Annotated in this window: 48 protein-coding genes, 1 pseudogene and 1 riboswitch (2 of these 50 only partly in view); of the genes and pseudogenes, 25 read left to right on the top strand and 24 right to left on the bottom strand. The window is 72.2% G+C overall.

Annotated elements, in window-relative coordinates; translation table 11 throughout:
* Nucleotides 1–1,406 carry the 3' portion of a regulator gene (locus tag ACIP4X_RS02075; RefSeq protein WP_391453409.1) on the top strand. It extends 88 nt beyond the left edge of the window, so the window shows 1,406 of its 1,494 coding nt (coding positions 89–1,494); its start codon lies beyond the left edge, outside the window; it ends in the stop codon at nt 1,404–1,406.
* A 251-nt stretch (nt 1,407–1,657) separates the two neighbouring features.
* Here ACIP4X_RS02075 and ACIP4X_RS02070 read toward each other — a convergent pair whose 3' ends face one another.
* Together ACIP4X_RS02070 and ACIP4X_RS02065 are read right to left on the bottom strand one after the other, a co-directional pair.
* The gene (locus ACIP4X_RS02070; RefSeq protein ID WP_401346213.1) at nt 1,658–3,097 is read right to left on the bottom strand and encodes an NAD(P)/FAD-dependent oxidoreductase; all 1,440 of its coding nucleotides are present in this window, start codon (nt 3,095–3,097) and stop codon (nt 1,658–1,660) included.
* Nucleotides 3,098–3,300: 203 nt separating this feature from the next.
* Nucleotides 3,301–4,197, bottom strand: coding sequence for a TIGR01777 family oxidoreductase (locus ACIP4X_RS02065; RefSeq protein WP_358731031.1), 897 nt, complete (start codon nt 4,195–4,197; stop codon nt 3,301–3,303).
* A 71-nt stretch (nt 4,198–4,268) separates the two neighbouring features.
* Here ACIP4X_RS02065 and ACIP4X_RS02060 point away from each other — a divergent pair, with 71 nt between their 5' ends.
* On the top strand, nt 4,269–4,757 hold the full coding sequence (locus ACIP4X_RS02060; protein ID WP_358731032.1) for a GNAT family N-acetyltransferase: 489 nt from the start codon (nt 4,269–4,271) through the stop codon (nt 4,755–4,757).
* Nucleotides 4,758–4,788: 31 nt separating this feature from the next.
* Here ACIP4X_RS02060 and ACIP4X_RS02055 read toward each other — a convergent pair whose 3' ends face one another.
* The 8 genes from ACIP4X_RS02055 to ACIP4X_RS02020 all read right to left on the bottom strand — a co-directional run bounded on the left by ACIP4X_RS02055 (nt 4,789) and on the right by ACIP4X_RS02020 (nt 16,761).
* Nucleotides 4,789–5,973: a MarP family serine protease gene (locus ACIP4X_RS02055; protein WP_391453413.1), complete on the bottom strand. Its 1,185-nt coding sequence runs from the start codon at nt 5,971–5,973 to the stop codon at nt 4,789–4,791.
* A gap of 228 nt (nt 5,974–6,201) precedes the next feature.
* Nucleotides 6,202–6,720 (bottom strand): DUF4240 domain-containing protein, encoded by a 519-nt coding sequence (locus ACIP4X_RS02050; protein ID WP_358731331.1) that lies wholly within the window; start codon nt 6,718–6,720, stop codon nt 6,202–6,204.
* Nucleotides 6,721–6,777: 57 nt separating this feature from the next.
* Nucleotides 6,778–7,764 (bottom strand): helix-turn-helix transcriptional regulator, encoded by a 987-nt coding sequence (locus ACIP4X_RS02045; RefSeq protein WP_401346211.1) that lies wholly within the window; start codon nt 7,762–7,764, stop codon nt 6,778–6,780.
* Nucleotides 7,765–7,853: 89 nt separating this feature from the next.
* Entirely contained in the window at nt 7,854–10,556 is a 2,703-nt protein-coding gene (aceE, locus tag ACIP4X_RS02040) for a pyruvate dehydrogenase (acetyl-transferring), homodimeric type (protein ID WP_358731037.1), read from the bottom strand.
* 259 nt (nt 10,557–10,815) lie between these two features.
* On the bottom strand, nt 10,816–11,439 hold the full coding sequence (locus ACIP4X_RS02035) for a GntR family transcriptional regulator (protein WP_358731039.1): 624 nt from the start codon (nt 11,437–11,439) through the stop codon (nt 10,816–10,818).
* 217 nt (nt 11,440–11,656) lie between these two features.
* Nucleotides 11,657–13,444 (bottom strand): 2-oxoglutarate dehydrogenase, E2 component, dihydrolipoamide succinyltransferase, encoded by a 1,788-nt coding sequence (sucB, locus tag ACIP4X_RS02030; RefSeq protein ID WP_358731041.1) that lies wholly within the window; start codon nt 13,442–13,444, stop codon nt 11,657–11,659.
* Nucleotides 13,445–13,506: 62 nt separating this feature from the next.
* Nucleotides 13,507–14,895 (bottom strand): dihydrolipoyl dehydrogenase, encoded by a 1,389-nt coding sequence (gene lpdA / locus ACIP4X_RS02025; protein ID WP_358731043.1) that lies wholly within the window; start codon nt 14,893–14,895, stop codon nt 13,507–13,509.
* A 327-nt stretch (nt 14,896–15,222) separates the two neighbouring features.
* Entirely contained in the window at nt 15,223–16,761 is a 1,539-nt protein-coding gene (locus ACIP4X_RS02020) for a leucyl aminopeptidase (protein WP_391453422.1), read from the bottom strand.
* A gap of 339 nt (nt 16,762–17,100) precedes the next feature.
* Between ACIP4X_RS02020 and ACIP4X_RS02015 the strand changes: the two genes are divergently transcribed.
* A complete protein-coding gene (locus ACIP4X_RS02015) occupies nt 17,101–17,913 on the top strand; it encodes an endo alpha-1,4 polygalactosaminidase (RefSeq protein ID WP_401346206.1) in 813 nt (270 codons plus the stop codon).
* A 6-nt stretch (nt 17,914–17,919) separates the two neighbouring features.
* Here ACIP4X_RS02015 and ACIP4X_RS02010 read toward each other — a convergent pair whose 3' ends face one another.
* The gene (locus ACIP4X_RS02010; RefSeq protein WP_401346203.1) at nt 17,920–18,702 is read right to left on the bottom strand and encodes an adenosylcobinamide-GDP ribazoletransferase; all 783 of its coding nucleotides are present in this window, start codon (nt 18,700–18,702) and stop codon (nt 17,920–17,922) included.
* A gap of 75 nt (nt 18,703–18,777) precedes the next feature.
* On the opposite strand from ACIP4X_RS02010, the gene ACIP4X_RS02005 reads away from it, so the two are divergent.
* A complete protein-coding gene (locus tag ACIP4X_RS02005) occupies nt 18,778–19,545 on the top strand; it encodes a hypothetical protein (RefSeq protein ID WP_358731048.1) in 768 nt (255 codons plus the stop codon).
* Between the two features lie 222 nt (nt 19,546–19,767).
* Here ACIP4X_RS02005 and ACIP4X_RS02000 read toward each other — a convergent pair.
* The 3 genes and pseudogenes from ACIP4X_RS02000 to cobT form a co-directional block, all read right to left on the bottom strand.
* Nucleotides 19,768–20,415: pseudogene (locus ACIP4X_RS02000) on the bottom strand (hypothetical protein); the annotation flags it as partial.
* Nucleotides 20,412–22,208, bottom strand: a complete 1,797-nt coding sequence (locus ACIP4X_RS01995) for a phosphatidylglycerol lysyltransferase domain-containing protein (protein WP_358731050.1) — start codon at nt 22,206–22,208, stop codon at nt 20,412–20,414. The gene ACIP4X_RS01995 and the pseudogene ACIP4X_RS02000, both read right to left, overlap by 4 nt.
* A gap of 510 nt (nt 22,209–22,718) precedes the next feature.
* On the bottom strand, nt 22,719–23,825 hold the full coding sequence (gene cobT, locus ACIP4X_RS01990) for a nicotinate-nucleotide--dimethylbenzimidazole phosphoribosyltransferase (RefSeq protein WP_391453429.1): 1,107 nt from the start codon (nt 23,823–23,825) through the stop codon (nt 22,719–22,721).
* Between the two features lie 142 nt (nt 23,826–23,967).
* Between cobT and ACIP4X_RS01985 the strand changes: the two genes are divergently transcribed.
* Nucleotides 23,968–25,059, top strand: coding sequence for a methyltransferase domain-containing protein (locus ACIP4X_RS01985; protein ID WP_391453431.1), 1,092 nt, complete (start codon nt 23,968–23,970; stop codon nt 25,057–25,059).
* Nucleotides 25,060–25,099: 40 nt separating this feature from the next.
* Here ACIP4X_RS01985 and ACIP4X_RS01980 read toward each other — a convergent pair whose 3' ends face one another.
* Nucleotides 25,100–26,311: a bifunctional adenosylcobinamide kinase/adenosylcobinamide-phosphate guanylyltransferase gene (locus ACIP4X_RS01980; protein WP_358731056.1), complete on the bottom strand. Its 1,212-nt coding sequence runs from the start codon at nt 26,309–26,311 to the stop codon at nt 25,100–25,102.
* Between the two features lie 215 nt (nt 26,312–26,526).
* Here ACIP4X_RS01980 and ACIP4X_RS01975 point away from each other — a divergent pair, with 215 nt between their 5' ends.
* Nucleotides 26,527–26,745, top strand: a complete 219-nt coding sequence (locus tag ACIP4X_RS01975) for a hypothetical protein (RefSeq protein WP_358731058.1) — start codon at nt 26,527–26,529, stop codon at nt 26,743–26,745.
* Between the two features lie 48 nt (nt 26,746–26,793).
* Here ACIP4X_RS01975 and ACIP4X_RS01970 read toward each other — a convergent pair whose 3' ends face one another.
* The 3 genes from ACIP4X_RS01970 to ACIP4X_RS01960 form a co-directional block, all read right to left on the bottom strand.
* Nucleotides 26,794–27,909, bottom strand: a complete 1,116-nt coding sequence (locus ACIP4X_RS01970) for a trypsin-like peptidase domain-containing protein (protein ID WP_401346197.1) — start codon at nt 27,907–27,909, stop codon at nt 26,794–26,796.
* A gap of 91 nt (nt 27,910–28,000) precedes the next feature.
* Nucleotides 28,001–28,711 (bottom strand): methyltransferase domain-containing protein, encoded by a 711-nt coding sequence (locus ACIP4X_RS01965; protein ID WP_391453438.1) that lies wholly within the window; start codon nt 28,709–28,711, stop codon nt 28,001–28,003.
* 83 nt (nt 28,712–28,794) lie between these two features.
* Nucleotides 28,795–29,394, bottom strand: coding sequence for a DUF3043 domain-containing protein (locus ACIP4X_RS01960; RefSeq protein WP_358731063.1), 600 nt, complete (start codon nt 29,392–29,394; stop codon nt 28,795–28,797).
* A 296-nt stretch (nt 29,395–29,690) separates the two neighbouring features.
* Here ACIP4X_RS01960 and ACIP4X_RS01955 point away from each other — a divergent pair, with 296 nt between their 5' ends.
* From ACIP4X_RS01955 to ACIP4X_RS01935, 5 genes are all read left to right on the top strand, one after another.
* Nucleotides 29,691–30,506: a PspA/IM30 family protein gene (locus ACIP4X_RS01955; protein WP_358731065.1), complete on the top strand. Its 816-nt coding sequence runs from the start codon at nt 29,691–29,693 to the stop codon at nt 30,504–30,506.
* Between the two features lie 54 nt (nt 30,507–30,560).
* Nucleotides 30,561–30,839: a hypothetical protein gene (locus tag ACIP4X_RS01950; protein WP_100572286.1), complete on the top strand. Its 279-nt coding sequence runs from the start codon at nt 30,561–30,563 to the stop codon at nt 30,837–30,839.
* Between the two features lie 360 nt (nt 30,840–31,199).
* Nucleotides 31,200–32,420, top strand: a complete 1,221-nt coding sequence (locus tag ACIP4X_RS01945; protein WP_401346193.1) for a sensor histidine kinase — start codon at nt 31,200–31,202, stop codon at nt 32,418–32,420.
* Nucleotides 32,417–33,100, top strand: coding sequence for a response regulator transcription factor (locus ACIP4X_RS01940; RefSeq protein ID WP_358731068.1), 684 nt, complete (start codon nt 32,417–32,419; stop codon nt 33,098–33,100). Before ACIP4X_RS01945 ends, ACIP4X_RS01940 begins: the two co-directional genes overlap by 4 nt.
* A 202-nt stretch (nt 33,101–33,302) precedes the next feature.
* Complete coding sequence (locus ACIP4X_RS01935; RefSeq protein WP_401346190.1) at nt 33,303–36,410, top strand: efflux RND transporter permease subunit; 3,108 nt, start codon at nt 33,303–33,305, stop codon at nt 36,408–36,410.
* A 95-nt stretch (nt 36,411–36,505) separates the two neighbouring features.
* On the opposite strand, the gene nadA is transcribed toward ACIP4X_RS01935, so the two are convergent.
* Entirely contained in the window at nt 36,506–37,699 is a 1,194-nt protein-coding gene (gene nadA / locus ACIP4X_RS01930) for a quinolinate synthase NadA (RefSeq protein ID WP_358731072.1), read from the bottom strand.
* Nucleotides 37,700–37,941: 242 nt separating this feature from the next.
* Here nadA and erpA point away from each other — a divergent pair, with 242 nt between their 5' ends.
* On the top strand, nt 37,942–38,298 hold the full coding sequence (gene erpA / locus ACIP4X_RS01925; protein WP_100572291.1) for an iron-sulfur cluster insertion protein ErpA: 357 nt from the start codon (nt 37,942–37,944) through the stop codon (nt 38,296–38,298).
* Between the two features lie 64 nt (nt 38,299–38,362).
* Here the strand turns inward: erpA and ACIP4X_RS01920 are convergent, their stop codons facing one another.
* Nucleotides 38,363–39,790: a hypothetical protein gene (locus ACIP4X_RS01920; RefSeq protein ID WP_401346186.1), complete on the bottom strand. Its 1,428-nt coding sequence runs from the start codon at nt 39,788–39,790 to the stop codon at nt 38,363–38,365.
* A 956-nt stretch (nt 39,791–40,746) separates the two neighbouring features.
* On the opposite strand from ACIP4X_RS01920, the gene ACIP4X_RS01915 reads away from it, so the two are divergent.
* A complete protein-coding gene (locus tag ACIP4X_RS01915) occupies nt 40,747–41,721 on the top strand; it encodes a carbohydrate kinase family protein (protein ID WP_358731076.1) in 975 nt (324 codons plus the stop codon).
* A gap of 13 nt (nt 41,722–41,734) precedes the next feature.
* Here the strand turns inward: ACIP4X_RS01915 and ACIP4X_RS01910 are convergent, their stop codons facing one another.
* Nucleotides 41,735–43,117: an aminotransferase class V-fold PLP-dependent enzyme gene (locus ACIP4X_RS01910; protein WP_358731078.1), complete on the bottom strand. Its 1,383-nt coding sequence runs from the start codon at nt 43,115–43,117 to the stop codon at nt 41,735–41,737.
* A gap of 285 nt (nt 43,118–43,402) precedes the next feature.
* Here ACIP4X_RS01910 and coxB point away from each other — a divergent pair, with 285 nt between their 5' ends.
* The 4 genes from coxB to ACIP4X_RS01890 all read left to right on the top strand — a co-directional run bounded on the left by coxB (nt 43,403) and on the right by ACIP4X_RS01890 (nt 47,889).
* The gene (gene coxB, locus ACIP4X_RS01905) at nt 43,403–44,365 is read left to right on the top strand and encodes a cytochrome c oxidase subunit II (RefSeq protein WP_225074341.1); all 963 of its coding nucleotides are present in this window, start codon (nt 43,403–43,405) and stop codon (nt 44,363–44,365) included.
* The gene (gene ctaD / locus ACIP4X_RS01900; protein WP_358731080.1) at nt 44,362–46,098 is read left to right on the top strand and encodes a cytochrome c oxidase subunit I; all 1,737 of its coding nucleotides are present in this window, start codon (nt 44,362–44,364) and stop codon (nt 46,096–46,098) included. Before coxB ends, ctaD begins: the two co-directional genes overlap by 4 nt.
* Nucleotides 46,095–46,493 carry a cytochrome c oxidase subunit 4 gene (locus tag ACIP4X_RS01895; protein ID WP_358731082.1) on the top strand — a complete coding sequence of 133 codons (399 nt, stop codon included), beginning with the start codon at nt 46,095–46,097 and terminating at the stop codon, nt 46,491–46,493. Before ctaD ends, ACIP4X_RS01895 begins: the two co-directional genes overlap by 4 nt.
* Before the next feature lie 139 nt (nt 46,494–46,632).
* Complete coding sequence (locus tag ACIP4X_RS01890; RefSeq protein WP_358731084.1) at nt 46,633–47,889, top strand: Ig-like domain-containing protein; 1,257 nt, start codon at nt 46,633–46,635, stop codon at nt 47,887–47,889.
* A 77-nt stretch (nt 47,890–47,966) separates the two neighbouring features.
* Here ACIP4X_RS01890 and ACIP4X_RS01885 read toward each other — a convergent pair whose 3' ends face one another.
* Nucleotides 47,967–48,368, bottom strand: a complete 402-nt coding sequence (locus ACIP4X_RS01885) for a hypothetical protein (RefSeq protein ID WP_358731086.1) — start codon at nt 48,366–48,368, stop codon at nt 47,967–47,969.
* A gap of 212 nt (nt 48,369–48,580) precedes the next feature.
* Here ACIP4X_RS01885 and ACIP4X_RS01880 point away from each other — a divergent pair, with 212 nt between their 5' ends.
* The 6 genes from ACIP4X_RS01880 (at nt 48,581) to ACIP4X_RS01855 (ending at nt 55,738) form a co-directional block, all read left to right on the top strand.
* Nucleotides 48,581–49,192, top strand: coding sequence for a heme-copper oxidase subunit III (locus ACIP4X_RS01880; protein ID WP_100572299.1), 612 nt, complete (start codon nt 48,581–48,583; stop codon nt 49,190–49,192).
* A 62-nt stretch (nt 49,193–49,254) separates the two neighbouring features.
* A complete protein-coding gene (locus ACIP4X_RS01875) occupies nt 49,255–50,064 on the top strand; it encodes a c-type cytochrome (RefSeq protein WP_358731088.1) in 810 nt (269 codons plus the stop codon).
* Entirely contained in the window at nt 50,061–51,128 is a 1,068-nt protein-coding gene (locus ACIP4X_RS01870; protein WP_358731089.1) for a Rieske 2Fe-2S domain-containing protein, read from the top strand. The genes ACIP4X_RS01875 and ACIP4X_RS01870 overlap by 4 nt, the downstream gene beginning before the upstream one ends.
* Entirely contained in the window at nt 51,125–52,786 is a 1,662-nt protein-coding gene (locus tag ACIP4X_RS01865; RefSeq protein ID WP_358731091.1) for a cytochrome bc complex cytochrome b subunit, read from the top strand. Before ACIP4X_RS01870 ends, ACIP4X_RS01865 begins: the two co-directional genes overlap by 4 nt.
* Nucleotides 52,787–52,934: 148 nt before the next feature.
* Entirely contained in the window at nt 52,935–53,999 is a 1,065-nt protein-coding gene (gene trpD, locus ACIP4X_RS01860; RefSeq protein ID WP_358731093.1) for an anthranilate phosphoribosyltransferase, read from the top strand.
* An 84-nt stretch (nt 54,000–54,083) separates the two neighbouring features.
* Nucleotides 54,084–54,200: riboswitch (SAM riboswitch) on the top strand.
* 164 nt (nt 54,201–54,364) lie between these two features.
* The gene (locus ACIP4X_RS01855) at nt 54,365–55,738 is read left to right on the top strand and encodes an aminotransferase class V-fold PLP-dependent enzyme (protein WP_358731095.1); all 1,374 of its coding nucleotides are present in this window, start codon (nt 54,365–54,367) and stop codon (nt 55,736–55,738) included.
* A 9-nt stretch (nt 55,739–55,747) separates the two neighbouring features.
* Here ACIP4X_RS01855 and ACIP4X_RS01850 read toward each other — a convergent pair whose 3' ends face one another.
* Nucleotides 55,748–56,029, bottom strand: coding sequence for an Lrp/AsnC family transcriptional regulator (locus tag ACIP4X_RS01850; RefSeq protein ID WP_141361622.1), 282 nt, complete (start codon nt 56,027–56,029; stop codon nt 55,748–55,750).
* A complete protein-coding gene (locus ACIP4X_RS01845; protein ID WP_401346178.1) occupies nt 56,026–56,778 on the bottom strand; it encodes a rhomboid family intramembrane serine protease in 753 nt (250 codons plus the stop codon). The genes ACIP4X_RS01850 and ACIP4X_RS01845 overlap by 4 nt, the downstream gene beginning before the upstream one ends.
* 155 nt (nt 56,779–56,933) lie before the next feature.
* Between ACIP4X_RS01845 and ACIP4X_RS01840 the strand changes: the two genes are divergently transcribed.
* Both ACIP4X_RS01840 and ACIP4X_RS01835 read left to right on the top strand, forming a co-directional pair.
* On the top strand, nt 56,934–57,173 hold the full coding sequence (locus ACIP4X_RS01840; protein WP_358731098.1) for a hypothetical protein: 240 nt from the start codon (nt 56,934–56,936) through the stop codon (nt 57,171–57,173).
* 78 nt (nt 57,174–57,251) lie between these two features.
* Nucleotides 57,252–57,490, top strand: partial view of an NYN domain-containing protein gene (locus tag ACIP4X_RS01835; protein WP_391453455.1) — the start only. It continues 1,111 nt past the right edge of the window; only the first 239 of its 1,350 coding nucleotides appear in the window; its start codon is at nt 57,252–57,254; its stop codon lies off the right edge, out of view.

Genomic DNA, 57,490 nt, shown 5'->3' with positions numbered 1-57,490 from the left:
GTCGGGTCGACCAGCTCGGTCTCGAACACGGCCTGGACCTGAGATACGACAAGACCTCGGTCACCCGCTGGCTGCGCGGGCAGCAGCCGCGTGGGACCACGCCCGCCCTCATCGCGGAGGTCTTCACGCGGCGCCTGGGGCGCCGCCTGACGGCGCAGGACCTCGGTCTGGACGCGTGTGCCCCGGTGTACGCGGGGCTGGAGTTCGCGGCCACCCCGGACGAGGCCGTCGACATCGTCGGCGGGCTGTGGCGCAAGGACTGCGGCAGCCACGCCGAGCTGCGCAGGATCGCCTTCACCCCGGCGGGGCTCGTCGTGCCCAGCCGGGACTGGCTGATCGGCCGGCCCGACGACCGGGTGGCCCGCGCGGAGGCACCACCGGCCGTGCGGGTGCCCCTCCAGGGGCGCCCGGAGCGGCCCGGCCCCGTCGTGCCCGACCCGTCGGTGCCCGGCATGCCCCAGCAGCGCGTCCGGATCGAACGGGTCCCGGCCGGGCGGGAGCCGGGCCTGAAGGTCACCGGCGGCGACATCGCCGCCCTGCGCTCGGTCGGCGAGCTGTTCCGCACCCTCGACGACCTGTACGGCGGCGGCCACGCCCGCCAGGCGCTGGTGCGCTACCTGGAGCACGAGTGCGAGCCGATGCTGCGCGGCACCTACGGCGAGCAGACCGGCCGCCGGCTCTTCGGCGCCGCCGCCGACCTGACCCGGCTCGCCGGCTGGACGTCGTACGACATCGCCGCGCACGGGCTCGCCCAGCGCTACTTCGTGCAGGCGCTGCGGCTCGCCCAGGCCGCCGGGGACCGGCCCTACGGCGCCTATGTGCTGGTCACCATGAGCCGGCAGGCCGTCTACCTCGGGCACGGGCGGGAGGCCGTGCAGCTCGCGCGGGTCGCACAGCAGGGGCTCGGCGGCTCGGCCCCGCCCGCGGTGCAGGCGCTGCTGCACGCCGCCGAGGCGCGCGGGCACGGCGTGCTGGGCGAGGTGCGCGCCTGCACGGCGTCCCTGGTGCGTGCCGAACGCTCCCTGGAGGCGGCCCGGCCCGGGGACGAGGTGCCCTCCTGGGGCCGCTTCGACGAGGCCCAGCTCGCCGACGAGTCCGGGCACTGCCACCGGGACCTCCAGCAGTACCGCGCCGCCGCCCAGCACGCCGAGCGGGCCCTCCAGCTCCGCGCCCCGGCCCACGCCCGCAGCCGGCTGTTCTGCCGGGTGGTCCTGGCCACCGCCCGCCTGGGCCTCGGCGACCTGGACCAGGCCTGCCGCCTGGCGGCCGAGGCGGCGACCCAGGCCGCCGACATGCGCTCGGTGCGGGCGGTCGAGTACATCAAGGACTTCGAACGCCGCCTGGAGCCCTACAGGGACGCACCCCCGGCACGCGGCTACCGGGACAGGGTGGCGGCACTGGGCTGAGACCGGGGGACGGCGCCGGTGGTGCCGGGTCGAGGTCGGGTGCGGGGTGATGGCGCCGGGTTGAGGCCCGGGCTGGGTCGGCGGACCTGGGCTGCGCGGGGTGGGGCCGGCGTCCCGGGCCGCAGCCCGGGACGGGGTGTTGGCGTCCGGTTGGGGGCCAGGGCGGGTCGGTGGTGCTGGCGGCGGTCCGGGATCGGATGGTTGGGGTGAGGCCCGGCTGGGGTGCCGGGCCTCTTGGTTCCGGTGGGGGCTCAGGCGGCTGCTCGTGGGGTTGTCGGTGCCGGGTCCGCGTGGTGCATCGGGCGGCCGGCGCTCAGGTCGCCCAGGATGGCCGCCGCGGCCCGGTGGGCCGAGTGCAGCGCGCCCTGGACGGTGCTGGTGTCCCGGTGGTCGCCGCACACGTACAGGCCCGCCAGCAGCCGCACCGGGCGCCGCGGATCGTGCGGCGGGCGCATGGCGGGGACGGCGTCGGGGGTGTGGTGGACGGCGAGTGTCTCCCAGCGGGCCGTGGAGGTGCCGTAGAGGCGGGACAGATGGCGGCGCGCCGCCGTGTCGACGTCGGCCGGGGGCACGCCCAGGACCGTCGACGACACCAGGGCGCGCCCGGCGGGCGCGCGGGCGGGGTCGACGCGGCTGACCACCGACGTGTGCGCCACCGGACCGCCGCGGTCCGCGTCGAGCAGCAGGTACCCGCCCGTCTCCGGAGGTTCGTCGGTCGTGTGGTGGACCACCGTCACCGGGTGGAAGTCCGGCACGCGCAGCCCGGGCAGCAGCTCGGCCGCGGCGCGCGCGTCGGTGGCGACCAGCACGGCCCGGCAGCGGATCACGCCGTGCTCGGCGGTGGTCACCGCGGTCGTGGAGACCGAGGTGACCCGTACGCCGGTGTGCACGGTACCCGGCGGCAGGGTGCGCGCGAGCAGCTCCGGCAGGACCTCGGCCCCGCCCTCCGGCAGGCACAGCCGGCCGCTCACGAAGGAGTGCAGGGCGAGGTCCGCGCAGCGGCTGGACGTGGTGAGCTCCGGGTCGCACAGCAGGGCCGCGAGCAGCGGACGCAGGAAGCCGTCGACGGTACGGGCCGGCAGCCCGCGGGCGGCCAGCGCCTCCCGGGCGGTCGACTCCGGGCGCGACAGCAGCCGTTCGACCGGGGTGGCGGCGATCCGGCCGAGCGCGGTGCGCAGCCGCAGCGGCGCGCCGATCCCGCGGCGCCCGGAAGGCGGCCCCTCGAAGAAGGGCGCGGCGGACGAGCGGGGGACGGACGAGTCGGGAGCGGACGGCCGGGGAACGGCCGCCCGGGTCAGGGACGACGGCCGGGGCAGCGGCGGGCGGGGGGCGCTCGTCAGGGCGCGCACCACGTGAAGTGCGCTCCTCGCGCTCCCGCCGTGCGCCGGAGCACCCGCGCGGAAATGCCGTCCGTCGTTGTGCAGCAGGACCCCCGGCGCGAAGGGACGCAGCACGAGCGCGTCGAGCCCCGGGCTCAGGGCCAGTTGGGGGTAGGACGTGTTCAGCAGCTGTCCGATCCGGTCGAGCCGGAACCCGTCGACCTTCTCGGTCGACATGCGGCCGCCCACGTACGGGGCGGCCTCCAGTACCGCGGTCGTCACTCCGGCGCTGGTCAGCCGATGCGCTGCCGCGAGCCCGGCGACCCCGGCTCCCACGACGACGACGTCCGCCTGATACGCGGGCTCAAGCACGTGCCCCTCCTCGAGGTTGCGCGGCCGGTGGGGCGGAGATGCCCACGACCGGCGTCAGGAATACCCGAGTTCGCGTCGAGATTAGGGCCACGCACGGTCAGGGACAGTCGCGCATCGACAGGGCACGGTCGCACGGCGGTCGCACACGGTCGCAAGAGGTCGTGGATGCGATCGCAGGGTGGCACGGCGAGCGGTCACAGGCGTCACAGCGCCGCACGGACGGCGTCCTCGATCCCCGGAAAGGCGAACGAGAACCCCGACTCCAGCAGACGCTTCGGCACCACCCGCGCGCTGCCCAGCACATCGCCCGCCATCTCTCCGAGCACCGCGCGCAGCACCGGCGCCGGCACCGGGAACGGCGTCGGCCGGCCCAGCACCCGGCCCATGGCCGCCGTGATCTCACGGTTCGTCAGCGGCTGCGGCGCGGTGAGATTCACCGGCCCGGACAGGCTTCCGGTGTCCAGCAGATGGCGCAGCGCCGCCACCTCGTCGTGCAGCGCGATGAACGACCAGTACTGCCGCCCGTCTCCCATCCGCCCGCCCAACCCGGCCTTGAACAGCGGGAACAGCCGCCCCCACGCCCCGCCCTCACGGGCCACCACCAGCCCGGTGCGGGCGAACACCGTCCGGACGCCCGCCTCCCGCGCGGGATCTGCGGCCTGCTCCCACTCCACGCACAGCTCCGGCAGGAAACCCTCCCCGGGCGGCGCCTCCTCGTCGACGGCGCGCTCACCGGTGTCGCCGTAGTAGCCGATCGCGCTGCCGCCGACGAACACCCGTGGGGGAGCGTCCAGGGCGGCGACGGCCTCGGCGAGCGCCGCCGTGCCGAGCACCCGGCTGTCCCGGATCGTCTTCTTGTACTCCCGCGTCCACCTGCGGTCGCCCACCCCCGCGCCCGCCAGGTTCACCACCGCGTCGCATCCGGCGAGCCCCGCCGTGTCCACGTACCGGCCGGCGGGATCCCAGCGGACCTCGTCCGCGCCGCGGGCCGGACGGCGCACCAGGCGCACCACCTCGTGCCCGTCCGCGACCAGGGACCGCACCAGGGCACTGCCGATCAGACCGGACGCGCCGGCCACCGCGATTCGCGAACGTTCCATGCGCCCATCCTGCCCGCCGCGCCACGAAAATCCCGGCGGACAGGTCCGGCCCGCGCCGTAGAGTGACCGCCATGCCGGTACCCCTCATACGCCACGCCGTCCCCGACGACGAGGACGGTCTCGGCCGGCTCGACCGCCGGACCTGGTCCACGACGCACGCGGTCACCCCGGCCCCGCGCCGGCCCTACGACCCCTTCTTCACCCCCCGTTCGGGACCACGCGACCACCTGGTCGCCGAACTCGACGGCGGGCTGGTCGGGTACATCCGCCTCGGCTTCCCCACGGAGCTGGCGTCGAACGCGCACGTCCGGCAGATCCGCGGCCTCGCCGTGGCCGAGGACGCCCGCGGCAGCGGGGTGGGGCGCGCCCTGCTGCGTGCCGCCGTCGAGGAGGCCCGCCGCCGGGGCGCCCGCCGCATCACCCTGCGGGTGCTGGGCCACAACACCCCCGCGCGCAAGCTGTACGAGTCCGAGGGCTTCGTGGTGGAGGGTGTCCAGCGGGAGGAGTTCCACCTGGACGGCGCCTACGTCGACGACGTCTTCATGGGCCGCTTCCTGTGATCCGGGAGCCCTGAGCCGGGAGCCTTCGGGGTCACGAGGTCACCAGGCGGCCCGTGTCCACCGGGGCGGTCGCGTGGGCCGCGCTCCGCGCGTCCGGGGCGACCTCGGCCGCCGTCAGGACGTAGCCCGTCTCGTCGTCGGAGGTCGAGCGGGCGAAGACCACGCCGAACACCCGGCCGTCCGTGGTCAGCAGGGGACCGCCGGAGTTGCCGGGGCGGACCGTGGAGCGGATGGAGTAGATCTCCCGGGTGACCGTGCCACTGTTGTAGATGTTCTGGCCCGTCGCCCGGATCCGGTTGGCGACCGTCGCCGCCTGGAGGTTCAGGTCGCCGTCCTGCGGATAGCCGGCGACCACCGCCGAGTCCCCGCGCGCGGCGGTGTCGTCGAACCGGAGCACGGGGGCGTTCAGCCCGGGGACGTAGAGCACGGCCACGTCCCGGTGCGGGTCGAACAGCACCACCCGTGCCCGGTACGACCGCCCGACGCCGCCGATCCGTACGGCCGGGTCGTCGATGCCCGCCACCACGTGCGCGTTGGTCATCACACGCTCCGGCGCGAACACGAACCCGCTGCCCTCGCGGCCCTGGTTGCCCGCGGCGCCCTCGATCTTGACCGTGCTGAACCGGGCGGCGTTCGTCGCGTTCTCCGTGACGCTGTCCCCGGTGGGCCGGGCGACACCCGCCGCCGGCTCGTTCTCGAAGGGGTTGAAGACCTGGGGGAAGCCCGCCTCGGTCAGCGCGGAGGTGGCCCGCGAGAACCAGGCGGGGGTGGTGTCCGGCATCGCGTTCTGGACCGCGCCCAGGAGCCGGGAGTCGCGTATCGCCGTCGTCACCACCGGGGTGGAGGAGGCGGCCAGGACGCTCGCCGCCACCCAGGCCACGATCAGCACCGCCACCGTGTTGGCGGCGGCGCCCCCGATGCCGTCGGCCACCCGCAGCGGCCCGCGGTCCAGCTCGCGCCGCAGCCGCAGCGCCAGACGGCCCGCCAGCTCGTGCCCCACCACGGCCGGCACCAGCACCGTGAGCACGGCGGTGACCGTCGCCGTGGTCGTCCCGCGCGTGACGAACTCCATCACCCACGGCAGGATCCACACGCCGACGACGGCACCGCCCACGAACCCGGCCAGCGAGACACAGCCCGCCACGAGTCCCCGCCGGTAGCCGGACGCGGCGTAGACGAGGATCACCAGCACCAACAGCACGTCGAGCAGGTCCACTCAGGCCGCCTTTCTCCTCGGATCCCCACATACGCACGGGACGGGCCCAGTGATCAGCCACGCGCGCGTGGATCCGGGGACCGGCCACGTGTGCGTGTACCCACAGAAACGTCCTGGACCGGGACGATGGTTCCACCGGGTGGCAGAGCGCACATCGCGGACGGACCGGAACCGCCCGGCGGCGGCCGTCACGGCGGGCCCGCGGGCTTCCGGAGGTGCCTGGCGTGGCTATTCACGGAACCGGTCCCACAGCCTCGGATAGCGCAGGGCGAGCGCCCGGTCGTCCTCGAAGTCGACGGGGGTGCCCTCCGGCTCCGCCGGAGCGGGCGGGACGCCGAGGTCGGGGGCGACCGTGCCGGTGAGCTGCTCGTAGGCCTCGTCGGCCGCGTAGCCGAGTTCCTCGCCGTCGCCGTCGACCTCCTCGTCGAAGTCGTCCAGCAGCTCGGCGAGCGAGTCCGGGTCGTGCAGGGCGCCCTCGAAGACCTCCCGGCCCTGGCCGATCAGCCAGCACCGGAAGAAGTCGAACGCGTCGTCGCTGGCCCCGTCCAGGAGCACCCAGGCGGCGCCCCACAGATCCCAGCGGTAGGCCCGGTTGTACCGGGACTCGAAGTGACGGGCGAAGTCCAGGACCACCTCGGGGTCGCAGCCCAGCAGCCGTTCGACGAGCAGGTCGGCCTGCTCCTCCGGATCACCCTCGGCGGCCTCGCGGCAGCCGTCGATCAGCTCCCAGAACTCCGTCTCGTCCATCACGGCTTCAAGCATCGGGCCTCGCGCCGGGCGACGCACGCGGAGTGCACGGGGCCGTCAGGGGCGGTACAGCGCCGCCAGCCGCTCGGCATCGCGCGCGAAACGCCGCCGCAGCGCCTCGGGAGCCAGCACCTCGGCCTCCGGCCCGAGCGCCGTGAGCTGCTCGTGGGCGACCTCCTCGGACTCCACCGGCAGGGTCACCGTCACCCACCCGCGCCCGTCCGGGCCGGCCGCGGCCCCGACGGCCTCCAGCGCCGCCCGGGCCGGCACCGGCCCGACAGCGTGCGGCAGCCGCCGTACGCCCTCCTCGGACAGCCGCACCACCACCTCGGCGCGCAGCACGGACCGCGCGAACTGCGCCGCCCGCTCGTCCCAGAAGGCGGGCAGGTCGAAGCCGCCGTCCCGCTCGAAACGCGTCCCCGCGCCCGCGTCGACGGCCGTGAAACGGTCCACGCGGTACACCCGGAAGGAGCCGGGCCCCACGACCCGGGCGCACACGTACCACACGCCCGCCTTGAGCACGAGACCGTACGGCTCCAGCTCCCGTACGGCCTCCTCCTCGCCGCGCCGGTAGCGCGCGGTGATCCGCCGGTCGTCCCACACCGCCTCCGCGACCGCCGTCAGCAGCTCGGGTGTCCTCGGCTCGCGGAACCAGTCGGGCGCGTCCAGATGGAAGCGCTGCGCCGCCGTACGGGAGGCGTCGCGCAGGGAGGGCAGCAGGGCCGCGGACACCTTCAGCCGGGCGGCCGAGGCGGCGTCCTCGAGCCCCATCTCCCGCAGCGCCCCCGGCACACCGCTGAGGAACAGCGCCTCCGCCTCACCGCGGTCGAGGCCGGTCAGCCTGGTGCGGTAGCCGCCGACCAGCCGGTAGCCCCCGGCCCGCCCCCGGTCGGCGTACACCGGCACGCCCGCCTCCGACAGCGCCTGGGCGTCCCGGGTGACGGTCCGCTCCGACACCTCCAGCTCACGGGCGAGCTCGGCGGCGGTCATGACGGGCCGCGACTGGAGGAGCAGCACCATTCTGATCAGACGGGCGGCACGCATACGGCCATCATGCCGGGGCCGGCGGCGGACACCGGAACGACGAAGGGGCACGGCCGCGGCCGTACCCCTTCGCCCTCACACGATGTGCCTCACAGGCCGTACTTCTCCCGGGCCTCCTTGACCGCCGAGGCCTTCACCTCGCCGCGCCGGGCGAGCTGGGCCAGGGCGGCGGCGACGATCGACTGCGCGTCGACGCCGAAGTGGCGGCGGGCGGCGTCGCGGGTGTCCGACAGGCCGAAGCCGTCGGCGCCCAGCGAGGTGTAGTCCTGCTCGATCCACTGCGCGATCTGGTCCGGGACCTGGCGCATGTAGTCGGAGACCGCGAGGACCGGGCCCTCGGCGCCCTGGAGCGCACGGCGGACGTACGGCACCCGCTCCTCGCCGCGCAGCAGCGCCGCGTCGGCCTCCATGGCGTCCCGGCGCAGCTCGCCCCAGGAGGTCGCGGACCACACGTCGGCGGCCACGCCCCACTCCTCGGCCAGCATCCGCTGGGCGTCCAGCGCCCAGTGGATCGCCGTGCCGGAGCCGAGCAGCTGGATCCGCGGCGCGTTCGCCGGGACCGTCAGACCCGCCGACTCCGCCGTGTTGAAGCGGTACAGGCCCTTGACGATGCCCTCGTCGATGCCGGGGGCGGACGGCTTGGCGGGCTGCGGCAGCGGCTCGTTGTAGACCGTCAGGTAGTAGAAGACGTCCTGGTCCTCGCCGGGCTCGGCCTGACCGTACATACGGCGCAGACCGTCCTTGACGATGGTCGCGACCTCGTAGGCGAACGCCGGGTCGTAGCTCAGCGCGGCCGGGTTGGTCGCGGCGATGACCGGCGAGTGGCCGTCGGCGTGCTGCAGGCCCTCACCCGTGAGGGTGGTGCGGCCTGCGGTGGCGCCGACCAGGAAGCCGCGGCCGAGCTGGTCGCCGAGCTGCCACATCTGGTCGGCCGTGCGCTGCCAGCCGAACATCGAGTAGAAGATGTAGAACGGGATCATCGCCTCGCCGTGCGTCGAGTACGACGACGAAGCGGCGATGAAGTCGGCCATGGAACCGGCCTCGGTGATCCCCTCGTTGAGGATCTGGCCGTTCTTGGCCTCCTTGTAGTACATCAGCTGGTCGCGGTCGACCGGCTCGTACGTCTGGCCCTTGGGCGAGTAGATGCCGAGCGAGGGGAACAGCGACTCCATGCCGAAGGTGCGCGCCTCGTCGGGGACGATCGGCACCCAGCGCTTGCCCGTCTCCTTGTCGCGGACCAGGTCCTTGACCAGGCGGACGAACGCCATGGTGGTGGCCACGTTCTGCGAGCCGGAGCCCTTGTCGAAGGCGGCGAACGCCTTGTCGGCGGGCGCGGGCAGCGGTGCGACCGGGTGGACGCGGCGGGCGGGCGCGGGACCGCCGAGGGCCGCGCGGCGCTCCTGGAGGTAGCGCACCTCGGGGGAGTCGGCGCCGGGGTGGCCGTAGGGGACCTGGCCGTCGGCGAAGGCGCTGTCCGCGATGGGCAGCTCCAGCAGGTCGCGCATCTGCTTGAACTCGTCCACCGAGAGCTTCTTCATCTGGTGGTTGGCGTTCTTCGACGCGAAGCCCGTGCCGAGGGTGTGGCCCTTGACCGTCTGGGCGAGGATCACCGTCGGGGCGCCCTTGTGCTCCAGGGCGGCCTTGTAGGCGGCGAAGACCTTGCGGGCCTCGTGACCGCCGCGCGAGAAGTGGAAGCACTCGGTGATCTTGTCGTCGCTGAGCAGCTTCGCCATCTCGGCCAGCGCCGGGTCGGCGCCGAAGAAGTCCTGCCGGATGTAGGCGGCGTCCCGGGTCTGGTACGTCTGGATCTGCGCGTCCGGTACCTGGCGCAGCCGGCGTACCAGCGCGCCCGTGGTGTCCAGTGCGAACAGCTCGTCCCAGGCCGAACCCCACAGCGACTTGATCACGTGCCAGCCGGCGCCGCGGAAGAGGGCCTCCAGCTCCTGCACGATCTTGAAGTTGGCGCGGACGGGGCCGTCCAGGCGCTGGAGGTTGCAGTTGATGACGAAGGTCAGGTTGTCCAGGCCCTCGCGGGAGGCGAGCGTCAGCGCCGTGGTGGACTCCGGCTCGTCCATCTCGCCGTCGCCGAGGAACGCCCAGACGTGGGAGTCGGAGACGTCCTTGATGCCGCGGCTGGTCAGGTAGCGGTTGAACCGGGCCTGGTAGATGGCGGAGATCGGGCCGAGGCCCATCGACACCGTCGGGAACTCCCACAGCCAGGGCAGCCGGCGCGGGTGCGGGTAGGAGGGCAGGCCGTTGCCGCCGGCCTCCTGGCGGAAGTTGTCCAGGTGCTGCTCGGTCAGCCGGCCGTCGAGGAAGGCGCGGGCGTAGATGCCCGGGGAGGCGTGGCCCTGGATGTACAGCTGGTCGCCGGAACCGTCGCCCTCCTTGCCGTGGAAGAAGTGGTTGAAGCCGGTCTCGTACAGCCAGGCCGCGGAGGCGAAGGTGGCGATGTGGCCGCCGACGCCGTACTTGCTGCCGCGGGTCACCATCGCCGCCGCGTTCCAGCGGTTCCACGCGGTGATCCGGGCCTCCATGGCCTCGTCACCGGGGACGGCCGGCTCGGCGGCGGTCGGGATGGAGTTGACGTAGTCCGTCTCGAGAAGCTTGGGCAGGACGACGCCGGCGCCCTCGGCGCGCTCCAGCGTACGGCGCATCAGATACGCGGCACGGTGCGGCCCGGCCGCCTGGGTGACGGCGTCCAGGGAGGCCTGCCATTCGGCGGTCTCCTCGGGGTCGCGGTCCGGGAGCTGGTCGAGCTCGCTCGGCTGGATGGCGTTGGGGTCGGTCATGTCGCCGCCTTCCTCAGTCGAAGGGGGTTCCCTCATCGGTAAGGGTTCGGGGGTGCCCTAGGTCTTTGGCAGGACAGGGCGTGAGGCTCTGGTGGAAGCCCAGCGGAGACTTTAACTCCCTGATCGATGATCGATCAAAGCTTTCCTGGGTAAAACCCTTCGATTTCGAGAAAGTCGGCACCCGGTGCCTTGGAAATGGGCACGCGGTGCCGCTTTTTCGAAGGATTTTCCCAGGTGAGCGTACAGGTGCTCGACTGCCTCACGCGCGCGGCGCGCAGCCGAGAACGTGCGCCTTGACCAGTTCGGCGATCCGCGGATCCCGCCGCTTGAACGCCTGCACCAGTTCCTCGTGCTCCTCCGCGTACGACTGCTGGACCGTCCCCAGCCAGCGGATCGACAGCGCGGTGAACACCTCGATGCCCAGGCCCTCCCAGGTGTGCAGCAGCACCGCGTTCCCGGCCGCGCGGACCAGCTCGCGGTGGAAGGCCACCGTGTGCCGCACCTGGCCGGTGCCGTCGGACCTGAGGTCGGCCTCGTACAGGGCCGCCACGTGCGGCTCCAGGGCCGAGCAGTCGGCCGCGAGGCGCTCGGCCGCCAGCTCCGCCGCGATGGCCTCCAGACCGGCCCTGACCGGGTAGCTCTCCTCCAGGTCGGCGGCGGTCAGATTGCGCACCCGTACGCCCTTGTTCGGCGCCGACTCGATCAGCCGCAGCGATTCCAGCTCGCGCAGCGCCTCCCGCACCGGCGTCTGGCTGACCTCCAGCTCGGTGGCGATCCGCCGCTCCACGATCCGCTCGCCCGGCTTCCAGCGCCCGCTGACGATCCCCTCCACGATGTGCTCGCGGATCTGTTCGCGCAGCGAGTGGACGACGGGCGCGGTCATGGAGGGCTCCTTCAAGGGGGGACCCACGGGCCCCCGGGGGGCGTTCGACGTTTAGACAATACGGCCGTCAGCGCTTCGCGGTAGGGCGCATACGGGCGCTTTCGTGCAGGTGAGACGAGACTTACACCCCGTCATGCCCAAGAAACGGCAAACGCGGCGCCCCCGCCCGGAAGGTTCCGGACGGGGGCGCCGTGGTGCTGGACCCCTGATGGCAGGGTCAGAGGCCGAGTTCGACCTCGAACGCGCCGGCCTCCAGGATCGCCTTGACCGCCGTCAGGTAGCGGGCGGCGTCGGCGCCGTCCACCAGGCGGTGGTCGTAGGAGAGGGTCAGGTACGTCATGTCGCGGACGCCGATGACCGTGCCCTCCTCGGTCTCGATGACGGCCGGGCGCTTGACGGTGGCGCCGATGCCGAGGATCGCGACCTGACCCGGCGGCACGATGATCGTGTCGAACAGCGCGCCGCGCGAACCGGTGTTGCTGATGGTGAAGGTCGCACCGGACAGCTCGTCCGGAGTGATCTTGCTGGCCCGGACCTTGCCCGCCAGGTCGGCGGTGGCCTTGGCGATACCGGCGACGTTGAGGTCACCGGCGTTCTTGATGACCGGGGTCATCAGGCCCTTCTCGGAGTCCACCGCGATACCGACGTTCTCGGTGTCGAAGTAGGTGATGGTCCCCTCGGCCTCGTTGATCTTGGCGTTGATGACCGGGTGGGCCTTCAGCGCCTGGGCGGCGGCCTTGACGAAGAAAGGCATCGGGGAGAGCTTGACGCCCTCGCGCGCCGCGAACGCGTCCTTGGCCCGGGCGCGCAGGCGCATCAGGCGGGTCACGTCGACCTCGACCACCGAGGACAGCTGGGCCTGCTCGTGCAGCGCCTTGACCATGTTGTCGCCGATGACCTTGCGGATCCGCGGCATCTTCACGGTCTGGCCGCGCAGCGGGGAGACCTCCAGGACGGGGGCCTTCTTCGCGGGCGCGGCGGCCGGCGCGGCAGCCACCGGGGCGGCGGCCTTCGCGGCCTCGGCGGCGGCGAGCACGTCCTGCTTGCGGATGCGGCCACCGACGCCGGTGCCCTTGACGGCGGCCAGGTCGACGCCGTTCTCGGCGGCGAGCTTGCGCACCAGCGGGGTCACGTACGCGCCCTCGTCGGTCGGCTGGGCGGCGGCCGGAGCGGCAGCCGGGGCCGGGGTGACCGGGGCGGGCGCGGCCGGCGCGGGAGCCGGTGCCGCGGGCTGGGCGGCGGCAGGAGCCGGAGCCGGGGCGGCGGGGGCGGCCGGAGCGGCCGGGGCCGCGGGGGCCGGGGCCGGAGCGGCAGCCGGAGCCGGAGCCGGAGTCGGCGCGGCGGCCGGTGCCGGGGCGGCCGGGGCCGCGGCGGGGGCCGGAGCGGCGCCGGGAGCGCCGATGACGGCCAGCTTGGCGCCGACCTCGGCGGTCTCGTCCTCGCCGACCACGATCTCCAGGAGCACACCGGAGGTGGGCGCCGGGATCTCGGTGTCGACCTTGTCCGTGGAGACCTCGAGCAGCGGCTCGTCGGCCTCGACGGAGTCGCCGACCGACTTCAGCCAGCGGGTGACGGTGCCCTCGGTGACGGACTCACCGAGCGCGGGCAGGACCACGTCCGTGCCGGAGGCGCCGGCGCCCGCGGGGGCTGCCGGAGCGGCGGGGGCGGGGGCGGCCGGGGCCTCGGCGACCGGGGCCGGGGCGGGCTCGGCGGCGGGCGCCGGAGCCTCGGCGGCGGCCGGGGCGGGGGCCGCCACGGGGGCGCCGGAGCCGTCGTCGATGACGGCCAGCTCGGCGCCGACCTCGACGGTCTCGTCCTCGGCGACCTTGATGGAGGCCAGCACGCCGGCGGCGGGCGAGGGGATCTCGGTGTCGACCTTGTCGGTCGAGACCTCGAGCAGCGGCTCGTCGGCCTCGACGCGCTCGCCCTCGGCCTTCAGCCAGCGGGTGACAGTGCCCTCGGTGACGCTCTCGCCGAGCGCCGGAAGGGTTACGGAAACCGCCATGGTTTCGGTTGCTCCTAACGAATTACGGAAGTCTGTGTCGTCGCGCCCGATGACGTGAGGCGTCAGTCGTGGGAGTGCAGCGGCTTGCCGGCCAGGGCCAGGTGGGCCTCGCCGAGCGCCTCGTTCTGGGTCGGGTGGGCGTGGATGAGCTGGGCCACCTCGGCCGGCAGCGCCTCCCAGTTGTAGATCAGCTGGGCCTCGCCGACCTGCTCGCCCATGCGGTCGCCGACCATGTGGACGCCGACCACGGCACCGTCCTTGACCTGGACGAGCTTGATCTCGCCCGCGGTCTTGAGGATCTTGCTCTTGCCGTTGCCCGCCAGGTTGTACTTCAGGGCGACGACCTTGTCCGCGCCGTAGATCTCCTTGGCCTTGGCCTCGGTGATGCCGACGGAGGCGACCTCCGGGTGGCAGTACGTCACCCGCGGAACACCGTCGTAGTCGATCGGAACGGTCTTCAGACCGGCCAGACGCTCCGCCACCAGGATGCCCTCGGCGAAGCCGACGTGCGCGAGCTGGAGCGTCGGGACCAGGTCACCGACGGCGGAGATGGTCGGGACGTTGGTGCGCATGTACTCGTCGACGAGGACATAGCCGCGGTCCATGGCGACCCCGGCCTCCTCGTAGCCCAGGCCCTGGGAGACCGGGCCGCGGCCGATGGCGACGAGCAGGACCTCGGCCTCGAACTCCTTACCGTCGGCCAGGGTGACCTTGACACCGTTCTGGGTGTACTCGGCCTTCTGGAAGAAGGTGCCCAGGTTGAACTTGATCCCGCGCTTGCGGAAGGCGCGCTCCAGCAGCTTCGAGGAGTTCTCGTCCTCGACCGGGACGAGGTGCTTCAGGCCCTCGACGATCGTGACGTCGGTGCCGAAGGACTTCCACGCGGACGCGAACTCGACGCCGATGACACCGCCGCCCAGGATGATCGCGGACTGCGGCACGCGGTCGAGGACGAGGGCGTGGTCGGAGGAGATGATGCGGTTGCCGTCGATCTGCAGGCCCGGCAGGGACTTCGGCACGGAACCGGTCGCCAGGAGGACGTGGCGGCCCTGGACCCGCTGCCCGTTGACGTCGACGGAGGTCGGGGAGGACAGCCGCCCCTCGCCCTCGATGTAGGTCACCTTGCGGGAGGCGATGAGCCCCTGCAGGCCCTTGTACAGGCCCGAGATGACGTCGTCCTTGTACTTGTGGACGGCGGGCACGTCGATGCCCTCGAAGCTGGCCTTCACACCGAACTGCTCGCTCTCGCGGGCCTGGTCGGCGATCTCGCCCGCGTGCAGCAGGGCCTTGGTGGGGATGCAACCCCGGTGCAGGCAGGTACCGCCGACCTTGTCCTTCTCGATCAGGGCGACGTCCAGGCCCAGCTGCGCCCCGCGCAGGGCCGCGGCGTAACCACCGCTGCCACCGCCGAGGATCACTAGGTCGAAAACGGTGCTGGCGTCGTTCGCCACGTCACGTCCTCCATGCATGTGCGCCGTACGCCGGTCGTCGGTGACCGGCAGGCGGCTGGTGTCCGGCCGCTTGAGTTTCGGCCCTTCGGTGGGGGCCCTGTCCTGCCGACGCCCATCTTCGCACTTGTCGGGAGTGAACGAGACGCGGGGCTGGAGTGTGATACAGCCCACGTCCGCAGGCTCCGTGAGGACCGCGGACCCAGGAGGAGGGGCGCGGTTTCCGCCGTGTGCGGCCGCGCCGCGCGGGCGCGACCGGCGCCCGCGCGGCAGGGCCGTCGTCCGGCGCACCGGACGACGGCCGTGAGACCGACTCGGCCGAGGGCCGACTCAGCCGAGGTCGCCGGCGGCGGCGAGCTCGGCGAGACGCACCAGCGTCCGGACCGCCGACCCGGTGCCGCCCTTCGGCGTGTAGCCGAACGGACCGCCCTCGTTGAAGGCCGGGCCCGCGATGTCGAGGTGCGCCCACGTGATGCCCTCGCCGACGAACTCGCGCAGGAACAGACCGGCGACAAGACCGCCGCCCATGCGCTCGCCCATGTTGGCCATGTCGGCGGTCGGGGAGTCCATCCCCTTGCGCAGGTGCTCCGGCAGAGGCATGGGCCACGCCTCCTCGCCGACCTCCTCCGCGGCCTCGTGGATGGCGGAGCGGAACGCGTCGTCGTTCGCCATGATCCCGAAGGTGCGGCTGCCGAGCGCCAGCACCATCGCGCCGGTCAGCGTGGCCACGTCGATGATCGCGTCCGGGTTCTCCTGCGAGGCGGCCCACAGCGCGTCCGCGAGGACGAGCCGGCCCTCGGCGTCGGTGTTGAGCACCTCCACCGTCTTGCCGCTGTACATGCGCAGCACGTCGCCGGGGCGGGTGGCGGAGCCGGAGGGCATGTTCTCGGCCAGCGCCAGCCAGCCGGTCACGTTGACCTCCAGGCCGAGCCGCGCGGCGGCGACGACGGCGGCGAACACGGCGGCGGCACCGCTCATGTCGCACTTCATCGTCTCGTTGTGGCCGGCCGGCTTGAGCGAGATGCCGCCCGAGTCGTAGGTGATGCCCTTGCCGACCAGGGCGAGGTGCTTCTTCGCCTTGGGGCTGGTGTACGACAGCTTGACCAGCCGCGGGGCCGACGCCGAGCCGGAGCCGACGCCCAGGATGCCGCCGTAGCCGCCCTCGGCGAGCGCCTTCTCGTCGAGCACCTGCACCTTCAGGCCGTGCTCCTTGGCCGCCTCCTCGGCGACGGCGGCGAACGCGGCCGGGTTCAGGTCGTTCGGCGGGATGTTGATCAGGTCGCGGGCGCGGTTGAGCTCCTCGGACAGGGCGGTGGCGCGCTCGACGGCCGCCTCGAACGCCTTGTCGCCGGACGCGCCGCCGAGCAGCACGGCCTCGCCGAGCGGGGCCTTGCCGTTGCGGGCCCCGGCGTCCTTGCCGTTCTCCTTGTAGGCGTCGAAGGAGTACGCGCCGAGCAGCGCGCCCTCGCCGATCGCGGCGGCAGCGGCGGCGTCCGCCACCGGCAGCGCGAAGCCGGCCTTCTCCGACCCGGCGAGCGCACGGGCGGCGGCACCGGCGGCCCGGCGCAGCGCCTCGGCGTCGTAGCCGGAGTCCTTCTCGGGCCGGGGGCCGAGGCCCACCGCGAGCACGAGCGGGGCCTGGAAGCCGGACGGCGCGGGCAGCTTGGTCACCTCGCCCTCGGCACCGGAGGCGCCGAGGGTCCCCAGGACGTCGGCGAGCTTGCCGTCGTAGGCCTCGACGACAGCCTCGGCGCCCGGGGCTACGACCAGGTCCCCGGACTGTGATCCGGAGTCCTTGGCGACACCGACCACGATCGCGTCGGCCTCCAGGCCGGGCGCCGCGGTGGTGCTGAGAGTGAGAGCAGTCACGGTGGTGAAATCTCGCTTCCCTGTGAAAGGTGGTTGGCCGAATTCGGGTGGGTCGACCGGGCCCGACCATAAGTCCTTCATACGGTGCGGTCTTCACCCGGGCAGGCAAACACCCGGCACGAGCCTACGCGCGTCACGGGATCGCACACTCCCGCGGGTGTTCACCAGGGGGAGACGCCGCCGTCACACGCCGGTTCCCGCACCGTGGCCGGAACCGGCACGTGACGGCCGCGGCGCGAGGCGCCGGCCGCCGACCGGCCGGGCGACCGACGTGCGCGGCAACGCGATCGGAGAAGATCGTCGGACGTACGTCCGTCACGGCACCCGGGAGCCCGCCCGTTGAGAGCACTGATCACGCGCGTCCTCGCGCCGACCGCCGCACTCCTGCTGCTCGCGGGCTGCGCCGCCCGCCCGGACGGCGGCGGCGGCGACGACGCGGGCCGCCCGGCCGCCGCGCGCTGGCAGCCGAGGCCGGGCACGAGCTGGCAGTGGCAGCTCAGCGGCCGCCTCGACACCTCCGTACCGGCGGAGGTCTACGACATCGACGGCTTCGACCACCCGGCGGCCACGGTCGCCCGGCTGCACCGCGAGGGCCGCAAGGTGATCTGCTACGTCTCGACCGGCGCCTGGGAGGAGTTCCGCCCGGACGCGAGGAAGTTCCCGGCCTCCGTCCTCGGCCGGGGCAACGGCTGGAAGGGCGAGCGCTGGCTCGACATCCGCCGTACCGACGTGCTCGAACCGCTGATGGCGGCCCGCCTCGACATGTGCCGCGAGAAGGGCTTCGACGCGGTGGAGCCGGACAACATGGACGGCTACCGGAACCGCACCGGCTTCCCGCTGACCGCCGCCGACCAGCTCCGCTACAACCGCCTGGTGGCGAGGCTGGCCCACGACCGGGGCATGGCGGTCGGCCTGAAGAACGACCTGGACCAGATCCCCCAGCTGGTCGCGGACTTCGACTTCGCGGTCAACGAACAGTGCGCCCAGTACGGCGAGTGCGCCGTGCTGAAGCCGTTCGTCGCGGCGGGCAAGGCGGTGTTCCACGCCGAGTACGAGCTGCCGACCAGCAAGTTCTGCGCGCAGTCCGGCCGGCTGAGGCTCAGCTCGCTGCTGAAGAAGTACGAACTGGGCGTGTGGCGCCGTACCTGCTGAGACCGCTCAGCGCAGGGCCAGGAGGACCAGCGCGGTGGTGGCGGCCGTCTCGGCGAGCGCGCCGAACACGTCGCCCGTCACCCCGCCGAAGCGGCGCGTGCAGTGGCGCAGGAGGAGTTCGGAGGCGGCCAGGGCGGCGACCACGGCCAGCGCCGTGAGCACCCAGACGTGGGTGCCGAGGAACGCGCCCGCCGTCGTCGCGGCCGCCGCGACTGCGAGGACCGCGCCGATCGCGCCCGGCCCCGGGACCACCCCCGCCACCGCGGCCCCCAGCCCCTCGGGGCGGGCGGCCGGCACCCCGGCGCGGGCGGCCAGCGTCAGGGTCAGCCGGGCGACCGTGGCCGAGACCACGGCGGCGAGCGCGCCGCGGGCCCAGGAGCCGTCGTAGGCCCGGGTCAGGGCGGCCGCCTGGGCGAGCAGCACGAGCACGAGCGTGATCACGCCGAAGGGGCCGATGTCCGACTGCTTCATGATCCGCAGCGCGTCCTCGGCGGGCTTGCCGCTGCCGAGCCCGTCCGCGGTGTCGGCCAGCCCGTCCAGGTGCAGGCCGCGGGTCAGCGCCGCCGGTACGGCGACGGTGCCGACGGCTGCCAGCGGCGCGCCGGCGCCGGCGAGCAGGAGCAGCAGTCCCACGCCCGCCGCCGCGACCCCGACCACGAGTCCGGCGAGCGGCGCGCAGAGCATCCCGCCGCGCGCCGCCTCGCGGTCCCAGCGGGTCACCCTGACCGGCAGGACGGTGAGGGTGCCGAAGGCGAACCGCGGCCCGTGCGACGAGGGGATCCTGAACACGCGGGCAGACTACGGGACCTGCGCGGGCCCCCCGGCGGGCGGGCGGGTGACCGGGGAAGGCGGCACACTGCATACATGGGGCACTGGCTGCAGCGGAACATCGTCGAACCCGGCAAGCTGCCCCTGCTCCTGGCCCTGGCCGCCTTCGTCCTCACCTTCGTGGTCACCCGGGTGATCACCCGCCTGATCCGCGCCGGCAAGGGCCCCTTCCGCAACGTCAAGGCCGGCGGGCTGCACATCCACCACGCCGTGCCCGGCGTCGTGCTGACCATCTTCGGCGGTTTCGGCGTGGTGGCCAGCAGCGGCCGGCACGCGGTCGGCACGGCGGTCTTCGCGGTCGTCTTCGGCGTCGGCGCGGGCCTCGTGCTGGACGAGTTCGCGCTGATCCTGCACCTGGACGACGTCTACTGGACCGAGTCGGGCCGCAAGAGCGTCGAGGTCGTGGTGCTCACCGCGGCGCTGGTCGCCCTGGTGCTCGCCGGTTTCTCCCCGTTCGGCGTCAACAACCTGACCCAGGCCGAACTGCAGGACCGCGGGGCGGTCATCACCAGCGTGGTCGTGAACTTCTTCTTCTCCCTCGTGGCCCTGAGCAAGGGCAAGGGCCGTATCGCGCTGTTCGGCGTGATCATCCCGTTCCTCGCGCTGTTCGGCGCGATCCGCCTGGCCCGCCCCGACTCCTATTGGGCCAGGCGCTTCTACGGCCGCCGCCCGCGCGCCCTGGCCCGGGCCGGCCGCCGCGCCGACCGGCACGACCGCCGCTGGTCGGGCCCCCGACGGGCGTTCCAGGACTGGATCGCCGGCAAACCCGACCAGCAGCCGGCCCGCCTGCCCGGGCGCAGATGACACCGCGCCGGGCGCGGAGGGCATCCCGCCGGGCGTGGATGGTGTCTCCACCGGCGTGGACGGCATCCCGCCGGGCGTGGATGGTGTCTCCACCGGCGTGGACGGCATCCCGCCGGGCGTGGATGGTGTCTCCACCGGCGCGGACGGCATCTCACCGGGCGCGGATGATGCCTTCACCGGCAGGTACGGCGGGTACGGTGCGGACGGCGCCGTGGTGCGTGGCGCGCGGCGCCGGGCCGCCGACAGCGGGCACAGCAGCAGCACCCCGGCGATCGCCGCCAGATGCTCCTTGCCGGCCAGGTTCTGCTTCAGGCCGACCTCCAGCGCCATGGCCGCGGCCACCGCGCCCGCCGTGACGTACGCGCCGTAGCGGCAGCCGACGTAGACCGCGAGACCCACCACGGCCGCCGACGGCCCGGTGTCCACCACGTGCGCGTCCGTGCCGGGCAGGCCGAGCGGGTGGTCCGGGCCGAGGGCGACGCCCACGCGCGCGTACAGGGTCCCGGAGAGGGTGGCGACGTAGGCGACGGCGAGGGTACGCGGCCGGCCCAGGCAGATCTCGGCGATGCCGAACACGCACAGGACCTGCGCCAGCGCGCCCCACACCGGCAGGTCGAGCGCCGGCACGAACAGCGACAGGGGAGTGCGCAGCAGCGCGAGCCACAGCGGCTCCTCCGCCCGTACGGACCCGAGGTGCTGCACCAGCCCGTAGCCCCAGGACTGGTTCTGCACCAGCTGGAGCACCGCCGTCAGGCCCACCGCCGCGGCGGTCATCGGGACGGCCCGCAGGCCCCGCGCCGGCAGCGGCTCGCGCACGGTGGCGTACAGCAGTCCCCATTCGGCGCGGGCCCAGCGGGCGAGTGCGGTCATCCGTGCGTCTCCAGGTGCCCTCGGTGCAGCCACTTCGGCGGTCGCGGTCCCTCCAGGAACCCCTCCGCGCGTGCCGCCGCGAGGCCGATGCGCAGCAGGTCCGCGCTCTTCTCGAAGAGCAGGAACCGCGGCTCCCAGATGGGCCGGTACTTGGCGTTCGCGCGGTACAGCGACTCGATCTGCCACCAGCGGGAGAACAGTCCGAGCAGCGACCGCCAAAGCCTCAGCACCGGTCCCGCGCCGAGACGCGCCCCCCGTTCGAAGACCGAGCGGAACACGGCGAAGTTGAGCGACACCTGGGTGATTCCGAACTCCCGGGCGCGGCGCAGCAGGTCGAGGACCATGAACTCCATGAGCCCGTTGCCGGCGTGCCGGTCGCGCCGCATCACGTCCAGGGACAGCCCGTGCGGCCCCCACGGCACGAAGGACAGCAGCGCCCTGAGTTCGCCGCGGGCGTCATGGCACTCCAGCATCACGCACTGCCCGTCGCGCGGGTCGCCGAGCCGGCCGAGCGCCATGCTGAAGCCCCGTTCGGTGGGGCCGTCCCGCCAGTCGTCCGCCCGGGCGGTCAGATACGCCATCTCGTCGGCGGGGATGTCCTCGTGCCGCCGGACGCGCACCGAGTACCCGGCCCGCCCGACCCGGTTGTAGGCCTGCCGCACCGTGCGCATGGCCCGCCCCTCCAGGGTGAAGCCGTCGACCTCGACCACGGCCTCGTCGCCCAGTTCCAGGGCGTCCAGGCCGTGCCGCGCGTACACCGTGCCGGCCTCCTCGCTCGCGCCCATCACGGCCGGGATCCAGCCGTGCGCCCGCGCCTCGGACAGCCATCCCTCGATGGCGCCGGGCCAGGCCTCCGGGTCGCCGATGGGGTCGCCGGAGGCCAGGCTGACCCCGCCGAGGACGCGATAGGCGACGGCGGCCTTGCCGGTCGGCGACCAGATCGCGCTCTTGTCCCGGCGCAGCGCGAAGTAGCCGAGCGAGTCGCGCTCGCCGTGCCGGGCCAGCAGCTCCCGCAGCCGTCCCTCGTCGTCGGCGGTGAGTGGGTCGACGGCGCGGCGGGAGCGGAAGGCGGCGTACAGGACGGCGAGGACCAGGAGTGTGGAGAGCACGTTGATCGACACGTTCACCCAGTTCGGGGTGTCGATGCCGGGGAAGCGGGCCTCGGAGGCGGCGACCGAGACCAGCCGCAGCGTGCCGTAGTGCCAGCGCTGGAGGTACGTCGAACGGGCCGCGTCCGGCGCCTGGTTGGTGACCGTCACCAGCAGCGTGGCGAGCAGCGAGGAGACCAGCAGGCCGCCGAGGCCGACGGCGGCGGCGAGCCGTGGGTTGGCGCGGTCGCCCTTGGCGTAGAACTCGCGGCGGCCGAGCAGCAGCGCGGCGACGAAGGCGGCGGTGAGGGCCAGGGAGATCCAGTTCTGCGCGGAGCCGCGGATCTCCGGGAAGGTCATGGTGAACGCGAACAGCACGAGGAACGGCCCGGACAGCGCCAGGTTCAGGATCCAGGCGGCCCGTTTGCGCCGCCGCATGGTGATGGCCAGGAAGGCGGCGAACACGCCGGAGGCGAAGCCGGCGGTCAGCAGGTACGGCGTGAAGAGGTCCTCCTGGTTGTGCCGCCGTACGTCCCGCTCCAGGGAGACCCACACCGCACTGAGGAAGTTGACGAACGCGACCGCCCGCAGGTACCAGACGGCGAACGCGGCCGCCCGCCGTGAGGTCCCGCCGCCCGGCCGCCCCGCCTCGGCCACGCGAACCGGCACCCGCTCCTCACGCACGGCAATTCGGGCATCTCCCATGAACAGCGATCATATGGGCGCCCGCTGGGCGACCCTCCCTTTTCACCCGCCGTCCGTGCGGGAGGACGCGAGGTGACGCACCGGAGGCGTCCGGCCTCGCGTGGCTGATCACCGAGCCCCGCGCGGACACACGGTTGCGCCGCGGGCGGCCCGGCCGGGCGGCGTCGGTGGGTCCGTTCAGCGCGGCGCGCGCGACGGGCACGCCCGGCCGGGGGACGACGGGGCGCGGCGCTGCGGGCCGCGCCCGGGCGGGCCTGGCGGCGGCCCACGGCCGGTGCCCGGTGTCGGGGCGGACGGCCGGAGTCCGGTGTCGTGGTGGACGGTCAGCGGCCGGCGGCGAGCGGTCAGCGGCCGGTGAACGGCGTCGTGGCCGGCGGCTGGCGGTCGGTGCCCGGTGAACGGGGTCGTGGCCAGTACCCGGCTTCGTGGCCGACGGCCCCCCGGCCGTTTCGGTCGCCGTGTCGGCCGGGGGGTCCTGCGCGGGGGAGGGGTGCGCCGGTTGTTGTGCGGCTACTCCTCGAGGGTCTTCTCCTCCGCCTGTCCGTCTTCGGTCTCCGCGGCCTCGGCCGCCTCCGGGCGCTCGGGGAGTTCCGCGGCCAGGGCGGCGGCGTTCTGGACCAGGGAGAGGGCCAGCAGCGCGCCCGTGCCCTCGCCGACCCGTACGCCGTGGTTCACGAGCGGTTCCAGGGCCATCCGGTCCAGGGCCTTGGCCTGGCCCGGCTCGCCGCTGTCGTGGCCGGCCAGCCACCAGTCCGGCGCCCGGAACGCCACCCGCTGCGCCACCAGCGCGCACGCCGAGGACACCACACCGTCCAGGATCACCGGCAGCTTCCGCACCGCGCACTGCAGCAGGAAACCCGTCATCGCGGCGAGATCGGCGCCGCCCACCGTGGCCAGCAGCCGCAACTGGTCGCCGAGCACGGGCCGGGCCCGGCGCAGCGCGTCCCGGATCGCCGCGCACTTGCGCATCCACGCCAGGTCGTCGATCGGCTCGCCGCCGCGCCCCGTCACCACCGACGCGTCCGTCCCGCACAGCGCGGCGATCAGCACCGCGGCCGCCGTGGTCCCGCCGACGCTGATGTCGCCCAGCACCACCAGGTCCGTACCGGAGTCGGCCTCCTCGTCGGCCACCGCCACACCCGCCCGGAAGGCCGCCTCCGCCTCCTCCAGGGTCAGCGCGTCCTCCACGTCGACACGCCCGCTGCCGCGCCGCACCCGGTGCCGTACGACGTCCTCGGGCAGCGACTCGGGCGCGCAGTCCAGCGCCATGTCGACCACCCGCACCGGCACGCCGAGCCGCCGGGCCAGCACGGACACCGGCCGGCCGCCGTCCAGCACGGCCCGTACCAACTGCCCGGCACTGCCCGCGGGGTGGACCGACACGCCCAGTTCCGCGACGCCGTGGTCGCCGGCGAACAGCACCGCCTTCGGCCGTTCGACCGCCCGTACCGCCACGGCGGCCTGCGCCGAGGCCAGCCACTCACCCAGGTCGTCCAGGCGGCCCAGCGCACCGGGCGGCACGATCTGACGCTCCCGGCGCGCCTCGGCGTCACGGCGCACGCCGCCGTCCGGGCGCTCGATCAGATCGGTGAAGTCGTCGAGATTCAGCGAGCTCATTCGCCGAACAGTACCGGCCCCGATTCCACCGGGCGGCGCCACATCGCCACCACACCCGTACGGCGTCTTTCCGGCCAAGATCCGGATCCCATACGTTCCCTTTGCAGCGACTTGTTCTCACAGTGACCCACCGGGAGCCGCCATGCCGCCCCTGCCGTACGCCCCGGGGTTCTACGACCCGCGCCGCCTCGCCTACGCCGCCGAACTCGCCCACGGCACCGGCCGTTTCCAGGAGCCGCCCCGCGCGGACTGCCCCTGGTGCGGCTCCGGACGGCTGCGCACCCGGCTGCGCGCGCCGGACCTGCTCCAGCACAAGCCGGGCACGTTCGCGGTCGACGAGTGCCGCGACTGCGGCCACGCCTTCCAGAACCCCCGGCTGACGGCGGCCGGACTGGCCTTCTACCACCGGGACTTCGACGAGGACGATCCGGAGGGCCTCGCGGGACTCGCGGACCCGGTGCTCACCGCCCGCCGCGGCCGCCGCCGGCACCGCACCGACGCCCGCCTGATGAGCCACCTGGGGGAGCCGGAGAGCTGGCTGGACGTCGGCACGGGCCACGGCCACTTCCCCGGGGCGGCCCGGGAGGTGCTCCCGTACACCGCCTTCGACGGCCTCGACCCCACCCAGCGCGTGGAGCGGGCCCGCGAGCGGGGGCGGGTCGAGGAGGCCCACGTCGGGCACCTGGCCGACCCGCACATCGCGGAGCGGCTGCGCGGACGCTACGACGTGGTCAGCGTCTTCCACCACCTGGCCCATGTGCCGGACCCGCGCGCGGAGTTGCGGGGCGCCCTCACCGCGCTGCGCCCCGGCGGGCACCTGCTGATCGAGCTGCCCGACCCGCAGTGCCTGCCCGCCCGGCTGCTGGGCCGCTGGTGGCTGCCGCACGGCCAGCCGCGCCATCTGCATCTGCTGCCGCTGGACAACCTCCGCGCGGAACTGGAGTCCCAGGGCTGCGCCGTCCTCGTCACCGACCGCCGCACCCCGCACCGGCCCAACGACCTCTCGGCGGCCGCCGCCCTGCTCCTCGGCCATGTGCTGCCCGCCGCCGACGCCCCCTGGCGCGACACCCCGCCCAGCAGCCTCCAGCACGCCCTGCGCGCCGCCCTGACCGCTCTCACCGGCCCCCTGGTGGAGGCGGTGGCGCTCCTGGACCTGCTGCTCTCGCCCCTCCTGCGCCGCGCTCCCGGCCTCTCCAACACCTACCGCGTCGTCGCCCGCCGCGCCCCGAGCTGACGCCGTCCGGCCCGCAGCCCGGTCCTCCGCCCGGACCGGGTCAGCCGCGCAGCACCAGCGCCTGGCCGGCCACGACAAGCAGGACGTGTTCGCATTCCGCGGCGAACGCGGCGTTCAGGCGGCCGAGTTCGTCGCGGTAGCGGCGGCCGGAGGCGGTGGCGGGGACGATGCCGGAGCCGACCTCGTTGGAGACCGCCACCACGGTGCGCCGGGTGGTGCGCAGGGCGCCGGTCAGGGCGGTCACCCGTTCGCGCAGGGCGCGTTCGCCGCCGCCCGCCCACTCGGCGTCGTCCCAGGCGCCGACGGAGTCCATCGCGTCCGTCAGCCACAGGGACAGACAGTCGACGAGCAGCGGCGGGCCGTCCTGCGCGAGCAGCGGCACGAGGTCGCACGTCTCGGTCGTGCGCCACGAACCCGGGCGCCGCTCCCGGTGCGCCGCCACCCGGTCCGCCCACTCGGTGTCCCCGCCGCGGGTGCCGCCGGTGGCCACGTACAGCACATCGGGGAAGGTCTCCAGCCGCCGTTCGGCCTCCACCGACTTGCCCGAACGCGCTCCGCCGAGCACCAGGGTGCGCCGGGGCACGTCAGGGACGTCCGACTCATGCCCGTATGCCCCGACGGTCAGCGTCGCACCGTCCGGCACGGCCCGTGCCCCCGCCGCCGCGAGCCGCCGGCGCAGCTCGGCACCCGGCGGCACGTCGTGGTCGAGGTGGACCGCGACGACGTCCGCGGCCGGACCCACCGCGCCGACCGACCGCAGCCTGGCCAACGCGTCGGGGCGGCCCAGCACGTCCGCCAGGACCATGTCGTACGTCTCGGCGGAGTCCTCCTCCAGACCGGCCGGCGCGCCGCCCGGCGGCAGGTACAGCAACCGCCGGCCGTCCGGCCCGGTCACCGCGTACCCGGTGCCCGGGGTGTCCAGTGCCACCGCCCGCACCCGGTGCCCGCTCGGCAGCGTCAGCTCCCGCCCGTCCGGCACCCGCCCCGGCTGCGGCAGCCCGGCCGGCACCTCGACCGCCGGACCGTCGTGCGGGTGCGACAGCAGCACGTGCCCCACACCGCCCAGCGAACACCCCGCCCGCGCCGCCGCGAACGCCGCGCCGGGGGTCAGGTCCAGCAGCAGCACCCCGTCCACGAGCAGCGCGGTCGCCGCCCGCGCGTCCGCGCCGAACGCGGTCGCGCAGGCCGCGCAGGGACAGTGGGGGCGGGGCAGTCCCGCGGGGGCACCGGTGCCGAGCAGAGTCACGTCCACGGACCCGATTTTCGCCTGCCGCCACCGGTCCCGCGCATCCGGCCGGGCCCTGTCCTGCGGCGGGCGCGCATGCCGGACCCCGTGCCCGGGGCATGATCCGCCACACAGGCGGGAAGCTCGCGAGAGGCCTCAGTGCCCCGGCACTAGGCTGCGGGCAGGGGGCCGGACCGGGTCCGGCCCGTGCTGTGCAGTGTGCTCATACCAGGGAGGCGTACATGGCGGCATGGACGTGGCGGTTCGAGACGGCCGACGGGACGGAGGTCCAGCCCGCGGTGCAGCCCGAGGAGTTCACCACGCAGGGCGACGCCGAGTCCTGGATCGGGGAGAACTGGAAGGAACTGGCCGACGGCGGCGCGGACCAGGTCCGGCTGTTCGAGGACGCCAAGGAGATCTACGGCCCGATGAGCCTGCACGCGGACGAGGCCTCGGCGTAGGAGGCCGGCCGGGTTCCAGGGCGGCCGCCGCCGGACGGCCGCCCCCGCTCACTGCTCACCCAGCGTCACGTCCACCGTCTTCTCGCTGTTGTCGCGCGAGTACGTCACCGTCGTCCGCTGCCCCGGCCGGTCGGCGGCCAGCGCCTCCGACAGCGAGGTGATGGTGGTGATGTTCCTGCCGCCGACCTTGGTGATGATGTCCCCGGACCGGAGGCCCGCACGCGCCGCGGCCCCGCCCGACTTCACGTCCACCACCGCGACCCCGGCGGGCTCGTAGTTCTCGTCGACGACGGTGCGCCCGGTGATGCCCAGCGCGGCCCGGCCGGAGTCGACGACCTTGCCGTACCGCACGATCTGGCCGGCGATCGTCTTCACCGTGGACGCCGGGATCGCGAAGCCGATGCCGGGCGCGGCGCTGCCGCCGAGCTGAGGGTCGGCGGCGGCAAGCGTGGGGATGCCGATGACCTGGCCGTTCAGGTTCACCAGCGCGCCCCCGCTGTTGCCCGGGTTGATCGCGGCCGACGTCTGCACCATGCCGGCGATCGTGGCCCCCGTGCCGCTGTCGCTCTGCCCCTCGCTGACGGTGCGCCCGGTCGCCGACACGATCCCCTGGGTCACGCTCGACGACAGCCCGAGCGGTGAGCCCATGGCCAGGACGATCTGCCCGACCTCGACCTTCCCCGACTCGCCGAACGTGGCCGCCTTCAGCCCGCGGGGCACCCGGTCCAGCTTGACGACGGCGAGATCCTGGTCCGGGTACGAGGAGACCAGCGTGGCCGTGAGCGACGCCTCGCTGTTCGCCGTGGTCACACGGAACGTCTTCCCGGTGCCGACGACGTGCGCGTTGGTCACGACGTGTCCCTTGTCGTCGTACACGACCCCGGACCCGAGCTGGTCGCCGGACTGGATCTGCACGACCGACGGCAGCGCCTGCTTGATCACCCGCATGTAGTCGCTCTGCAGATCGTTCGCCGCGGTCGGAGCGGCAGGCCGCCGGACACCGGCGGGGTCAGGCCCACCGGAGGCGTCCCGCGACCCGCTGGCCGCCGCCTGCGGGTCGGCCGCCGGGTGACACCCGGACAGCACCGCGGCACAGCAGGCGAGCACGGCGACCGACCGCGAAGCACGGGTACCGGCACGGGCACGCACAGGAAAGGCATCCATGCCCCGAGTCTCTCCACGCCCCGCACCCCCGGCTCCCGGTACACACCCGAACGGGCGGCGAGCACGGGCGGCCGGCGCAGGGCCCGGACCGTCAGCCGCGTACCCCGCACAGATGCAGCAGCGCCGCCACCGCGCGGTAGGGATCCGTGCGGCCGGCTCGTTCCTCCGCCGCCAGGAGGGTGTCCAGCGTCTCGGTGTCGGCCGGCGGCTCCGCGTCGTCCGCCGCCGTGTCCGTGAAGACCCGTACGCCGTACCAGGTGCGCAGCGGCGCCCCGATCCCGGCGAGGGTCGCCGTCAGGTGGGCGAGGCGGTCCGCCCGCACCTCGAGCCCGAGCCGGTTGCGGTACGCCGTCGTGTCGAACGCCGACAGCGCCGTCGGCCACTCGCCGGACAGCCCCGGGCGCAACGCCAGCGCGTCGCCGTTGCGCACCAGCAGCGACAGCAGGCCGCCCGGCGCGAGCATCCGGGCCAGCCCCGCGAGCAGCGGGTCCGGCTCCTCGACGTACATCAGCACCCCATGGCACAGCACCACGTCGAAACTGCCCGGCAGGAAGTGCACGCCGGTGTCCTGGCCGTCACCCTCGACGATCCGCATCCGCGCGCGGATGCCCTCCGGCTCGGCGGCCAGCGCGGCACGCGCCACGGAGATCATCGTCTGGTCCCGTTCGAGACCGGTGACCTGGTGCCCGGCCCGGGCCAGCCGCAGCGCCTGCGTGCCCTGGCCCATCCCCACGTCGAGCACCCGCAGCCGCTGCCCGACCGGGTACCGCCCGGCTATCTGCTCGTCGAGCTGCCGGGCCACCAGTTCCTGTCGTACGACGTCACGCAGCCCACCCAGTTTGTTCAGCCAGGCGTCCGCGGCACCCTCGGAGAAAGCGGTCGCGCTCAGGGCCGCTCCCCGCGCTTGACCTGCGGCTTGGGCAGCCGGAGCCGGCGCATCTGGAGGGAGCGCATCAGGGCGTAGGCGACCGCGCCGCGCTTGTTCTGGTCCGGGTAGCGCTCGCTCAGGCGCTTCTTCAGCCGGAAGGCGCTGACCGCCGAGTCCAGCACGATCAGGGCGATCACCACGAGCCACAGCAGCAGCGCGATGTTCTGCAGCGCGGGCACCCGGACCATGCTCAGCACCAGGATGACCACGGCCATCGGCAGGAAGAACTCCGCGATGTTGAACCGCGAGTCGACGAAGTCCCGCGCGAACCTGCGCACCGGGCCCTTGTCGCGGGCCGGGAGATAGCGCTCGTCGCCGCTGGCCAGCGCCTGGCGCTGCCGCTCCAACTGGACTCGGCGCTCCTCGCGCTGCCGCTTCGCGGCATCCTTGCGCGTCATCGGCGTGTTGGCGACACTGCGGCGCTGGGAACGCGCCTCACTCCGCTTGGGCGTGGGGCGGCCCTTGGGGGCCTGCGGGTCGCGGGACTGCTTGGAGAAGCTCACCGGTGCCTTGTCGGCGACCGGGGCCTTCTCTTCCTTGGCACGGCTACGGAACACAAAACCCAAGGGTAAGGGCTTGACCCGCATGGACCCCAGTCCCGCGGGGAACGATCCGGCAACACCGATCGTCTGTAGGGGGACAGAGGGGACGTCGCGGCCACCGTCGCGCGTCGGTCAGGGGGGCGACCTCCTCCCTGCGCCGGAGCGGACGCGGACGCAGTCGTCCTTGGGGATGACCGTATCCGCTCCCGAACAGTGCGGTAATGGTCACAGGGCCCGTACTGTGGGTTCTGTCGCAGAGCTGTGAGCTGGAGTCCGTCAGAAGGGGGCGCGCGAAGCCCATGAGCGGTGTCATGAAGCGTATGGGGATGATCTTCCGCGCGAAGGCGAACAAGGCCCTTGACCGGGCCGAGGACCCGCGCGAGACCCTCGATTACTCGTACCAGAAGCAGTTGGAGCTGCTCCAGAAGGTGCGGCGCGGTGTCGCCGACGTGGCGACCAGCCGCAAGCGCCTGGAGCTCCAGCTGAACCAGCTGCAGCAGCAGTCCGGCAAGCTGGAGGACCAGGGCCGCAAGGCGCTCGCGCTGGGCCGTGAGGACCTGGCCCGTGAGGCGCTCTCGCGCCGTGCCGCGCTCCAGCAGCAGGTGACGGACCTCGAGACGCAGCACGCCACGCTCCAGGGCGAGGAGGAGAAGCTCACCCTGGCGGCCCAGCGCCTGCAGGCCAAGGTCGACGCCTTCCGTACGAAGAAGGAGACCATCAAGGCGACCTACACGGCGGCCCAGGCGCAGACCCGGATCGGCGAGGCGTTCTCGGGCATCTCCGAGGAGATGGGCGACGTCGGCCTGGCCATCCAGCGGGCCGAGGACAAGACCGCGCAGCTCCAGGCCCGGGCCGGCGCGATCGACGAGCTGCTCGCCTCCGGCGCCCTGGACGACCCGTCCGGGCTGGCCAAGGACGACATCCAGACCGAGCTGGACCGGCTCTCCGGTGGTACGGATGTGGAGCTGGAGCTTCAGCGCATGAAGGCGGAGCTGGCTGGGGGTACCTCCCAGGCCATTGGCTCTGGGGGAGGTTCGTCCGGGGACCGGCAGGCGATCGAGGGCGGCGCGGGCGAGGGCCGGAACCAGCAGCAGCCGCAGGACACCCCCCGCTTCGACAAGCAGTAGCCGCGTCGAGGCAGCCACGTCACCGACAGCCGGGGCCACGCCGAGGAGGGCGACATGATCGTACGGATCATGGGAGAGGGACAGGTGAGGCTGGCCGACGGCCACCTCGCCGACCTGAACAAGCTGGACGACGAACTCCTGGCCGAGATGGAGAAGGGCGACGGCCCCGGCTTCCGTCGCACCCTCGCGGCCCTGCTGTCCAGGGTCCGCGAACTGGGCGAGCCCGTGCCGGACGACTCCCTGGAGCCGTCCGACCTGATCCTCCCCTCCGCGGACGCCACCTTGGAGGAGGTCCGAGACCTACTGAGCGACGACGGCCTCATCCCCGGGTGAGGCCCCGGTGGGCGCGGGGTGACGAGCGACGCCCCGTCCGGGGAGCACGCCATCCCCCGGACAGGGCCCGCGGCAGGCCCCACACGGGCGCGGGCTGCCACCGTCTCCGCGCCAGCCACCGCGGTATCCGCGCCGGGTCCCGTTGCGGCACACGCCGGACGCTGCCGTCGCCGGGTTCTGCCGTGGCCCGCGTCAGGCACCGCCGTCCGTCCGGGATTTCGCCGTGGCCCTGCGCCGGGACGCTGCCTTGCCGGCGCCGGGTTCCGCCATGGCCCCGCGCCGGGACGCTGCCTTCCCCGTCCCGAGCGCCCCGGACGCACCCGTCCCCGCGCCGCGTGTCACCCCGTACCGTAGGCAGGCGTGACCACCCTCGATCGTGCTCGGTGCCGGATGAAGGCGCACCCGCTCGCGCTGGACGCGGCCCTCGCGGCCGGGGTCCTCGTGTGCATGGTGGTCGGCTCCTTCGTGGGCCCGCGCGGCGACCACGTCGTCAGCTGGGGCGTGCGCAGGCCGGACCTGCTCAGCATGTTCCTCATGGTCCTCGGCGCCGCCGCCCTCGTCCTGCGCCGCCGCGCCCCCCGCACCGTCCTCGCCGCCACCGGCACCATGTCCGTGATCGAGTTCGTCACCGGGGACCCGCGCGCCCCCGTCGCCATGTCCGCCGTGGTCGCCCTCTTCACCGTCGCGGCCGCCACCGACCGCCTCACCGCACTGCGCCTGGGCCTGGCCACCATGACCGTGCTGACCGGCGCCGCCATGCTCGCCGGGCCGATGCCCTGGTACGCGCAGGAGAACCTGGCGATCTTCGCCTGGACCGGGATGGCCGCCGCCGGCGGTGACGCCGTCCGCAGCCGCCGCGCCTTCGTGCACGCCATCAGGGAGCGCGCCGAGCGCGCCGAGCGCACCCGTGAGGAGGAGGCCCGCCGCCGCGTTGCCGAGGAACGCCTGCGCATCGCCCGCGACCTGCACGACGTCGTCGCCCACCACATCGCCCTGGTCAATGTGCAGGCCGGGGTCGCCGCCCACGTCATGGACAAGCGGCCCGACCAGGCCAAGGAGGCCCTCGGCCACGTCAGGCAGGCCAGCCGCTCCGCGCTCGACGAACTGCGCGCCACCGTGGGCCTGCTCCGGCAGTCCGGCGACCCGGAGGCCCCCACGGAACCGGCTCCCGGCCTGGACCGTCTCGACGAGCTCGTCGGCACCTTCCGCAACGCCGGACTGCACGTCGAGGTCGCCTGCGCCGACCACGGCACCACCCTGCCGGCCGCCGTGGACCTGGCCGCGTTCCGGGTCATCCAGGAGGCCCTCACCAATGTGCACAAGCACGCGGGCATCCAGGCGAAGGCCGAGGTCAGCGTCGTACGCGTCGGACCGCACATCGAGATCACGGTCCTGGACGACGGGGCCGGCCGGACCGCGGGCACGCAGACGGGCGGCGGACACGGGCTGCTGGGCATGCGCGAGCGGGTCACCGCCCTGGTCGGCACCCTCACCACCGGCCCCCGCTACGGCGGCGGCTTCCGCGTCCATGCGATCCTGCCGGTCGAGACCCGCACGCGCGCCCCGGGGGACCCCGTATGACGATCCGTGTCCTGCTCGCCGACGACCAGGCGCTGCTGCGCAGTGCCTTCCGGGTGCTCGTCGACTCCGAGCCGGACATGGAGGTGGTGGGGGAGGCGTCCGACGGCGCGGAGGCCGTACGGCTCGCCAAGGAGCAGCGGGCCGACGTGGTGCTCATGGACATCCGGATGCCCGGCACCGACGGCCTCGCGGCGACCCGCATGATCAGCGCCGACCCCTCCCTCGCCCAGGTGCACGTGGTCATCCTGACCACCTTCGAGGTGGACGACTACGTGGTGCGGTCGCTGCGCGCGGGCGCCAGCGGCTTCCTCGGCAAGGGCAGTGAACCCGAGGAGCTGCTGAGCGCCATCCGGATCGCGGCGCAGGGGGACGCGCTGCTGTCCCCGGTGGCCACCAAGGGCCTGATCGCCCGCTTCCTCGCCCAGGGCGACGCGTCGGACGACGGCCGCGACCGGGCCCGCCCCACCCGGCTGGACGCGCTGACCGTGCGGGAGCGCGAGGTACTCGTGCAGGTCGCCGGCGGCTGCTCCAACGACGAGATCGCCGAGCGGCTCGAGGTCAGCCCGCTGACCGTGAAGACCCACGTCAACCGGGCCATGGCCAAGCTCGGCGCCCGCGACCGGGCCCAACTCGTCGTCATCGCCTACGAGTCCGGACTGGTCCGTCCCAGGTCGCAGTGAGCGGCCCCCGCGGCCGCACCCGGCCCGGTACGTCCAGGGGTGGAGCGCCGCGCATCCCGCGTACTGCGCAGGGAGTAGGAGGCGCCGCGGAAATGGACCAGGGGGCTACGGATCCGCGTCCGGGCGTGCCCGAAGGTGTAGGGGTGGCGCTCCCTGTGTGCGCCCGTGCCGCCCGCCGCTCACAGAATAGAGACCCTGACCCATGTCCTGGCTGTCCAGATTCAGCCTCGCGCAACGGGCCCTGATCGGACTGATGTCGATCGTCGCGCTCGTCTTCGGGGCGATCGCGATACCCCAGCTCAAGCAGCAGCTCCTGCCCACCATCGAGCTTCCCGTCGTGTCCGTGCTGGCGCCCTACCAGGGCGCGTCCCCGGACGTCGTGGAGAAGCAGGTCGTCGAGCCCCTCGAGAACAGCCTGAAGGGCGTCGACGGCATCACCGGCGTCACCTCCACGGCCAGCGAGGGCAACGCCGTGCTCATGGCGTCCTTCGACTACGGCAACAACACCAAGCAGCTCGTCGCCGACGTCCAGCAGGCCGTCAACCGGGCCCGCGCCCAGCTTCCGGGCGACGTCGAGCCGCAGGTGGTGGCCGGTTCCACCGACGACATGCCCACCGTCGTCCTCGCCGTCACCTCCGACAAGGACCAGCAGGCCCTGGCCGACCAGCTCGGCAGGACGGTCGTACCGGAGCTGAAGAACATCGACGGCGTGGGCCAGGTCACCGTCGACGGCGCACGGGACCTCCAGGTCACCGTCACCCCCGACGACAAGAAGCTCGCCGCGGCCGGCCTCAGCTCCGCCGCTCTGAGCCAGGCCCTCCAGGCGGGCGGCGCCACCCTTCCGGCCGGTTCCTTCGACGAGAACGGCGCCAACCGCACCGTCCAGGTCGGCGGCGGCTTCACCTCGCTGAAGCAGATCCAGGACCTGATGGTGGCCGGCGAGGGCGCGGGCGCGAAGAAGCCGGTGCGGCTCGGCGACGTCGCCACCGTCGAGCAGGAGCCGGCCAAGGCCGACTCCATCACCCGTACGAACGGCAGGCCCAGCCTCTCCGTGGTCGTCACCATGGACCACGACGGCAGCGCGGTCGCCATCTCGAACGCCGTCGAGGACAAGCTGCCCGCCCTGCGCGACGCGCTCGGCTCCGGGGCGAAGATCACCGTGGTCAGCGACCAGGGCCCGGCCGTGGCCAAGGCCATCGACGGCCTGACCACCGAGGGCGCGCTCGGCCTGCTCTTCGCGGTCCTGGTCATCCTGGTCTTCCTGGCCTCGGTCCGCTCCACGCTCGTGACGGCGGTGTCGATCCCGCTCTCCGTGGTCCTCGCGCTGATCGTGCTGTGGACCCGCGACCTGTCGCTGAACATGCTGACGCTGGGCGCCCTGACCATCGCCATCGGCCGGGTCGTCGACGACTCGATCGTGGTCCTGGAGAACATCAAGCGCCACCTCGGCTACGGTGAGGAGCGCCGCGAGGCCATCCTCACCGCGGTGCGCGAGGTGGCCGGCGCGGTGACCTCCTCCACGCTCACCACGGTCGCCGTGTTCCTGCCGATCGGCCTGGTCGGCGGCATGGTGGGCGAGCTGTTCGGCCCGTTCAGCCTCACCGTCACCGCGGCCCTGCTGGCCTCGCTGCTGGTGTCGCTGACCGTCGTGCCGGTGCTGTCGTACTGGTTCCTGCGCGCCCCGAAGGGCACGCCGGCCCAGGCCGAGGAGGCGCGCCGCCAGGCCGAGGAGAAGGAGGCCGCCAGCCGTCTCCAGCGCCTCTACGTCCCGGTCCTGCGCTTCGCCACCCGGCGGCGGCTGACCAGCGTGCTGATCGCGGTCGTCGTCCTGTTCGTCACCTTCGGCATGACCCCCCTGCTGAAGACGAACTTCTTCGACGCCGGCGACCAGAAGGTCCTCAGCATCAAGCAGCAGCTGAAGCCGGGCACCAGCCTGGCGGCGACGGACGCCGCGGCCCGCAAGGTCGAGCACGAGCTCGCCAAGGTCGACGGGGTGAAGGACTACCAGGTCACGATCGGCTCCTCCGGCTTCATGGCGGCCTTCGGCGGCGGCACGGACACCAACCGCGCCTCCTACCAGGTGATGATCGAGGACTCCGCGTCCGCCGACGACGTGCGTACCCGTATCGAGGACCGCCTGCACAAGCTGTCCGGCATCGGCACCACCACGGTCGCGGCCGGCAGCGGCTTCGGCGACCAGGACCTGAAGGTGGTCGTCAAGGCGGGTGACTCCGACGCGCTGCGTCAGGCCGCCGAGCAGGTCCGCACGGCGGTCGCCGGGCTGAAGGACGTCACCGACGTCACCAGCGACCTGTCGCAGAGCGTGCCGCGCATCTCGGTGCGGGCCAACGACAAGGCGGCGGCGGCCGGCTTCACCGACCAGAGCCTCGGCATGGCCGTCACCCAGGCGGTCAAGGGCACCAACGCGGCCAAGGCGATGCTGGACGACACCGAGCGGAACGTCGTCATCCGGTCGGCGAAGCCGGCGACGACCCTGGACGAGCTGAAGAACCTGCGGCTCGGCCCGGTGAAGCTCGGCGACATCGCGACCGTGAAGCTGGTCGACGGACCGGTGTCGATGACCCGGATCGACGGTCAGCGGGCCGCCACGATCACGGCCAAGCCGACCGGTGACAACACCGGCGCGGTCAGCGCGGACCTCCAGTCCAAGATCGACGCGCTGAAGCTGCCCGCGGGCGCGACGGCCGAGATCGGGGGCGTCACCTCCGACCAGAGCGACGCCTTCAAGAACCTGGGCCTGGCCATGCTGGCGGCGATCGCGATCGTCTTCATGCTGCTGGTCGCGACCTTCCGCTCGCTGGCCCAGCCGCTGATCCTGCTGGTCTCCGTCCCGTTCGCGGCCACCGGCGCGCTCGGTCTGCTGATCCTCACGGGCACGCCCATGGGCGTCCCGGCGATGATCGGCATGCTGATGCTGATCGGCATCGTGGTGACCAACGCGATCGTGCTGATCGACCTCGTCAACCAGTACCGCGAGCAGGGCTACGGAATCGTCGAGGCCGTGGTGGAAGGCGGTCGCCACCGTCTGCGCCCGATCCTCATGACGGCCCTGGCCACGATCTTCGCCCTGCTCCCGATGGCCCTGGGCATCACCGGCGAGGGCGGCTTCATCGCCCAGCCGCTGGCCGTGGTCGTGATCGGCGGCCTGATCACCTCCACCCTGCTGACCCTGCTCCTGGTCCCGACGCTCTACGCCATGCTGGAACTCCGCAAGGAGCGCCGGGCGAAGAAGCGCGCGGCGAAGCGGGCCACGGCGGAGGAGAAGGCGCTGGAGACCGCCGGCGTGTAAGCGCACACGGCGCGAGCAACGGCGAAGGCCCGGTCCACCCCACTGGTGGACCGGGCCTTTCCCGTCTCGCGACCGCGGTGCGGTGGCCGGAGCGGCTACGGCAGCGCCAGCATGCGTTCCAGGGCGAGCTTGGCGTGGCCTTCCGTCTCCTTGTCGACCTGGATGCGGTTGACCAGGTTGCCCTCGGCGAGGGACTCCAGGGCCCAGACCAGGTGGGGCAGGTCGATGCGGTTCATCGTGGAGCAGAAGCAGACCGTCTTGTCGAGGAAGACGATCTCCTTGTCCTCGGAGGCGTAACGGTTCGCCAGTCTGCGTACCAGGTTCAGCTCCGTGCCGATGGCCCACTTGGAGCCGGCCGGCGCGGCGTCGAGCTTGTTGATGATGTACTCGGTCGACCCGACGTAGTCCGCCGCGGCCACGACCTCGTGCCTGCACTCGGGGTGCACCAGCACGTTCACGCCGGGGATCCGCTCGCGGACGTCGTTCACCGAGTCCAGGCTGAAGCGGCCGTGCACCGAGCAGTGGCCCCGCCACAGGATCATCTTCGCCGCCCGCAGCTCCTCGGCGGTCAGGCCGCCGTTCGGCTTGTGCGGGTTGTAGACGACGCAGTCGTCCAGCGACATGCCCATGTCCCGTACGGCCGTGTTCCGGCCCAGGTGCTGGTCGGGCAGGAACAGGACCTTCTCGCCGTGCTGGAAGGCCCACTCCAGCGCCCGCTCGGCGTTCGACGACGTGCAGATCGTGCCGCCGTGCTTGCCCGTGAAGGCCTTGATGTCGGCGGAGGAGTTCATGTACGACACCGGGACGACCTGGTCGGCGATCCCGGCCTCGGTGAGCACGTCCCAGCACTCGGCGACCTGCTCGGCCGTGGCCATGTCGGCCATGGAGCAGCCGGCCGCCAGGTCCGGCAGGACCACCTTCTGCTCGTCGGACGTCAGGATGTCCGCGGACTCGGCCATGAAGTGCACACCGCAGAACACGATGTACTCGGCCTCCGGGCGCGCGGCCGCATCCCGGGCCAGCTTGAAGGAGTCGCCCGTGACGTCGGCGAACTGGATGACCTCGTCGCGCTGGTAGTGGTGGCCGAGCACGAAGACCTTGCTGCCGAGCTTCTCCTTGGCCGCACGGGCCCGGGCCACCAGGTCCGGGTCGGACGGGGCGGGCAGGTCACCGGGGCACTCGACGCCGCGCTCGCTCTTCGGGTCGGCCTCGCGGCCGAGGAGAAGGAGGGCGAGCGGGGTCGGCTGGACGTCGAGGTCCTGGGTCTGGGCGGTGGTCACGACACGCACCCTTTCTACTTTTCGTCGAACTGACGCTATCTATCATAGCTGCTTCACGTCACTTTGACGACGGTCATAGTGTCCATGTGACGTGAATCCCGGCATCAGGTCCGCATTCCCACTCGTGTGCGAGCATGAAGGGGACGAGCCTGGAGAAGACAGAAAGCACGCGCCCGGCCCGGAATGATTCCGCGGCCTTGCCGGTTGCACTCGTCGGCAAGCAGTCTCCGTACAACCCGGGAGAGATGTAGATGTCCGTATCGGACGAGACCACCACCGTCACCGACGGCATCATCCTGACCGACGCCGCCGCGTCCAAGGTCAAGGCCCTGCTCGACCAGGAAGGCCGTGACGATCTCGCCCTGCGCGTCGCCGTCCAGCCCGGCGGCTGCTCCGGCCTGCGCTACCAGCTCTTCTTCGACGAGCGTTCCCTCGACGGCGACGTGGAGAAGGACTTCGACGGGGTCAAGGTCGTCACCGACCGGATGAGCGCCCCCTACCTGGGCGGCGCCACCATCGACTTCGTGGACACCATCGAGAAGCAGGGCTTCACGATCGACAACCCGAACGCGACCGGTTCCTGCGCCTGCGGCGACTCCTTCAGCTGATCCGCGCACGGTAGGACACGGAAGGCGGCGGACCCGTTCGGGTCCGCCGCCTTCTTTCTCTCCGTCAGCGGGCGAGCGGGGGCGACTGCGGCAGCCGCGCTCCCGGTCGCTCCAGGGGGATCGCCTGCCCGTCCGGGCCGACCACCTCGCGGTCGCCGAGCGGCCGGTCCAGGTGGACGGTGCGGTGGTACTCCTCGGCGATCATGATGCAGACCGTGTCGGGCCACGTGGTCTCGGTCACCGTGACCGTCACCCGGCCGGAGTTCTCCCGCGCCGACGCCCGGTAGTCGGAGCACACCCCGCCCTCGAAGCGGACGGTCAGCTCCTCGCCCTCGGTGCGGTAGCCCGTCACCTTCACGTCGTGCGTGACCGGGGCGCCGTCCGAGCCCCTCGGCGCCGGACTCGTCTGCCGCGGCTGCCCGGAGGCGGTCGGGGCCGTGGTCGAGGTCAGGTACTCCGGGTCGACGGCCGGGTACGCCACCGTGGAGCCGGCGTCCTGCCCGGCGGGCGCCTTCACCTCGAACAGCCAGGACGGGACGAGGGTCTGCCGCCCCCCGGAGGAGTGCGCGGCCAGACCGAAGACGACCTTGCCGATGGTGACGGCGTTGTCCGGGGCGGGGGTGGGGTCCGCCTCCCCGCACGGTGCCTCCAGGCGGTCCTTGTGCGGTACGGGAGTGGCGCAGCCGCCGATACCCATGCGGTGGCCGGGCCGCGGGGCCCTGTTCATCAGGTCCAGCGTCTCGCGCGCGCTCAGCACGGGGTAGCTGTCGCCCTTCACCGGCGCCTTGAGCTGACCGCTGCCGCCGGCCACCTCGCCCTGCCGGTCGATGTTCAGGCCGGTCGCCCAGCCGTACGTGGGCAGCCCGCCGATGCGCGGATCGGCGTTGACGATCCGGAGGTCACCCATGGTCTGGGTCGCGTCCGCCTTGGCGTCGTCCTGTCCCAGGGCCTTGAGCACCGGGGCCGCCGCCTTCAGTGCCGTCGCCGTGTTCACCGGTACGGCGGACGGGTCCGCGGGGCGCTGCATGCACAGGGCGCCCTCGCAGTCGTCGGAGCCCGGCGCGCTCCGGCTGAACGTCCAGGCGCCCGGTGCCTTCCGCTCGACGCGGAGGACCGGACCGGAACCGTCCTTCGCGGACCCGACCCGCCAGGCCTGACCGTCGGCCACCGGTGTCCCGTCGACGCCGAGCGCCTCGGCGAGCCGGGCCACCTCGTCGCGGGTGACCTCGCCCCGCGCCCGGTACACCGGCGCCGAGCCGGGCCCGTCGGGCAGCGGGCCGGCGACCCGGTAGGTCGTGCCGTACGGGTTGGGCTCACCGGGCGCGATCCCGTTCGTGCCGCCGGAGCCGGGGGCGGTGTAGCCGTCGAGGACGAGCGGCCGCGGCGTGCCGTCTGCACCGGGCGTGGTCGTCCGCCCCCCGGGATCCGCGGCGAGCACGGCCCCGCCCCCACCGACCAGCAACACGGCGGCGGCCACCGAAGCAATCACCACGGGCGACCGCCCCCACCTCCCCCCGTCCCGACCTCCACCGTCCGCCACCCCGGTGACATCCGGAACACCTGAACTCCGCGCGTCCCCAGCCCCCTCCGGGCCGCCGCCCGCCTCAACTCCGTCCTCAGAAGCGGACCGTCCCTCGGCCTCGGAGACCTCCCCGACCTGCGGAGTCTGGTCCTCCGAGTCGCCGCCGATCGCGGGCGCGGCCTGAGCCTCGGGCTCGGCCCGGACGTCGGAACCGGATTGGGCTTCGCCTCGGGAGTCGGCCCGGGCCTGGGATCCCGCGTCGGCCCCGGCTTCGGTCTCGGGCTCGGGTCCAGTCCCGGCTTTGGCCTCGTCCTCGGCCTCGGGTCCGGCTTCGGCCTCGGAGGCGGGGTCGGATGGTCCCTTCGGGGCGGATCCGGTCCCGACCTCGGCTTCGGCCCTGGCTTCGGCTTCGGCCTCGGGTCCCGCTTCGGACCCGGTCCCGGCCCGGGGGTCCGGGGCCTCGGCCTCCGGGCCGGGCTTCCTTCCCCGGGTCCGGGATTCCTCGGCGGTGTCCGGGGACTCGTTGTCGTGGTCGGGTCGCTCGGTGCTCACCGCATCGCTCCTTCGCCTGCACAGGTGCTGTTCCACGTGGCCGCCGGCCGGTGGGTCGTATCCCGCATCCCCCGGGTGGGGGACGGCGATGGGACGCGGTGGGGGAGCGCGCGGTTCCCGGCCGTACGCCGGTCGGGTGATCGCGGCCGTGCACCGGTCGGGGCGCGGGTGGCGGAACGGCGGCCGGGAGTCGGGTGTGGGCACCCGAACCCCTCCGGGCGGCACCCGGCCGGGGGCGGTGCCGCCCGGAGGGGCGGCATCGGTGGGGATATGGCGGGCGCGGCACCGGCGTCGCGAGCGGCGGCGTGGGCAGTGGCCGCGGGAGCGGGTAGCGTGAACTGTCAATCCCCCCTGACTCCAGGAGCGTCCACGCCGTGCGCATCGCAGTCACCGGCTCCATCGCCACCGACCACCTCATGACCTTCCCCGGCCGCTTCGCCGACCAGCTCGTCGCGGATCAGCTGCACACGGTCTCGCTCTCCTTCCTGGTCGACCAGCTGGACGTCCGGCGCGGCGGAGTCGGCGCCAACATCGCCTTCGGCATGGGCCAGCTCGGCACCCGCCCCGTCCTGGTCGGCGCCGCCGGACCCGACTTCGGCGAGTACCGGGCCTGGCTGGACCGGCACGGCGTCGACACCTCCTCGGTCCGCATCTCCGAGACCCTGCACACCGCCCGCTTCGTGTGCACCACCGACGCCGACCACAACCAGATCGGCTCCTTCTACACGGGCGCGATGAGCGAGGCCCGCCTCATCGAGCTCAAGACCGTCGCCGACCGCGTCGGCGGTCTCGACCTGGTCCTGATCGGCGCGGACGACCCGGAGGCGATGCTCCGGCACACCGAGGAGTGCCGCTCGCGCACCATCCCGTTCGCCGCCGACTTCTCCCAGCAGATCGCCCGGATGAACGGCGACGAGATCCGGATACTGCTGGACGGGGCGACGTACCTGTTCTCCAACGAGTACGAGAAGGGCCTCATCGAGTCCAAGACCGGCTGGAGCGACGCCGAGATCCTCGACCGCGTCGGCCACCGGGTCACCACCCTCGGCTCGCGCGGCGTCCGCATCGAGCGCGCCGGGGCCGACCCGGTCGAGGTCGGCTGCCCGGACGAGGAGCGCAAGGCCGACCCGACGGGTGTCGGCGACGCCTTCCGCGCCGGGTTCCTCTCCGGCCTCGCCTGGGGCGTCTCCCTGGAGCGCGCCGCCCAGGTCGGCTGCATGCTGGCCACCCTGGTGATCGAGACCGTCGGCACCCAGGAGTACCAGCTGCGCCGCGCCCACTTCATGGAGCGCTTCACCAAGGCCTACGGCGACGACGCGGCCCGCGAGGTCCGCGCCCACCTCGCCTGACGAGTCGCAGGACCTAGGAGACCCGGCGGACGACGTAGGCAGAGCCCTCGTCCGCCGGCTCCTCGCCCACGTACTCCTGCCCGCGCATCTCGCACCACGCCGGAATGTCCAGCCGCGCCGCCTCGTCGTCGGACAGGACGCGCACCGTGCCGCCGACCGGCACGTCCCCGAACACCTTGGCCAGCTCGATCACCGGGATCGGGCAGCGCCTGCCGAGGGCGTCCACGACCAGCGCGTCCTCCCGCGCGGCGGCCGGTGCCGCCGCGGCCGGCGCCCCGAGCCTCTCCCGCACCCCCGCCACCGCGCCCGGCAGGACGGCGAGGAACCGCTCGACCTCCTCCTCCGGCGTCCCGGACGGCAGCGACACCCGCACGTTGCCCTCGCTCAGCACGCCCATCGCCTTCAGCACATGGCTCGGCGTCAGCGTGCTGCTCGTGCAGGACGAACCGGAGGAGACGGAGAAGCCCTCGCGGTCCAGCTCGTGCAGCAACGTCTCCCCGTCGACATAAAGACAGGAGAAGGTGACGACGCCCGGCAGCCGGCGGACCGGATCGCCCACGACCTCCACGTCCGGCACCAGCCGCGGCACCCGCGCCCGGATCCGCTCCGTCAACTCCCGCAGCCGTACCGCCTCCTCGGCCGCCTCCGCCCGTACTGCCCGCAGCGCGGCCGCCGCCGCCACGATCGCCGGGATGTTCTCGAACCCGGCCGCCCGGCCCGACTCCCGCTCGTCCACCGGCCCGCGCGGCGCGAACCGCACCCCCTTGCGCACGACGAGCAGCCCGGTCCCGGACGGCCCGCCCCACTTGTGGGCGCTCGCCGTCAGCAGCGACCAGTCGCCGCCGACCGGGCCCCAGGCCAGCGACTGCGCCGCGTCCACCAGCAGCGGGACGCCCGCCGCCCGGCACACCGAGGCCACCTCGGCGACCGGCTGCTCGGTGCCCACCTCGTGGTTGGCCGACTGGAGGCAGGCCAGCGCGGTGTCCTCGCGCAGCGCCGCCTCGTACGAACCCACGGCCACCCGGCCCTGCCGGTCGACCGGCACCCGCGTGACCGACCCGCCGTCCGCCTCGTGCGCCTCGGCGGAATGGAGCACCGAAGAGTGTTCGACCTCTGACACGATCAGGTGGCGTCCGACCCGGCGGCGACCCGCCAGCGCCCCCGCGATCCCGCTGTGCACGGCCCGCGTCCCGGACGAGGTGAACGTCAGCTCGTCGGCCCGGCAGCCCACCGCCTCCGCGGCCGCCTCCCGGGCCGCGTCCAGGAGCAACCGGGCCCGGCGCCCCTCGCGGTGGAGACGGGCGGGGTCGGCCCACCCCTCGTCGAGGGCGGCCAGCAGCGCCTGCCGGGCGACGGGATGAAGGGGAGCACTGGAAGCAGCGTCGAAGTAGGCCACACGCCAACGCTAAGCGCTGCCGGGGACATCCAGTCACGACAAAGGGCGCATACCTTCCTCATCGGGCGCCCCGAAGCCCCCTCACAAACCGGCCCACGGAGGGGTATCCCACCCCTTCCGAGCGACCCGCCGCGCGTATGGCACCCTCCCCGCGACCCGCCGGAAGGCGTCCAGTAGGGTTTGGTCCGCATAAACATCCAAACCCCTGCCCGACGCAGGGCCGCGACCGACCAGCGAGAAGGCCGCAGCCGAACAGCGCGGGCGAGACTCTCGGGAAGGCGCTACGTGAGTCCCAACGGCTCCGACCGCTCGCCGCGGCGCCCGATGCGGCGGAAGCTGCTGCAGGCACTGACTGCGGGCCTGGTCCTGGCGACCGCGACCGGTTGCACATACAAGGACTTTCCCCGGCTGGGTATGCCCACTCCGACCACGGAGGAGGCTCCCCGGATCCTCTCGCTGTGGCAGGGGTCCTGGGCGGCCGCGCTCGCCGTCGGCTGCCTGGTGTGGGGTCTGATCCTGTGGAGTGCTTTCTTCCACCGGCGCAGCCGCACCAAGGTGGAGGTTCCTCCGCAGACCCGGTACAACATGCCCATCGAGGCGCTGTACACGGTGGTCCCCCTCGTCATCGTCTCGGTGCTCTTCTACTTCACGGCCCGTGACGAGTCCAAGCTCCTGGACATCACGTCCAAGAAGCCGGACGTCACGGTGAACGTCGTCGGCTACCAGTGGAGCTGGGCCTTCAACTACATCGAGCCCGTCGCCGGTTCGTCGGGCGACGCGAAGACCGACAAGAACCTGAACGCGATTCCGGACCGGTTCAAGGCGGACTTCCCGGCGAACGCCGGCGGTGTCTACGACTACGGCATCCCGGGGACGCGGAACCCGCAGAACGGCAACCCCGGCCCCACCATGTGGCTGCCCAAGGGCAAGACCGTCCGCTTCATCCTCACCTCGCGCGACGTCATCCACTCGTTCTGGGTGCTGCCGTTCCTGATGAAGCAGGACGTCATTCCCGGCCACACCAACTCCTTCCAGGTGACCCCCACCATGGAGGGCACCTTCCGGGGCAAGTGCGCCGAGCTGTGCGGCCAGGACCACTCCCGGATGCTGTTCAACGTGAAGGTCGTCTCGCCCGAGCGCTATGAGCAGCACCTCAAGGACCTCGCCAAGAAGGGGCAGACCGGTTACGTTCCCGCAGGCATCGCGCAGACGAGCCACGAGAAGAACCGGGAGACGAACAAGCTGTGAGCATCCTCAACGAACCTCAGGGTGCCGCGGCAGCTGAGGACTCTTACGAGAGCGAGCTGCCGGTCCGGCGCAGGCAACCGGGCAATCTCGCGGTGAAGTGGCTGACGACCACCGACCACAAGACGATCGGAACGCTGTACCTGGCGACGTCGTTCGCGTTCTTCTGCATCGGCGGCGTGATGGCGCTCCTCATGCGCGCCGAGCTGGCCCGTCCGGGCCTGCAGATCATGTCGAACGAGCAGTTCAACCAGGCGTTCACGATGCACGGCACGATCATGCTGCTGATGTTCGCGACGCCGCTGTTCGCGGGCTTCACGAACTGGATCATGCCGCTGCAGATCGGCGCCCCGGACGTGGCCTTCCCGCGGCTGAACATGTTCGCCTACTGGCTCTACCTGTTCGGCTCGCTGATCGCGGTGGGCGGATTCCTCACCCCGCAGGGCGCGGCCGACTTCGGCTGGTTCGCGTACGCCCCGCTGTCGGACGCGGTGCACTCGCCGGGCCTCGGCGGTGACCTGTGGATCATGGGTCTGGCCTTCTCCGGCTTCGGCACCATCCTCGGCTCGGTCAACTTCATCACCACGATCATCTGCATGCGCGCGCCGGGCATGACCATGTTCCGCATGCCGATCTTCACCTGGAACGTGCTGCTGACCGCGGTGCTGGTCCTGCTGGCCTTCCCGGTCCTGGCGGCGGCCCTGTTCGCCCTCGAGGTGGACCGCAAGTTCGGTGCCCACGTCTTCGACGCGGCCAACGGCGGCGCGTTGCTGTGGCAGCACCTGTTCTGGTTCTTCGGCCATCCAGAGGTGTACATCATCGCGCTGCCGTTCTTCGGCATCGTCAGTGAGATCATCCCGGTCTTCTCCCGCAAGCCGATGTTCGGTTACATGGGCCTGATCGGCGCGACGATCGCCATCGCCGGTCTGTCGGTGACGGTGTGGGCGCACCACATGTACGTCACGGGCGGCGTGCTGCTGCCGTTCTTCTCCTTCATGACCTTCCTGATCGCGGTACCGACCGGTGTGAAGTTCTTCAACTGGCTCGGCACCATGTGGAAGGGAAGTCTCTCCTTCGAGACGCCGATGCTGTGGGCGACCGGCTTCCTGATCACCTTCGTCTTCGGTGGTCTGACCGGTGTCATCCTGGCCGCGCCGCCGCTGGACTTCCACATCTCCGACTCGTACTTCGTGGTGGCGCACTTCCACTACGTCGTCTTCGGCACCGTGGTGTTCGCGATGTTCGCCGGATTCCACTTCTGGTGGCCGAAGTTCACGGGCAAGATGCTCGACGAGCGGCTGGGCAAGATCACCTTCTGGCTGCTGTTCATCGGCTTCCACGGCACCTTCCTGATCCAGCACTGGCTGGGTGTCGAGGGCATGCCGCGCCGGTACGCCGACTACCTGGCTGCCGACGGCTTCACCGCGCTGAACACGATCTCGACGATCTTCTCGTTCGTGCTCGGCCTGTCGGTCCTGCCGTTCTTCTACAACGTCTGGAAGACCGCCAAGTACGGCAAGCCGGTCGGCGTCGACGACCCGTGGGGTTACGGCCGCTCCCTGGAGTGGGCCACCTCCTGCCCGCCGCCGCGGCACAACTTCCTCACCCTGCCGCGGATCCGCAGCGAATCCCCGGCGTTCGACCTGCACCACCCCGAGATCGCCGCCCTCGACCAGCTCGAGAACGCCGGTCACGGCGAGAAGGCCCTCGCTGGCGGCAAGGAGGCCGGCAAGTGAAGATCCAGGGCAAGATGTTCATGTGGCTGAGCGTCTTCCTGCTCATCACCGCCATCGTCTACGGCGTGTGGTCGAAGGAAGCGGTCGGCACGACGGCGCTCTTCATGGCCTTCGGTCTGTCCATCATGATCGGCTTCTACCTGGGCTTCACGGCCCGGCGGGTCGACGTGGGCGCGCAGGACAACAAGGAGGCGGATGTCGCGGACGACGCCGGCGAGCTGGGCTTCTTCAGCCCGCACAGCTGGCAGCCGCTCGGCCTCGGCATCGGCGGCGCGCTGGCCTTCCTCGGCATCGCGGTCGGCTGGTGGCTCGTCTACTTCGCGGCGCCCATCATCATGATCTCCGTATGGGGCTGGGTCTTCGAGTACTACCGCGGCGAGAACCGCACCCAGTGACCCGCGCGGGGCACCGCTGAACGCCAGGGAGTCCGGACTCTCCACCTGGAGAGTCCGGACTCCCTCTTTTGGTCCACGGATTCCCTCGGACGGGTGATTCACCGCGCCGTAGGTGACGAAGCTCCCTAGCGTGAGGGCCATGACCACCACTGTGATTTCCCGTGGAGCGGGAGCCGCCCTGCTGGTCGCCGCCCTCGGCGCGAGTGCCACCGCCTGCGGGTCGGACGGCAACCCGCTGGCCGCCCATCCGTACGACGCGGCGGACCAGATCTCCTTCAGCGGCCCCAAGGAGGCCGGGAAGAAGGCAGACCCGGACAAGCCCCTGGAAGTCACCGCTCAGGGCGCGGACGGGCGGATCACGGACGTCACGGCCATGGACGCCACCGGGCGCCGCGTCTCCGGCGAACTGGCCGCCGACGGAACCCGCTGGCACAGCACCTCACCGCTCGCGGCGGGTTCCCATTACACCGTCCGGGTGAGCACCGAGGACGAGGCAGGACAGCCGGGCCGCAAGGTCCTCGTGTTCGACACGGACAAGCCCGAGGGCCAGCAGCGCCTGAACGTCACGTTCGGCCCGGAGGCGGGCACCTACGGCGTCGGGCAGCCCATCACGGCCGAACTCGACCAGCCCGTCAAGGACAAGGCACAGCGGGCCATCGTGGAGCGCGGTCTCAGGGTCGACTCCAAGCCCTCGGTACAGGGCTCCTGGTACTGGGTCAGCGACAAGGAACTGCACTACCGCCCGCAGGACTACTGGCCCGCCAACGCCATCGTCGAGGCGCACAGCAACCTGGAGAACATCAAGATCAGCGACCGGTTGCGGGGTGGCGCGGCCAAGCCGCTGAAGATCACCACGGGTGACCGGATCGTGGCGCTCACGGACGCCGCAAAGCACCTGATGACGGTCTACCGGAACGACGAGAAGATCAAGGAGATCCCCATCACCACCGGCAAGCCCGGCTTCGAGACCCGCAACGGGATCAAGGTCGTCCTTGCCAAGCAGTACTTCGTACAGATGAAGAGCTCCACCGTCGGCATCGCCGCGGGCTCCAAGGACTCGTACGACCTGCCGGTGTACTACGCGACCCGGGTCACCTGGAGCGGCGAGTACGTCCACGCCGCCCCCTGGTCCGTCGGCTCGCAGGGCGCGGCCAACGTCAGCCACGGCTGCACCGGCATGAGCACCCCCAACGCCTCCTGGTTCTTCAACACCATCCACGAGGGCGACCTGGTCCAGGTGGTCAACTCGGGCGGCGACCAGATGGAGCTGTTCGACAACGGCTTCGGCGACTGGAACATGCCCTGGCAGAAGTGGCTCCAGGGCAGCGCCATCGCCTCCGACGGGGGTGGCGCCGGGGCACAGAACAAGTCGCGGCTGAGCCCGCAGAGCGTCTGAGACGGGGCGAGGGGGCGCAGGGCGGCCCGTGGCCGCACACGGCACGGGCCGTGCCCGCCCGGGCCCCGCCCCGGGGCTCAGACGCCGCTCAGCGCCTTCTTGCGCAGCAGGGACGCCAGAGCGGCCGCGAACTCCACCGGGTCCACCGGGAGAGTGACCGCCGCGTCCGCCCGGCTCCACGTGGCCAGCCACGCGTCCTGCGGCCGTCCGATGAGCAGCAGCACCGGAGGGCAGTTGAAGACCTCGTCCTTGATCTGCCGGCACATGCCCATGCCGCCCATGGGCACGGCCTCGCCGTCCAGGACGCAGACGTCGATGCCGCCCAGGTCGAGTTCCTTGAGGACCGCGGCGGGCGTGGCGCACTCCAGGAACTCCACCACGGGGGCGTCCGGGGCCGGCCGCCGTCCGCAGGCCAGCCGCACCTGCTCGCGGGTGTTGGCGTCGTCGCTGTAGACCAGCACCGTGGCGGTCGCCTGCATTGTTCCTCCGCGTCGTTGGTCGGGGAGAACCCCGTCGGGAACTGTCGGGAACTTCCGGGTACCGATGGCGCGGATGCTACCCCTTTCAACTCGTGGTAGACAGCGCTTGGAACAGCCCTTCGACGGGCCTTCCGGCCAGGGCACACCCCCGGGACACTCCGAACGGCACCCCCCGGGGTGAGGGCGGGATAAGCGACCGACATAATGTCGGCGTGGCGACAGCAACGACAGTAGAAACCGGGCACGCGCACCCGTCGGTCAACCGGCCGAACCTCACCAGCGTCGGAACCATCATCTGGCTGAGTTCCGAGCTGATGTTCTTCGCGGCCCTCTTCGCGATGTACTTCACCCTGCGATCGGTGACGGGTCCGGCGCACTGGAAGGAGATGGCGGGCGCTCTCAACGTCCCCTTCTCGTCGGTGAACACCACGATCCTGGTGCTCTCCTCACTCACCTGCCAGCTCGGCGTGTTCGCCGCCGAGCGCGGTGACGTGAAGAAGCTCCGGGGCTGGTTCATCGTCACCTTCATCATGGGTGCGATCTTCATCGGCGGTCAGATCTTCGAGTACACCGAACTGGTGAAGAAGGACGGCATCTCGCTGTCCTCCGACCCGTACGGCTCGGTGTTCTACCTGACCACCGGCTTCCACGGGCTGCACGTGACGGGCGGTCTCATCGCCTTCCTGCTGGTCCTCGGCCGCACCTACGCGGCCCGGAGGTTCACCCACGAGCAGGCGACCGCGGCCATCGTCGTGTCCTACTACTGGCACTTCGTCGATGTCGTCTGGATCGGACTCTTCGCCACGATCTACCTGATCAAGTAGCCGACGAACCGATCCAAGTCCGCAAAGCATCGACGCAGAAGATCCTGACACCGGGGTAATCCGTGAAAAAGCTCTCCGCACGACGACGCCATCCGCTGGCGGCGGTCGTCGTCCTACTCTTCGCGCTGGCGGCCACTGGGGGGCTGTACACCGCGTTCGCGCCCGCGAGCAAGGCGAAGGCCGAGGACACCGCCCAGTCCCTCACCATCGAGGAGGGCAGGAAGCTCTATCTGGTCGGCTGCGCAAGCTGCCACGGCACCGGTGGGCAGGGCACCACTGACGGTCCCAGCCTGGTGGGCGTGGGCGCGGCGGCCGTCGACTTCCAGGTCGGCACCGGCCGTATGCCGGCCCAGCAGCCGGGCGCGCAGATCCCGCGCAAGAAGGTCATCTACAACCAGGCCGAGATCGACCAGCTCGCCGCGTACATCGCGTCCCTGGGCGCCGGCCCCAACGTGCCGACGGCGAACCAGTACAGCCCCGAGGGTGCGGACGCCGCCAAGGGCGGTGAGCTGTTCCGCACCAACTGCGCCCAGTGCCACAACTTCACCGGCAAGGGCGGTGCGCTGACGCACGGCAAGTACGCCCCGAACCTCACGGGTGTGAGCAACAAGCACATCTACGAGGCCATGCAGACCGGCCCGCAGAACATGCCTTCCTTCCCCGACACGCTGCTGACGGAGAAGAACAAGAAGGACATCATCGCGTACCTCGACGCGGTCAACGGTGACGAGACCACGACGCCGGGTGGTATGGACCTGGGTGGCCTCGGACCGGTCACCGAGGGTCTGTTCGCCTGGATCTTCGGGCTGGGTGCCCTTGTCGCGGTCGCCGTCTGGGTCGCCGCTCGGACCGCAAAGGCCAAGAAGTCATGAGTAGCCAAGACATTCCTGAAGAGAACCTGCCCGCAGAGCAGGCAGCCCACGAGCACGGGCACGGCGCGGTCTCCGTGGCGGACGAGCGGGCTCCGTTCGCCGACCCGGGTCTGCCGCCCCACGAGCACCGGATCCAGGACATCGACGAGCGGGCCGCCAGGCGGTCCGAGCGCAGCGTCGCCCTGATGTTCACGGTGTCGATGCTGGCCACCATCGGCTTCATCGCCTCGTACGTGACGATCCCGCACGACAAGTCGATCTTCGTCTTCCCGCTCGGGCACATCAACGCGCTGAACTTCGCGCTCGGCCTGACGCTGGGCGTGGCGCTGTTCGCGATCGGCGCGGGCGCGGTCCACTGGGCCCGCACCCTGATGTCCGACGCCGAGGTCGCCGACGAGCGTCACCCGATCGAGGCATCCCCCGAGGTCCGTGCGAAGGTCCACGCGGACTTCAAGCAGGGTGCCAAGGAGTCGGCGATCGGCCGTCGCAAGCTGATCCGCAACACGATGCTCGGCGCGCTCACGCTGGTGCCGCTGTCCGGCGTCATGCTGCTGCGCGACCTGGGCCCGCTGCCCGGGACCAGCCTGCGCCACACGCTGTGGGCCAAGGGCAAGCGCCTCGTGAACATGAACACCAACCTTCCGCTGCGTCCCGAGGACGTCTCGGTCGGCTCGCTCACCTTCGCGATGCCCGGCGGTCTGAAGGAGACGGACGAGGACTTCGCCAACGAGATCGCCAAGGCCGCCCTGATGATCATCCGGCTGGAGCCGGGCGACATCAAGGACAAGCGCGAACTCGACTGGGGACACGAGGGCATCGTCGCCTTCTCGAAGATCTGCACCCACGTGGGCTGCCCGATCTCCCTGTACGAGCAGCAGACGCACCACGCCCTGTGCCCGTGCCACCAGTCCACCTTCGACCTCTCCGACGGTGCCCGAGTGATCTTCGGCCCCGCCGGCCACGCTCTGCCGCAGCTGCGCATCGGCGTGGACAGCGAGGGTTACCTCCAGGCGCTCGGCGACTTCGAGGAGCCCGTCGGTCCTGCATTCTGGGAGCGCGGATGAGTACATCAGCAGCCAACACGAATCCATCTGCCGCAGACGCGGCGGGCCGCTCTCGCGGGAAGGCACCGGCCGGCGAGCGGATCGCCGACTGGGCCGACGGCCGGCTCGGGATCTACTCCCTGGCCAAGGCCAACATGCGCAAGATCTTCCCCGACCACTGGTCGTTCATGTTGGGCGAAGTCTGCCTGTACAGCTTCATCATCATCATCCTCACGGGTGTGTACCTGACGCTGTTCTTCCACCCCTCGATGAACGAGGTGGTGTACAACGGCTCGTACGTCCCGCTGCAGGGTCAGCTGGTGTCCGAGGCGTTCAACTCGACCATGCACATCTCCTTCGAGGTGCGCGGTGGTCTGCTCATCCGGCAGATCCACCACTGGGCCGCGTTGATCTTCCTGGCCGGCATGTTCGTGCACATGATGCGCGTGTTCTTCACCGGCGCGTTCCGCAAGCCGCGTGAGATCAACTGGCTGTTCGGCTTCCTGCTGTTCGCCCTGGGCATGTTCACCGGTTTCACCGGTTACTCGCTCCCGGACGACCTGCTCTCCGGCACCGGTGTCCGCTTCACCGAGGGTGCGATCCTGTCCATGCCGATCGTCGGCACGTACATCTCGTACTTCCTCTTCGGCGGCGAGTTCCCCGGCCACGACTTCGTGGCGCGGTTCTACTCGATCCACATCCTGCTGCTGCCCGGCATCATGCTGGGCCTGGTGGTCGCCCACCTGATCCTGGTCTTCTACCACAAGCACACGCAGTTCGCGGGCCCTGGCAAGAAGAACACCAACGTCGTGGGCATGCCGCTGCTGCCGGTGTACATGGCCAAGGCCGGCGGCTTCTTCTTCCTGGTCTTCGGTGTCCTCGCGATCATCGCGGCGATCGTGGAGATCAACGCGATCTGGGTGATCGGCCCGTACCGTCCGGACCAGGTGTCCACCGGCGCCCAGCCCGACTGGTACATGGGCTTCGCCGAGGGTCTGGTCCGCTTCATGCCGGGCTGGGAGGTCAACTTCTGGGGCCACACGCTCGTCCTGGGCGTGTTCATCCCGCTGGTCCTCTTCGGTCTGGTGCTGGCGGCGCTGGCGGTCTACCCGTTCATCGAGTCCTGGATCACCGGCGACAAGCGCGAGCACCACATCCTGGACCGCCCGCGCAACGCCCCGACGCGTACCGCGTTCGGTGTCGCCTGGATCACGATGTACATGATCACGCTGGTCGGCGGCGGCAACGACCTGTGGGCCACGCACTTCCACCTGTCGATCAACGCGGTCACCTGGTTCGTCCGGATCGGCTTCTTCGTCGGACCGGTCATCGCGTTCGTCGCCACCAAGCGGATCTGCCTCGGCCTTCAGCGCCGCGACAAGGAGAAGGTGCTGCACGGTCGCGAGACCGGCATCATCAAGCGCCTGCCCCACGGTGAGTTCATCGAGGTCCACGAGCCGCTCAGCCAGGAGCAGCTCTACACGCTCACGGCGCACGACCAGTACGAGCCGGCGGAGATCGGCCCGGCGGTCGACGAGAACGGTGTCGAGCGCAAGATCAAGGGCTCGCAGAAGCTCCGCGCCAAGCTCAGCAACGCGTACTACGGCGAGGACAACCAGATCCCGAAGCCGACCGTCGAGGAGTACAGGGAGATCACGAGCGGCCACGGCCACCACTGATCACTGACCGCTGAGCGTCGCCACGCCACGGTCGAAGGGCCCCGTCCGATCCCCGGACGGGGCCCTTCGCGGTGTCCGGGGCTGGATAGGGTGGGACCTGTTCGAGATTCGCGTCCCGCCGTACGGGACACCGACCCAGGAGCGGCATATGAACGCTGTGACCCCCGCTGGAGGCAACACCGCGGCGGGCCGTTCCTGGCCCGCCCTGCTGAACGGCCTGCTGGACGGCCGGAACCTCACCGCCGACGAGACCGCCTGGGCGATGGACCTGATCATGCGCGGCGAGGCGACCGACGCGCAGATCGCCGGGTTCGTGGTGGCCCTCAGGGCCAAGGGCGAGACGGTGGAGGAGATCACCGGCCTGGTCCGCACCATGTACGAGCACGCCAATGTGATCGAGGTGCCCGGCGCGACCGTCGACATCGTCGGCACCGGCGGCGACGGCGCGAAGACCGTGAACATCTCCACCATGTCCTCGATCGTCGTGGCCGGTACGGGCGCCAGCGTCGTCAAGCACGGCAACCGCGCCGCGTCCTCCGCCTCCGGTGCCTCCGACGTGCTGGAGAAGCTCGGCGTCAATCTGGAGCTGACGCCGCGTCGGGTGGCCGAGGTGGCGCAGGAGGCGGGCATCACCTTCTGCTTCGCGATCAAGTTCCATCCGGCGCTGCGCCATGTGGGCGCCGCCCGCGGACAGTTGGCCATCCGCACGGTGTTCAACGTGCTCGGCCCGCTGACCAACCCCGCCGGGGTGCGGGCCCAGGCCGTCGGGGTCGCGGACCCGCGCATGGCACCGGTGGTCGCCGGCGTCTTCGCCGAGCGCGGCAACTCCTCCCTGGTCTTCCGGGGCGACGACGGTCTCGACGAGCTCACCACGACCGCCACCTCCCAGGTCTGGATCGTCCGGGACGGGGAGGTGACCCAGGAGCGCTTCGACCCGCGGGACGTCGGCATCGAGCTGGTGCCCGTGGAGGCGCTGCGGGGCGGGGACGCCTCGTACAACGCCGAGGTGGCCCGGCGCCTGCTGGACGGTGAGGCGGGGCCCGTACGGGACGCCGTCCTGCTGAACTCCGCGGCGGCGCTGGTGGCGCTGCGGCCGGGCCCGGGCAGCCTCGCCGAGCAGATCCGGGCCGGTATGGACCGTGCGGCGGAGTCGATCGACTCCGGGTCCGCCAAGCGCACGCTGGAGCGCTGGGTGGCCGCAAGCAACGCCTGACCCCGAGTCCCACCTCGCAGGGCGCGGTCCACGATCCGGACCGCGCCTTGCGCGTGGAAGATCGTGTGGCAGGATGCTGAACCAGGTCATGAGTGACAGCCATGTGGCCCCGGCCGGCTGTCCGGCAACCCTCCGTCCGTGGCGGGGTGCCCCGGGTGAGGACCAGGTCGTAGGCAGCGAGGCCTACGGCAAGCGCGGACCCCTCGCATCACCAGGGGTCCTGGTCGTACGAGGGAGCCTTCCGTGAGCAAGCGAATGCGTTAGGGCGTAGAGCCCCGCCTCCGCATCCCCCTTTTCACCCTTCTCCACGCTTGAGCCGTGCCCGCTCGCGTGGCGATGCCGCCTGCTTTCACGGGAGTTCACCCATGTCCGTTTCCATCGCCCCCGCCGACCAGTCCCTCTGCCGCGACATCCCGGAGCCGCTGCCCGTGCTGGGCCGCGACGTCACCGTTCCGCTCGTCACCGGCGGGGAGGTCACCTACGCGGCGCTCGACTACGCGGCCAGCGCGCCCGCCCTCCAGCGGGTCTGGGACGACGTCGCCGCGTACGCGCCGTACTACGGCAGCGTCCACCGCGGCGCCGGCTACCTCTCCCAGCTCTCCACCGACCTGTTCGAGAACGCCCGCAGGACGGTCGCGGAGTTCCTGGACTGCCGTGCGGAGGACCAGGTGGTGTTCACCCGGTCCACCACCGACTCCCTCAACCTCCTCGCCCGCGCGCTGCCCGCGGACTGCCAGGTCTTCGTCTTCGAGACCGAGCACCACGCCTCGCTGCTGCCGTGGCGGGACGCGCGGGTGACGTACCTCGACGCCCCGCGCACCCCGGAGCGCGCGGTGGCCACCCTGGAGCGGGCCCTCGCCGACCGCGACCCCCACGGCCCGGCCCTGGTGTGCGTCACCGGCGCCTCCAACGTCACCGGTGAGCTGTGGCCTGTACGGGAACTGGCCGCCGCCGCCCACGCGCACGGAGCCCGGATCGTCCTGGACGCCGCCCAGCTCGCCCCGCACCACCCGGTGTCCGTCCGCGACCTCGACGTCGACTGGGTCGCCTTCTCCGGCCACAAGCTGTACGCGCCCTTCGGCGCCGGTGTCCTGGCCGGCCGCGCCGACTGGCTGCGCGAGGCCGAGCCGTACCTCGCGGGCGGTGGCGCCAGCCGCACGGTCGCGCGCCGCGCCGACGGTTCCGTGGACGTGCGCTGGCACGAGTCGGCCGCCCGCCACGAGGCCGGCTCCCCGAACGTCATCGGCGCCTACGCCGTCGCCTCGGCCTGCGCGGCGCTGACCGAGGCGGGCTTCGACGACCTCGTCGCACGCGAGCGGTACCTGATCCGCAAGGTGCGGGCCGGACTCGCCGAGGTGCCCGAGGTCAGGGTCCTGTCCCTGTTCGGGGAAGACGCCCCGCGCGTCGGCGTGATCTCCTTCGTCGTGGCGGGCTGGAACAGCTCCCACTTCGCCGCCGCCCTCTCCGCCGAGTACGGCATCGGCGTCCGCGACGGCCTCTTCTGCGCCCATCCTCTGGTCCGCACCCTGCTGGGCGGCGATCCGCAGAGCCAGGGCGAGTGCGGCGCGCCCGAGGCGGCCCCGGGCGAGAAGTCCCTCAACGCCATCCGGGTGAGCTTCGGCGCGGGCACGCCCGACGAGCACGTGGACCGCTTCGTGGCGGCGGTGCGGGAACTGGTCCGCGACGGCGCCAAGTGGACGTACCGCACGGAGGACGGCCGCTGCGTCCCCGCGGTGTGATTGGCCCGCTCAGGAGTCCAGACCGATGGCGAACGCCGCCTCCAGGTCGTGCTGCGAGTAGGTGCGGAAGGCCACGTGCGTGTCCGTGCCCTCGACGCCCGGGATCTTGCTGATCCGCCCCGGGATGACCTCCGCGAGGTCCTCGTGCTGCCGCACCCGGACCATGGCGATCAGGTCGTACGTGCCGGTGACGGAGAAGACCTCGCTGACCGAGTCCAGTGAGGCGATCCGCTCGGCGATCTCGGGGATCCGGTCCACGCTGGTCTTGATGAGGACGATCGCGGTGATCACGGCTGGTTCTCTCCCTCGGGGGCCGGAGCAGGGGCGGCCCTCACTCTAGTCTTCCGGCCGGACCAGGCCCACGCGCAGGCGAAGCCCAGGGCGAAGCCCACCACGTGGGCCAGGTAGGCGACCTGCGGTCCCTCGGCGGCGCGCCCCGCGGCCAGCCACTGGAGGGCCGCCCAGAAGGGCAGTACGACCCAGGCGGGAAAGCGCAGCGGCAGGAAGAAGAGGAACGGGAAGAGACTGGTCACCCGGGCGCGGGGGAACAGAAGGAGAAACGCGCCGAGGACCGCCGAGATCGCGCCCGACGCCCCCACCAGGCTCTGCCCGGACGCGGCGTTGGCGGCCGCGTAGCCCACCAGGGCCAGATAGCCGCAGCCGACGTAGAACAGCGTGAAACGGACGCGGCCCAGGCGCTCCTCGGTCATCGCCCCGAAGACGTGGAGGAAGAGCATGTTGCCGAGCAGGTGAACCCAGCTGCCGTGCACGAACAGGGCCGTCGCGGGGGTGAGGGCGGCCCGCGGTGAGCCGGTGAACAGGTCGGCGGGGATCACGCCCCACCGCCGGAAGTAGGCCCGCTGGGCGAGCAGCAGCGCGTCCCCGGTGCCGTAGGAGGGATTGAGACCCGAGGCCGGGCCGGTCACGAAGATCAGACAGCACAGGACGATCAGGGCGCACGTCACCGGCGCCTGCATGCTCCGTACCGCCCTGGCCGCCTCGATCGTCCGGGCGGCCACCGCGAACCTGTTGCCGATCATGCACACAGAGCATGGCGTAACAGGACGCAACCGCACAGACCGCCTCGCCGCCACGGACGGACCGGCGCCGAGTACCCGCCAGGCCGTAGGGTTACGTGCCACACGCCCAGGGAAGCTGGCGCGTCATGGACCACAGAAGGAAGCGGACAGTCACGATGACGGTTCCCCTGCCGACCGCCACGACGCGGTGGCGCTGCACCCTGTGCGGCAATCTCACCCGGTTCGACGTGACCCGCTCGTCGAAGGTCGTCGAGTACGTGCACCTGGACCTGGCCGGAGAGCCGCAGGTCGAGGAGCGCGAGGTGGTCAGTGAGACGATCGAGTCGGTGCGCTGCCGCTGGTGCAACGCCGTGGACCAGGTGGAACTCGTGGACAGGCCGGGCACCGGCTCCTGAGCGGCACGGGCCGGCCCGTACGGGCGACCCCCGCGGGAGGCCGCGGGACACAGAGGCATTGAGGCATTGGGGTGACGGATGGCGGAGACACAAGGCGGGGGGCCGGGCGACGGCGCCGCCGAGGTGCTCGACCGTCCCCTGCCCGACGGAGTACGCCGCCGGGTCGTCCAGATCGTCTCCGACTCCTTCGGGGCACTGACGTTCGGGGAACTGCCCGCGCAGCTGCGGCAGTACGCCCGGTTCACGCCCAGCCGCCGGGCGAAGTTCGCGGGCAACGCGATGGCGGCCGCGCTGGAGACCGATCCGCTGTTCCGCCA

It is taken from the genome of Streptomyces sp. NPDC088817 (genome assembly GCF_044750345.1).
Taxonomy (GTDB): domain Bacteria; phylum Actinomycetota; class Actinomycetes; order Streptomycetales; family Streptomycetaceae; genus Streptomyces.
The sequence above is the reverse complement of the archived record's forward strand: the minus strand, read 5'-3'. Positions and strand labels throughout refer to the sequence as shown.

What these genes read in the sequence shown, in the direction of transcription:
- ACIP4X_RS01950 (WP_100572286.1), top strand. Translation starts at nt 30,561, where the DNA reads ATGATCGTACGGATCATGGGAGAGGGACAGGTGAGGCTGGCCGACGGC.
- ACIP4X_RS01890 (WP_358731084.1), top strand. Translation starts at nt 46,633, where the DNA reads ATGACCACCACTGTGATTTCCCGTGGAGCGGGAGCCGCCCTGCTGGTC.
- ACIP4X_RS01840 (WP_358731098.1), top strand. Translation starts at nt 56,934, where the DNA reads ATGACGGTTCCCCTGCCGACCGCCACGACGCGGTGGCGCTGCACCCTG.
- ACIP4X_RS02065 (WP_358731031.1), bottom strand. Translation starts at nt 4,197, where the DNA reads ATGGAACGTTCGCGAATCGCGGTGGCCGGCGCGTCCGGTCTGATCGGC.
- aceE (WP_358731037.1), bottom strand. Translation starts at nt 10,556, where the DNA reads ATGACCGACCCCAACGCCATCCAGCCGAGCGAGCTCGACCAGCTCCCG.
- ACIP4X_RS02045 (WP_401346211.1), bottom strand. Translation starts at nt 7,764, where the DNA reads ATGCGTGCCGCCCGTCTGATCAGAATGGTGCTGCTCCTCCAGTCGCGG.
- sucB (WP_358731041.1), bottom strand. Translation starts at nt 13,444, where the DNA reads ATGGCGGTTTCCGTAACCCTTCCGGCGCTCGGCGAGAGCGTCACCGAG.
- ACIP4X_RS01870 (WP_358731089.1), top strand. Translation starts at nt 50,061, where the DNA reads ATGAGTAGCCAAGACATTCCTGAAGAGAACCTGCCCGCAGAGCAGGCA.
- ACIP4X_RS01935 (WP_401346190.1), top strand. Translation starts at nt 33,303, where the DNA reads ATGTCCTGGCTGTCCAGATTCAGCCTCGCGCAACGGGCCCTGATCGGA.
- erpA (WP_100572291.1), top strand. Translation starts at nt 37,942, where the DNA reads ATGTCCGTATCGGACGAGACCACCACCGTCACCGACGGCATCATCCTG.
- trpD (WP_358731093.1), top strand. Translation starts at nt 52,935, where the DNA reads ATGAACGCTGTGACCCCCGCTGGAGGCAACACCGCGGCGGGCCGTTCC.
- ACIP4X_RS02060 (WP_358731032.1), top strand. Translation starts at nt 4,269, where the DNA reads ATGCCGGTACCCCTCATACGCCACGCCGTCCCCGACGACGAGGACGGT.
- ACIP4X_RS01865 (WP_358731091.1), top strand. Translation starts at nt 51,125, where the DNA reads ATGAGTACATCAGCAGCCAACACGAATCCATCTGCCGCAGACGCGGCG.
- ACIP4X_RS02035 (WP_358731039.1), bottom strand. Translation starts at nt 11,439, where the DNA reads ATGACCGCGCCCGTCGTCCACTCGCTGCGCGAACAGATCCGCGAGCAC.
- ACIP4X_RS01985 (WP_391453431.1), top strand. Translation starts at nt 23,968, where the DNA reads ATGCCGCCCCTGCCGTACGCCCCGGGGTTCTACGACCCGCGCCGCCTC.
- ACIP4X_RS01885 (WP_358731086.1), bottom strand. Translation starts at nt 48,368, where the DNA reads ATGCAGGCGACCGCCACGGTGCTGGTCTACAGCGACGACGCCAACACC.
- ACIP4X_RS01845 (WP_401346178.1), bottom strand. Translation starts at nt 56,778, where the DNA reads ATGATCGGCAACAGGTTCGCGGTGGCCGCCCGGACGATCGAGGCGGCC.
- ACIP4X_RS01940 (WP_358731068.1), top strand. Translation starts at nt 32,417, where the DNA reads ATGACGATCCGTGTCCTGCTCGCCGACGACCAGGCGCTGCTGCGCAGT.
- ACIP4X_RS01855 (WP_358731095.1), top strand. Translation starts at nt 54,365, where the DNA reads ATGTCCGTTTCCATCGCCCCCGCCGACCAGTCCCTCTGCCGCGACATC.
- ACIP4X_RS01995 (WP_358731050.1), bottom strand. Translation starts at nt 22,208, where the DNA reads ATGGGAGATGCCCGAATTGCCGTGCGTGAGGAGCGGGTGCCGGTTCGC.
- ACIP4X_RS02005 (WP_358731048.1), top strand. Translation starts at nt 18,778, where the DNA reads ATGGGGCACTGGCTGCAGCGGAACATCGTCGAACCCGGCAAGCTGCCC.
- ACIP4X_RS02050 (WP_358731331.1), bottom strand. Translation starts at nt 6,720, where the DNA reads ATGGACGAGACGGAGTTCTGGGAGCTGATCGACGGCTGCCGCGAGGCC.
- ACIP4X_RS01970 (WP_401346197.1), bottom strand. Translation starts at nt 27,909, where the DNA reads ATGGATGCCTTTCCTGTGCGTGCCCGTGCCGGTACCCGTGCTTCGCGG.
- ACIP4X_RS01955 (WP_358731065.1), top strand. Translation starts at nt 29,691, where the DNA reads ATGAAGCGTATGGGGATGATCTTCCGCGCGAAGGCGAACAAGGCCCTT.
- ACIP4X_RS01975 (WP_358731058.1), top strand. Translation starts at nt 26,527, where the DNA reads ATGGCGGCATGGACGTGGCGGTTCGAGACGGCCGACGGGACGGAGGTC.
- cobT (WP_391453429.1), bottom strand. Translation starts at nt 23,825, where the DNA reads ATGAGCTCGCTGAATCTCGACGACTTCACCGATCTGATCGAGCGCCCG.